Source organism: Mesorhizobium sp. M0894, assembly GCF_040319725.1.
GTDB lineage: Bacteria > Pseudomonadota > Alphaproteobacteria > Rhizobiales > Rhizobiaceae > Mesorhizobium.
This window is the reverse complement of sequence record NZ_JAMYOG010000023.1, coordinates 1-54,429: the sequence shown is the minus strand read 5'-3', so window position 1 is coordinate 54,429 and position 54,429 is coordinate 1. Positions and strand designations below refer to the sequence as shown.

The window sequence follows — 54,429 nt, the reverse complement described above, 5'->3', positions numbered from 1 at the left end:
GACATATAGGTCATGCCCTGAACGCCGTTGATCTGCTGTTCGAGCGGCGTCGTCACCGTGTCGGCGACAACCTGCGCGCTGGCGCCCGGGTAGTGGGCGCTGACCACGACCTGGGGCGGCGTGATGTCGGGAAACTGCGAGACGGGCAGCAGAAAATAACAAATGCCCCCGGCGAGCACCATGATGATGGCGATCGCCGACGCAAAGATCGGACGATGAATGAAGAAGTTTACCATGAGATGCACGCCTCGCCCGATGCTCTGGCCCGGCCAAAGGCCTTGGCCACCCTGGACAGTCGCCGGCTGCGCGTTGAGCCGGAATCTTCGAGAAAGCCGAAATCTTGCAGCGGGCGACGCGGCGCGTTGCGGCGCTCGGCCTGCTCGTCCGCCAGCGCACGCAGCATCGCCTCGAAAGACCGCGGGTCGACGCGGTCGGCCTTCATCAGCATGCGGATCATCGGATCCTTCACGACTTCATCGATCGTCAGATCATTGCGCTGCGACATCGAAGCGGCTCCTGGTTTTTGGCGATCCGCGGCAGGCCGCGGATCGGGTGTTCTCTTGCTCGCCGGCCGAGGCCGTAAGGTGCGGTTCGTCCCCTTGCCGATTGGGCGGGGCTGATGGCCGGCACTTGCGAGTTTGACATGATGCAATGCGGGTGTTACAGGTAAGTAACATCTCTAACGTTACAGACCGGTAACACCCTAGTCAAGAGGTGCACCGAGGGAATTTCGGGAAACGCAATCACGGAGGTTTTGATGACAGACGGTGTTGTGGAGCGTGTTCGCCCCCGGGACAGGATCCTGGAGACGGCACGGGACATGTTTCACAAGCATGGCATTCGCGGCGTCGGCATCGACGCCATCACCGAGGCCGCCGGTACCAACAAGATGACGCTCTACCGGCATTTCGAGTCCAAGGACGACCTGATCATCGAATGTCTGCGGGCGACCGCCTGCAGCGCCAACGCGATGTGGGAAAAGTTCGAGGCCGAGAATCCGGGCGACAAACTGGCGCAACTGCACGCCTGGGTCCGGATGGCGGCCGATTGCCTGATGTCGGATCGTCGCGGTTGCGACATGGCCAACGCCGCCATCGAGCTGAGCGAGACCGATCATCCGGCGAGGCAAGTGATCAAGGAACTCAAGGAAGCGCAGCGCGAGCGGCTGGTCTCGCTGTGTCGCGATGCCGGCATCGGCCAGGCCGAACTTCTCGCCGACACGCTGTCGCTTCTGCTCGAGGGCGCCCGTGTCAGCCTGCAAAGCGTCGGCGCCGAAGGCCCGAGCGCGCAGTTCGTCCGCATGGCGGAAGGCCTGATCACTTCTTTCAGGGCCAGATAGTCTCGCAAGCGGCGAAACCATTGACAGCTCGTCGGTTACGAGCCGCGCCGCCGAGCGCTCTTTCGTCCCATTCGGATGTGTCGTCACCACACTTCTCCGTCTGCCGCCGCGCCATTCCTTGCGCGGCGTATTGCTTGTTGGTTGTGAGGGCAAGATAGGGCCGGCAGCGAATTGGTGAGAGTGACAAGTGTGACAGGATTCCGCCGGGAAATGCCGTGGCGATCTCAGCGAAGGCCCATCGATTCGCGGATCGATACTCGTCCAGGTGATAGTCATGGCCCCAGCCTTGGCCGATACCTCAGAGCCGGAACGAAAAAAGCCCGCTGCCGGGAGGAGGTGGCAGCGGGCTTGATTTTCGAATGCGGTGCGGGAGGAGGTGCACCGAATTCAACGTCGGCATCGCATCTGGGAGGAGTAGATGGCCGACGCTTATGAACTTACTGGTTGCCCAATGATTCGGCAACCACAAAAGTTGCATAGCTGATGTGCAGATTTGCGGTGTCAACCGAATTTTAACGATCGAGGCCGAGCGAACACCGCCCTCGCGCGGCATCACTGCACCGGGACATTTTCCTTGAAGATCAGGCGCGGCTCGATGAATTTCCGCGTCAGATAGGGCGCCGACGAGGCGATCGAGCCGAGCAGGCGAATGACCGACTGTTCGGCGATCAGCCTGGCATTCTGGTCGATGACGACGTCGAGCAGATCGTCGACGAGATAGCCGCGCGTTTCGCGCGTCAGATCATGGCAGATGAACACCGGCTTTTTCTGCGGTCTGGCTTCGAGCAACGCTTTCGCCACGCCTGATCGTCCGGCGCCGATACAGTAGATGCCGAGCAGCTCCGGCTCGTTGTGCAGCGCCTTCATGGTCGCGGTGTAACTGACCTCCGGCTCGTCGTTGATCTCGACGGCACTGGTGACGGTCAGATTGGGGAACTCCTCGCCGAGCACGGAGCGAAAGCCCATTTCGCGTTCCTCGTGGCCGCGATAGGAACGTGAGCCGACCACCATCGCCAGATGGCCTTTGCGGCCGCCGAGGAACCGTCCCATCAGCAGCGCCGCGGTGCGGCCCGCCACCCGGTTGTCGATACCGACATAGGCCGAGCGGGGCGCGCCCGGAACGTCGGACACCAGCGTGACTAGGCGGATGCCGGCCTCGACGATCTCGCGCAAGATGTTGCGCGTCCTTGGATGATCGACGGCAATGACGCCGACCCCGTTCGCCTTGAGGGAGAGGTTTTCGACGGCTGTCTGTAAGGCGCTCGGCGAGATCCCGGTGAGCTTATGGATGCGGCAGGAGGCGACCAGCGGCAGGCGCGCCGCATAATCCTCGATGTGCCTGGCCAGATCGGCCATGAAGGCATTGCTGCCGATCGGCAGGAAGAATTCGAGATGCGCCGGCCGCGAGGGCAACGCGACCTGGTCGACAACCGGCAGATAGCCGAGCTGCTTGGCCGCCTCCATTACGCGCTGCCGGTTGGCGGCACTCGCCCCCGGCCGGTTGTTGAGCACACGGTCGACCGTCGCGGTCGACAGGCCGCAGCTCCTGGCAATATCCGAAACGGTGGCTTTCATCTCGCAACCATGTGGCGATGCGATCCAGTGCCTCGGCGGTCAGCCGGCGGTCAGTCGTGCCGCTTTGTGCGCTCGACCAGCGCGTCGTGGATCTCCTTGTCCGACATGCCGGTGATGACGCGTTCGACTTCGGCGACGCTGGTCTTCTTCGGGTCGATATCGTCGGCGACCACCTTGCCGCGGCGCATGACGACGATGCGGTCGACCACCTGGAAGACGTGGTGGATGTTGTGGGCGATGAAGATGCAGGAATGGCCGGAATCGCGGGCGCTGCGCACGAAGCTTAGAACGCCTTGCGTTTCGGCGACGCCGAGATTGTTGGTCGGCTCGTCGAGGATGATGAGGTCGCTGTCGAAATGCATGGCGCGTGCAATCGCCACCGCCTGCCGCTCGCCGCCGGAGAGCGAGCCGATCGGCGTCGTCGGCGGAATGTTCTTCGAGATGCCGACCTGCTTGAGCAGGTCGCGGGCAACCACGTTCATCGCCTCCTGGTCCATGCGGTTGAGGAAACGCGGCGGCTTGATCGGCTCGCGTCCAAGGAACAGGTTGCGGGCGATCGACAGTTGCGTCACCAGCGCCGAGTCCTGGTAGATCGTCTCGATGCCGTGGGCGATGGCGTCGCTGGTGCTGCGCAAATTTACCCTCTTGCCGCGGATGAAGATGTCGCCGCTGGTCAGCGGGACCGCGCCCGACAGCACCTTGATCAGCGTCGACTTGCCGGCGCCATTGTCGCCGAGCAGTCCGACGATCTCCCTTTCGTTGACATGGAAATTGGCATCAACCAGCGCCTGAACGCGGCCATAGGACTTGCGGATGTTCGTCATGCGGATCAGCGGCTCGACCATCGTCTCAAGTCCCTGCCTGATGCCGGCGTTCCAGCCAGGAGTGGAGCGCCATCATGCCGAGGATGATAGCGCCGATGAAGATGTTGTAGGCAAGGCCCGGCACACCGATCAGCACGATGCCGTTGCGCATCACGCGCAGGATCAGGATACCGAGCACTGTGCCGATGATGGTGCCGCGCCCGCCGGTCAGCGCCGTACCGCCGATCACCACCATGGCGATGACTTCGAGCTCGTAGCCGGTGCCGCTGTTGGGGTTGGCCGCCGAGGTGCGCAGCGAGCTGATGACGCCGGCAAGCGAGGCCAGGATCGACGACAGGATGAACAGGCCGATCTTGACGCCGCTGACATTGACGCCGCGCGCCCTTGCGGCACTCGGGTTGCCGCCGGCCGCCTGGATCCAGTTGCCGGTCCGGCTCTGCGTCAGCACGTAGCCGAGCGCGACGGCGGCCGCGATGAACCAGAACAGCGACATATAGATACGGAACGGCCCGATGAAGAAATCGCCGACCAGGGCTTCCGCCAGCCAGCTGCCCTCGGCGCTCCAGGTCCGCTGCGGAAACCCGTTGGTGACGAACAAAGCGGTGCCGCGCACCACCAGCAGCATGCCCAGCGTCACCAGGAAGGACGGGATCTTGAGCTGCGTCACGAACCAGCCATTGACCAGCCCGATGAAGGCGGCAACCACCAGGGCAACGGCGAAGGCGGCTTCGAGCGAGGTGAGACCGCTGTTGAACAGCGTCCACATCAGGACCGGCGAGAAGCCGAACACCGAGCCGACCGAGAGGTCGAATTCGCCCGATGTCATCAGCAGTGTCATCGCCAGCGCGATCAGCCCGAGTTCGACCGTGAAGGCCAGCGTGTTCGAGATGTTCTGCGGCGACAGGAAGTCGTGATTGATGCCCCAGAACACGGCAATCTCGACGACAAGCAGCACGAAAGGCCCGAACTCTGGCCGCGCGATCGAGCGTTGGATAAGGGAACGATTTTCCACCTTGGACCCGCGATAGGATTGGAACTGGCCGAGACGGCAACCGGCTTCGGCGGAATGATGAGACAGTCACGGCCGCCGGAGCGGCCGTGACCAACTCGATCGCGGATTTATTTGCCGGACAGGATCTTGTCGTAGACTGCCGCGGTGTCCTTCTCGTACAGCGCGCCGGTGATCACGTCGAAGCCGGGCGGAATGCCGCTCGCCGCCATGTTGGCGAGCGAGAGCGCGACGTAGCTGGTCGCCTGCGGATCCTGCCACTGGCCGGCATTGACGTAGCCGTTCAGCACTTCCTGGGTGGTATCGAGCGAGTTGCCCCAGCCGACAACCGGGATTTCGCCCGGCTTGACGCCGACCTGGTCGAACACTCGCTTGATCGAACCGGTGACAAGGTCGCCGAGACCGATGACCGCCTTGACCTTGGCCCTGTTGGCGGTGAGGTAATCGACCATGCGGTTGATCACTTCGGCCTGGTCGAGCGTCGCTTCGGTGATTTCATAGGTGATGCCGAGCGGCTCGAAGACGCTCTTGATGCCTTCCTCTTCCTGGACGCCATAGGTGGCGCCGGGAATTTCGACCGGCATCCAGACGAAGTCGCCCTTCTTCACCAGGCCCTTGTCGACCAGATACTGCGCCCAATGCTTGCCGAAGGTGACGTTGTCGCCGCCGACATAGGCGTTGAAATCCGCCTTCGGGTCGGGCGTGTTGAAGTTGATGATCGGGATGTTCGCCGCCCGCGCTTCCTTGACGATCTCGACCAGGCTGCCCGGATCGGGGCTGGTGGTGGTGATGCCGTCGGCCTTGGCGGCGATTGCGGCGCGAACGGCTTCCTGCTGCGACGCCACGTCACCATTGTGGAACGAGGTGTTGACGGTATTGCCGGTGTCCGTCGCCCATTGCTTGGCGCCGGCAAGGAAGTAGGTCCAGACCGGATCGGCCGGGCCGCCATGCGAAATCCAGTAGAATGTCTTGGCCTGTGCCGCGGCCGGAATGGCCAGCGCCACCACCAAGCCAAGTACAAGCAGTCTTAGCCTCGTCAGCATTTGATTTCCTCCCATTTGAACCGAACTCCTCCTCCCACGACGATCGCGGCGAAAAACCGTGCGCGGCAAAAACCGCGATCGTATTCTGCCAGCGTCGACCTGGGTGCATCAGAGCATCCCCTTTTTCGATCGATGGCAAGCCTTCATCTGCCAGTGGTAGTTGGCGCATCCGCAGGCGCCATCAGCCCTACCATCAGATTGCATCAGTTTGCGTGATATTTTTCAGGCAGGCGATTCCTGGACTGCGTCGGCCGGATTGCTCCCGGCGCCCATCTACTCCAAACGACCATGACGTCCCTTGTCGTGGGCGCTGCGGGCCTGTTTGATACCGAAGACCTCAGATTCCGGATGTCAAGATCAGCCCTTGATCCAGGCCGGGTCGCGAAAATTGTCCCATGTGGCACCGATGCCTGCATCGACCGGAATGGCAGCGCCTGTAATGCCATTGGCTATGGGCGAGGCGACGAACGCAATCGCCGCTGCGATGTCACGCGGTGTCAGCACCCGGCCGAGCGGATGCCGCTCGGCGTAGGAGGCGAGGATCTCGTCACCATTCGGCAGCGCTGCCAGCCGTCCGGCCAGCAGCGGCGTATGGGTCACGCTCGGGCAGACGCAATTGACCGTGACCCGGTCCCGCGCCAGGTCGAGCGCCGCCGCGCGGGCAAGGTTGAGCAGCGCTCCCTTCGACACGCAGTAGGAGAACATGCCGTGCTCGGCCTGCAGCCCATCGAGGCTGGAGAGCAGCACGATGGCGCCGCTCTTTTGCTTGCGCATGCCCTTGGCCGCCTCGCGCACCACCAGGAACGAGCCTCGCACGTTGACGCCCATCACCTGCTCGAAATCCTCGACCGAGGTCTCGAACACCGGCCCGCCGGTGCCGAGCACGCCGGCACAGGCCACGGCGACATCGATTTCGCCAAGCTGCTTGCGCGTCGCCGCAAAGGCATCGGCGACGGTCTTCTCATGACCGGCATCGCCTTCGAAGGCGATCGCTTTCCGACCGATGTGCTTGACCTGCCTGGCGGTGTCTGCAGCAGTGCCCGCGGTCCAGTCGAGGATCGCGACATCGGCGCCGAGATCGGCCAGTGTCAGCGCCGTCTCGCGGCCTATGCCCGAGCCGCCGCCGGTGATGAAGGCGACCTTGCCTTGATAGGAAAGTCCGGGAAACGGTTCGCGCGGGCTCATGCGCCGGCCTTCGTTGCCATTTTGATCGTGCCTTTGTAGGTCGGGGCGCCGCCGCCCGGCACTTTCAGCCGCCACAGGCGCCCGGCATAGGACGGTTTGTCGCTCGATGCCAGCACGCTGGCGTCGGTCACCCACAGCGTCTCGCCATCGAAGGCGAGATTGGTCGGCGCGCCGCCGCACTTGATGAAGCCCTTGATGGCGCCGTCGCGGGCGACGACATGGATGCCGCCGCCGACCAGATCCGTGACCAGCAGCGAACCGTCGGCGGCGATCGTCATGCCGTCGAGGATCGGGTTATCCCCCGGCATGCGGCCGAGATCCTCGATGCTGCCGTCGCCCTTCAGTCGCCTGACACGGCCGGTGTAAGATTCGTCCCAGACGATCGAGCCGTCGGCCTCGACGACGATGCCGTTCGGAAACACCGGTTCTGGGAAGGCCACCTTGATTGTCGCCTTGCCGTCCGGCGCCAGCGCAAAAATGTAGCTCGGGTCGGGACTGGCGGGATTATAGGTGCCGGGGTCGGTCCAGACCAGCGTACCATCCGGCGCAAAGACCAGATCGTTCGGGCCATTGAGTTTGACGCCCTCGACCTCGGTCACCAGAATTTCCGGCCCGGCGCCCGGCCGCACCCGCTGGATCGATGGCACGGTCATCTCAGGCGCGCGCCACGGACCGACGGTGCCGCCGTTCTGGCAGACATAGAGCGCGCCGTCGGAGCCAAGCACGCAGGAGTTCGGCGCGCCGGTGACATAGGCGAATTGCCTTGCCTTGTCGTCCTTGCCAACGATGGTCAGCTGGCTGCGGTAGCTTTCGACGAAGACCAGGCTGCCGTCCGGCATCACGGTCGGCCCTTCCGGCCATCCGAGATTGTCCGTCACCAGTTCCGGCGAAAGATCGTTCTTCATTTCACGGCCCCTGCGGTTAGTCCGCGCACGATGTAGCGCTGGACGAAAAGCGAGAAGAGGAGGATCGGGATGACAGTGACGACGCCGACCGTCGCGGCGATGTTCCAGTCGATCGGTCGCTGCGCGCTGACCAGGGTCGCGGCACCCAGCGATATGGTCTGGAAGGCACGGCTGTCGATGACGTAGAGTGCGACCAGGAACTCGTTCCAGATGAACAGCGCGCCGAACAGCGCTGCCGTCACCAGGCCCGGCCGCACGATCGGCAGCATGACGTGCCACAGCACACCGACGCGCGTGCAGCCGTCGATCATCGCCGCTTCATCGATCTCGCTCGGGATTTCGTCGAAGAAGCCGATCATGATCCACACCACGAGCGGCAGCGAAAAGGCGATATAGGGCAGGATCAGGCCCGGATAACTGTCCTGCAGGCCGGCCGTCTTGACCATCAGAAACAGCGGAATGGCGACCGCGATCGGCGGCATGAAGCGCATCGACAGGATGGTGCTTGCCAGCTGCTCGCTACGCTTGAAGCGCAGCCTTGAAAACGCATAGGCCGCCGGCGTGCCGATCAGAATCGCGGCTGCGGTTGCGATGCCGACCACGATGATGGAGTTGAGGGTGAAGGCCAGCATCCCCTGGCTGAACAGCACCTCATTGTAGTTCTTGACGATCTGCGTCCAGTTGAGGTTGAGCGTCGGTGGCACCTGCGCCAGGATCTCGATGCGCTTCTTGGTAGACAGCACCGCCAGATAGAGGAAGGGCGCGGCGCCGAAGATGCCGAGCACAATGAGGAAAAGGTAGGCGATGACCCGGCCCGGGCGGATACTCATCGCGAGTTCCCGGGCCGGATCTGGACGTATCTGAGCATCACTGTCGTGCCGACGGCGAGGATCAGAAGCATCATGTAGGCGACCGCCGCGGCATAGCCGTAATTCTGGAACTGGAAGCCGTTCTGGAACGAGAAAAAGGACAGCGTCGTCGTGCTGCGCGCTGGCCCGCCATAGCTCAGCCCGTAGATCAGGTCGAACGAACGGAAAGCATCGACGGCGCGGAACACGGCGGCGAAGACGATGGCCGGCGTCAGCATCGGCAGCGTGATGCGCCGGAAGGTGACGAATGGGCCGGCGCCGTCGACCTGGGCGGCTTCGAAGACGTCCTGCGACAGCGCCTGCAGGCGCGCAAAGACGATGATGAAGACGAATGGCGTCCATTGCCAGCAGTCGACGAGGATCACCGTGACCATCGACATGCCGACCGAGCCCAGCCAGTCGGGTGGCGTCAGTCCGATCTGCTTTATCGCCCAGTTGACCAGCCCCCAGTCCGGATTGAGCAGGGCGCGCCACATCACCCCGACGATGATCGGCGTCATCAGCATCGGCAGCAACAGGATGCCGCGCACGATCCAGGCGCCCTTCAGCTGCAGGTTGAAGAACATCGCCAGTGCGACGCCGAGCACGACCTGGATGGAAACCGAGAAAAACACCATGATGGCGCTGTTCATGGCGGCGTTCCAAAACAGCGGATCGACCAGCAGGGCACGGTAATTGGCGAGGCCGACGAAATTGCCGGTGCCGGTCGCGGCGGTCAAATCTGTAAGCGACAGGCGCAGGCTGTGGAACAGCGGATAAATGCTGAAGACGATCAGGTAAAGCAGGCACGGGCCGAGGAGCAGCCACACGGCTCTCCCCGGCTCGTCACGTGTGCCGAAGACGAATTTCGTCTGGGTGGCGGCGGTTGTCGCAAGGCTCATCGAAAATCACATCCACAGCGATCCGCGCGGGCACCGATCAGGCAAGGTGGCCTGCCTTCCGCAAGATCGCCTCCCACTGGGTCTGCACTTTTTCACAGGCAGTCTTGGCACCTTGCGTGCCGATCAGCGCCGCGTTGAACTCGACGTTCATGACATCGTTGAGTTGAAAGAATTCCGGGATCAGCGACGTCGGTATGGTGTCGGCCGTCTCGATCGCCGTCAGCGCGTCCTTGAGGTAGGGGAACTTCGCCACCAGCTCGGGATCTGTGAAAGCCGAGGTGCGGTTCGCATCGATGTTGTATTTCTCGATGGAATAGCGGTTCACCGCCTTGCTGGTGATCCAGGTCAGCGCCAGCCAGGCGGCGTCCTTCTTCGCCGGGTCGATATTCTTCGGGATGCCGACCCCCCAGCCGCCTTGGATTGCCCGCGGCGACTTGCCGTCGCCGGAAGGAACCGGGGTGGTCGCGGTGGTCTCGGCGACCATGGAATTCTCGCTGTTCAGGATCGGCCCGGCAATTGTAGACCAGAAGATCATCTGCGCGATCTTGCCGGTGGAGAAGCCGTCGACGTTTTCGGCAAAGCCGTATTTGGTCACATTCTTCGGCGCATAGGGCAGCAGGTCGATCAGCATCTGCAAGGCGCCGATGCCTTCCTTGGAATTGACCTGCGGCTTAAAATTCTTCTCCTTGGCGCTGCCGGTCATCAGCACGCCGCCAGTGGTGATGAAGCGAGTGTACCAGTCGACCGCGGCGAGCGAGAAATCGTTGGCGCCGATGAAGGAGCAACCGGCCACGTCGTCGGTGTTGAGCTTCTCGGCGGCAGCCTTGAACTCGTCCCAGGTCTTGGCCGGCTGCAGGCCTGCCGCGTCGAATAGGTCCTTGCGATAGAAATAGATGACCGACCCGGAATGCAGGCCGGGTATGCCGTAGACGTCCTTGCCTTTGCCGACCGTGCCGGAGGCCATATCGAAAATGCCGACATTCTTCATCGCCGCCGGGATGAGATCGGCGAAATCCCAGTCCGGCGGCGTTTTTGCGGGATCGTCGATATAGGCGTTGAGCTGCTCGTAATAGCCGCCGCCGACCTGCTGGGTCGTCAGGAACCCAAGATACTCGATCAATTCGAACGAGGATTTGTCTGCCTTGAGGTTCTGCAATGTCTTTTCGATCAGCGCGCCGAGTGCCGGCGAGGTGATCTCCAGTTCCATGCCGGTCTCCTCGACGAATTTCGGCAGCATGTCGGCGAGCGCGCGATGGTCGTTCTCGTCGCCGGTCATCAGGATGTTGATTTTGGTGCCGGCGAACTTCTTCATGTCGAAACCGGCGGCATAGAGCGGCGACGTGCCGCCAAGTCCTCCAAAGGCCGTCGCCAGGCCCAGCATGCCGGCGCGCTGCATCAGGTCGCGGCGCGTCAGGCCGCCTGTATCCACGGCGGCGTTTTCGCCGGGCCGCGGGTGATCCGTCTGCTCTTTTCCGCTCATGTCTCACTCCCCAGTTTCTTCTTTGTTCTGCCGACGGGACTGCATCGGTCCGGACGGCAGATTGCATCCGGCGATCTAAATAGTCAATCGATTGCTTAATGATCGCTCAAACGATTGCTTGAACAAACACGTCGTGTTATCGATGCCGTGCTCTATGGGTGAGAATTGTCTCGGGCGCAGGCGCTTGACAGCTGTCGCGCACGGCCTCTACACGCTGGCAAACAACAATGTGCCAGGCGACTGAATGGCGGCCTTCCAGCGCATCCGAAGCCCGAACCGACAGGGAGGTCGTCGATGAGCCTGGGAAGCGTTGTCGTGACAGGTGCGGGCGACGGCATAGGACGCGCCATAGCGATCCGATTGGCCGCCGACGGCTGGAATGTCGTCGGCCTCGAACTTGACCGGGCGGCAGCCGAGGCGCTTGGCAAGACGCTTGGCAACGGCCATCATGCGGTGTGCGGCGACGCATCCGACCGCTCGGTGCTGAAAGCCGCCCGCGAGGCGGCGGAACAACTCGCGCCGTTGCGCGGATGGGTCAACAATGTCGGCATCGCCTTGATGGGCAATCTGCATGAACCCAATGAGCCCGAGGTCGAGCGTTTGTTCGCCGTCAACCTGATGTCGCATTTCTGGGGCTCGTCCGAAGCCATCCGGACGTGGGTTCGAGACCGGGCGACCGGTTCGATCGTCAATGTCTCCTCGGTGCATGGCCGCTCGGCCTTCAACATGTGGGCGGCCTATGATGTGGCCAAGGCCGGCATCGATGCGCTGACCCGCTATATCGCGGTCGAATACGGGCCGATCGGCATCCGCGCCAATGCGGTCGCGCCCGGCGCCGTCCGTACGGCGCTGGTGCAACGCGTGATCCGCGACAGCCCCGACAGCGCGGTGGCTGAAAAGGAAATGTCGATTCAGCATCCGCTCGAGCGCATCGGCGAGCCGGAGGAGATCGCGGCCGCCGTCTCGTGGCTGATTTCGTCCGAGGCCTCGTTCGTCACCGGCCAGTCGCTGGCCGTCGATGGCGGCTTGACCTCGCGCTGCTACCGCTATGCGCCCGACGCGCAACTGCTCGCCATGTACGGAAAGGGCTGAAGCCTTTGAAGCCAATCAGCCCGCCTGGGCGCGCCACGCTGAAGGACATTGCCCGCACTGTCGGCGTCGACGTTTCCACCGTTTCCAAGGTGCTCAACGACGGCGGCATCAGCGTGCGGCCGCAGACGCGCCAAGCAATCATCGACGAGGCAAGCCGGGTCAACTATCGCCCACATGCGCTTGCTCGCAACCTGCGCACCCAGCGCACCGGCGCACTCGGCATTCTGCTGCCCGACCTCACCAATCCAATCTATGCCGAGACGGTGCATGGTGCGATGCGCCAGGCCGAACGGTCCGGCTACGTCATGCTCATTGCCGAGGTTGCGGACGAGCGCACCTCTGCCGCCGCCTATATGCGGTTGGTCAGCGAACGCCGCATCGACGGGCTGATCATCGCCGTCAGCGCCGAAACCAGCGAGATGATCGCTGCCATCGAGAACAATCCGGTGCCGCACGTCTTCGTCAACCGCCGTTCCAGCATCGGCCGCAGCGTCACCGTCGACGACCAGGCTTCGGGACGGCTTGCCGCGCAGACCCTGATCGAGGCCGGCCATCGGCGCCTCGGCTTCATCGGCGCGTTGCCCGAACTCGACACCTCGCGACGCCGGCGCCATGGCTTCGTCGAAGTCTGCCAGGCTGCCGGCCTGCCGGCCGTCGTCGAAATCGCCGGCCCGGTCTCGCGCCGCGGTGGCTACGATGCCTTGCACAGGCTGCTCGATGAGGCGCAACGCCCGACCGGCGTCTTCGCCTTCAACATGCTGGTCGGCATCGGTGCGCTGGCGGCGGCCCGTGTGCGCGGCGTGCGCGTGCCGGACGATCTTTCGGTGGTCACGCTCGACGGCGAGGACGCCATCTTTACCGCGCCGCCGCTGACCGCCATCATTACCCCGCTCGCCGAAATGGGCGCGCGCGCCGTCGTCGAGCTCGAAGCCATGATCCAGGGGCGCGAACCGCAGGATGTCGTCATCGATATCCCGCCGAAGCTGGTTTACCGCGAATCCGTGGCGCCGCCGCCTCGCTAAAGCGGTTCATCGTTTCACGGAAACGCCGAACCGCTCTATCTCTTTGTTTCTACGCAATTCCGGACGGAAAACCGTTTCACACCTTTCCTGGAATTGCGCTAAAGCCTTCGCGGCTCAAGCCGTCGCCGGACCGGCGACGATGCCGCGGTCGTGCAGGCTTCCGATCTCGCCGTCGCTCAACCCCAGTTCGGTCAGGATCTCGTCGGTGTGCTCGCCAAGTACGGGCGCGCGGGCTGCAGGAAGCCGTTCCACCGAGGAGAAATCCAGTGGCGAAGTCGGCGTCAGCAGCGATCCGAGACCGGGGTGATCGACCTTTGCGAACATCGGGTTGTCCGTCGAGCAGCGCGGATCCTCGACCAACAATTGCCGGAATGTCTGGTAAGGCCCCCACGAGACGCCGGATGCCGTGAAGATGCGCCGCACGTCGGCGAAGCTCCGTGCCGAAAACCACGGCGCCAGTAGGGCGGCGATCGCCTCGCGCGCCGCATAGCGCCCGCCTTCGCTGTCGAGGTCGGCGCCGCTTGTTGCCGCGAGCTTTGCCGTGTCCAGCCCGGTCGCCTGCAGCAGTACGGCCCATTGCCGGCCGGTCAGCGCCATCACCATGACGCGGCGGTCGTCGGCGGTGAGGAAATCCCGCCCGAACGCACCATAGAGATAGTTGCCGTCCTTTTCGGCACTGCCTCCAAGTTCGGCCTGCGCCAGCCGACCGAGATTGCCGGTCATGGCCAGCGCTACGTCCGATAGCGCCAGTTTCACCAATGACCCGTTGCCGGTGCGGCTGCGGTGGCGGTCGGCGGCAAGCACGCCCACCGCCGCCATCTCGCCCATCGCGATGTCCCAGGCCGGCAGCACGCTATTGGTAGGCTCCGTGGCGCCGCGCGCGCCGGTGATTTCGGCAAAGCCGGTTGCCGCGTTGACGGTATAGTCGACCTCGCTGGTTCCATCATTGTTGCCGGTCAGCGCGATCATGATGACGTCGTTGCGCCGGTGCTTCAGGGCCTCGTAGGAGAGGGCGCCGCGCGCCGCAAAATTGGTCAGGAAGATGCCGTTGCCCGGCCCCGGTCTCGCGATCAGACTGGCCACGACGTCCTGCCCTTCGGGCGACTGCAGGTTGATCTGGATCGAACGCTTGCCCTTGTTCATGCCGGCCCAGAACAGGCTCTGGCCGTTGTCCGCCACTGGCCACCGGCCATGGTCGAGCCCACCGCCGATCTGGTCGTAGCGGATCACGTCGGCCCCCAATTGTGCCAGCGTCATGCCGCCAAGCGGTGCCGCCACGAAGGCCGAGCCCTCGACGATGCTAAGGCCGGCGAGAATGCCGCCGCTCATGCGAACAGCCCCACTGATCGCCAGTCGAGCACGTCGGAAATCCCGCCATCGGAAGCGGTCGCCCGCACCAGTGAGCGCAAATGCACCAGCCCACCGCCGCCGGGCAGAGGCTCGCAGTGCCCGATGCCGATTTCGGAGTGCAGCGTGTCGCCCTCGTGCACCGGCCCCAGATGATCGCAGTCCTGCCAGCCCAAAATGGTTACCAGCGACGGCAGTGCACGGGTCAACTGTGCCGCTGCCAGCCCGATCGTATGGCCGCCATAGACGAGGCGCTGCCCCGTCTGGGTGCGGTCATGGTGGATCGTCGCCAGGTTCATCGTCAGCCGCGCCAGCTCCGGCGCGCTGCTCACCACATCGCCGCCGGCAAGGCGATGGATGGTGCCGGCGCTGAGATCGTTGAAATGCGGGCCAGGCACCGCCTTGCGGTAAGCGTCGAGGTTCCATCCGCCGATGGCCGCCGGCGCTCCCGTGAACTCGGATCGCGGCGGATCGGTTTCGCCCTGCGCGGCACCATCCCCTGCCTGTCTGGCCGGTAGTAGCGCGCACCGGCAGAAATCGAGTACCGGTCGGTCCTCCTGATCGCTGGTGGCGATCCGCACGGTGACCAGGCCGCGCGACGCACGCCCCGGCCTGGCGGCGGCGGACCGCAGCCCGATGATGGTGGTAACGGTCTTCAAACTGTCGCCGATCGCCGGCGCCCGGCGAAAGATCAGACCGCGGTAGAAGAGGTTGGCGATCGCCCGCTGCGTCACCAGCGTCGACTGGCCGATCGCCACGTCCCAGACCAGCGCCGGCGCGGCAAAAGGCTGCTTTAGTCCGGTCACGGATGCCGACAGTGCCGCATCGAAGGCCAGCCTCAGCCTGCCGCCGACGATTGTATGGTGGGCAGCGGCAAGGCCGTCGCTCAGCCGCATCACCGGCGCTCCGTCGAAGCGGTCGCCGATGCGGAGATCCTCGTAGAACGGACCGTCGATGCCTATTGCGGGTGGAGACGTGCTCACGCTGCTGATCCTTCGTCAGCTTCGGCCCGGATCAGAAGGATGCGCTGCCAGCGGCCGCACCACCACCTTCAGCCAGGGGTAGAACGGCAGCGACGCGATCGCCTCATGCAGCGCGGTCGCGTCGGGCGCCTCCCAGATGCCGAAATTCGCCCATCGGCCCGGCTGACGCCACAGCCGGCGCACGATGCCGGCTGCGGCCAATTCCTTGGCGCGACGGCCTTCTGCCGCGATCAGCTCCGCCTTTTGCCGGGGGTCGCCGTCGGGCGGGAAATTGACCTCTATTTCGACCAGAAATTCCATCTCTGGTCCCCTCCAGCCGAATGGGCGCCGACATGCGACAGGATTTCGCCGAGATCCGGCGCCGGTGAGTCCAGCACCTCCATTGTCGCCCGCTCCACGGCATCGCTTATGTCGGCCTTAAGCTGGTCGAGACCGCCCGGCGCCAATATTTTTTCGCCGGCCAGCCGCTCTGCCAGGATGTCGATAGGGTCACGCTTCAGCCAGGCATCGAGCTCGCCGGCCGGCCGATAGGTCGCCGGGTCCGAACGTGAATGGCCGGAATAGCGATAGGTCTTCATTTCGATCAGTGTCGGCCCTCCGCCGCGGCGGGCGCGGGCGACGGCGGTCGCCATCGCCTCCGCCACCTTGTCGACATCCTGCCCGTCGGCGACGACGCCCGGCATGTTGTAGCTCGCGGCACGTATGGCGATGTCCTCGACCGGCGTCGACAGCTGGATACGGGTGTATTCGCCGTAGAGATTGTTCTCGCAGACGAAGACCACCGGCAGCTTGCGGATCGCCGCGAAATTGAGCGACTCGTGGAAGGCGCCGATATTGGCCGAGCCGTCGCCGAAAATGGATACGGCGATGCGGTCCTTGCCGCGGGCGCGAGCCGCCATCGCCGCGCCGCAGGCGATCGGCAGGCCGGCGCCGACGATGGCGGCGGTCGGCAGCAGCCCGACCTCCGGCTCGACCAGATGCATGGAACCGCCGAGGCCACCGGCGCAACCGATGACGCGGCCGCAGATCTCGCCGATGACCGCCGTTGGCGACACGCCGAGCGCCAATGCATGGCCATGGCCGCGATAGGTGCAGGTGACGATGTCGTCGGGATCGATCGAGCGCGCGATGCCGACCGAGACGGCCTCCTGTCCGCTGGCAAGATGCGTGCTGCCGCGGACGTGCCCTTCGGCGAAGAGTTTCTGGATGCGCTCCTCGACCGCGCGAATCTCGACCATGCGCGTGAGCTGCTCCAGCCTGTTCTTCAAGGCCTCGCGCCGCACGATCGGCACATTCGAATTGGAGAGCGTCATGCTGCGTTCCTCCACCACGGAAGGGGTGGCTTGTTGGTCGAGACAAGCGTTGCGATCTGCTCGGCCACATAGGCCGGGCTCGGCAGGAAACGGGCTTCGAGCGCGCCGCTATAAGGTACGGGCGCTTCGGGAAGCGTGATACGATGCGGCGGCGCCTTCAGCCGGCCGAACGCTTCGATGGCGATCGACGAGACGACATCGCCGCCCCAGCCGCTGCCGGCCGGCGCCTCTTCGAGCGTCACCAGGCGGCCTGTGCGCACAACCGATTCGGCAACGGTCCGGCGGTCCCATGGCCACAGCGTCAGAAGGTCGACGACCTCGATATTGGCGTGGCTGGTTTCCGCTGCCGCGAGCGCCACCCGCCGCATCGCGCCGCAGGTGACGAGCGTCACGTCGCTGCCGGGCCGCGCGATCTCGGCCTGGCCGAGCGGAATGCGGTAGTTGCGGTCGAATTCGTATTCCTCGCGCTCGGCGTAAAGCACGCGCGGTTCGAGCACCACCACCGGATCCGGATCTTCGATCGCCGACCGCAGCAGGCCATAGGTCGTGCGCGCATTGCTGGTCACCGCGACCTTGAGGCCGGGCGTGCCGCGGAACCAGTGGTCGAGCATCTGCGAATGCTGGCAGCCAAACCCCTGGCCGGCGCCGGCTGACGCGCGCACGACGAGCGGCGTCGTCAGCCGGCCGCGCGACAGATAGCGCATCGTTGCCGCCTGCGTCGTCAACTGGTCGAGCGCGACGCCGATGAATTCGATGAACATCATCTCGACCACCGGCTTCAGGCCGCAGACGGCAGCACCGACCGCGGCACCCATGAACGCCATTTCCGAAATCGGTGTGTCGATCACCCGTTCGGGGCCATGCGTGGCAAGCAGCCCCTCGGTCACCTTGAACGGACCGCCGGCGGCGGCGATGTCTTCACCCATGACGATGACGCTGGGGTCATCCGTCATCGCGTCGTCAAGTGCCCGCAGAACCGCTTGCCGTATCCAGATCTTAGCCAAGGTTCAGACCTCCCAATGCACTGCCCGGATCGTCGATAGCGTCGGCGAAATTATCGCAGCGGAAGAAATTTGGAACGTTTTTATCGGCACTGGCGTCATTCCGGTTTGTAGCTGCCGAAGGCTTGGGCACTTTCGATGAGCTCGACGCGGAAGCCGTCCGGGTCGATCATGTAAACCGCCTTGCCGCCCTTGTTCGGCCCGATCGTCGGTGTCACCGGCGGCGACACGGATTTGACGCCCATCGCCGTCAGTTTTTCGTAGAACGACATGAGGTCATCGACGTTGAAGGCGATGTGGCCATTGCCGACATTGCCGTTATGCATGTCGACGGGAATCTGCTCGACATTGCGGTATTCCAGAAGCTCGAGGCAGACGTCGGTACCGGGCAGGCGCAGGATGGCGCTGTGCAGGTCGACTTCCGGATAGCCGACCAATTCGCCGATATAGGGCGCACGCGGGTTCCATTGGAACGCCAGCTCGAATCCGAGCACGTCGCGATAGAACGCGATCGAGCGGTCGAGCGACCGCACGGTGAAGCCGGTGTGATGGGCTTTCGTGATCCTGGCCATTCCGTCTGCGCTCCTTTGGTCAGGCGTTCAGATAGCCGTCGTCGCACATGACGACATGGCCGGTGACCAGTTCCGAGGCGTCGCTGGCGAGGAACACCGCCGTGCCGATCAGTTCGCGCGGCAAGCCGAGTCGCGGCCGCGGCATGCGCGCCTTGATGAAATCGGCGGTGATCGAGCTTGTCGCTCCCGCCGCCCTGGTCAGCGGCGATTCCATCAGTGTCGGCCCGATGCCGTTGACCCTGACGCCGCGGTCGCGCCACTCGAGCGCCAGTGCGCGGGTGACCTGCAGGACGCCGCCCTTCGACGCGAGATAGGCGCTCGCCCAGGGATAGGCTTTGAACGAGCCGATCGAGGCGATGTTGATGATCGAGCCCTTGTTCTGGCCGAGCATCACTCCGCCAAAGGCCTGGCAGCAGAAATACGTGCCCTTCAGGTTGAGGTCGAGGATGAAGTTGAATTTGTCCTCGGGGAACTCCTCGGCCGGGCTGCGGAAGGCCGAGCCGGCGCTGTTGACCAGTATGTCGATATGGCCGTGGTCGCGCTTGACCGCCTCGGCCAAGGCGAAGCACTGGTCGCGCTTGGTGACATCGAGGCTGGCGACCTCCGCTTTGCCACCCTGTTCGGCGATCGTTGCGCGCGTCGCTTCGGCGCCGGCCATGTTGATGTCGGCAACGATGACGGTGACGCCCAATTGCGCGTAGCCGATCGCGATCGCGGCACCCAGTCCGCTGCCGCCGCCGGTCACGACGGCGACGCGGCCGGAGAGGTCGAAGAGGCCCGCTGCATAATTGGCGGGAACGGTCTGGTCGTCGGTCATCGCTATGCCCGTGTCTAGGCCGCTCCGCGGCGGCTTTGGTCAGTCGAGAATGTGGTCGGGATCCTGGTGCGGCTGGCTCAGCGCCCATTCCCGGTTGAGCATGTCGCCGAAGCCGGGTTTGGCAGGAAGCGGCTTCATCAGCCCGCCCTTGATGATTTCCGGTTGCACCAGGCTGTCCGCATAGGGGTCGACGCCGCTCCACGGCACGCCCCATTCGACCGGCTTGTCGGAAAAGCCCCAGGCGCTGAACACCTGGCTGTGCACATGCGCGAACATGTGCGGACCGAAATCGACGCCCGCGGCAAGGCACTCGTCGATAATGGCGCGGCCGCCGGTAATCCCACCCATGCAGGTCAGGTCGACGCGCACGCGGTCGACGGAGCCGGCCATGATCAGCGCTTCGGGATAGTAAGAGCCGCCCTGTTCGTCGCCTTGCCAGATCGGCATCGGCACGCGTTTGCGCAGCTCGGCGAGCTTCCTGGCGTTTCCCGGCGGGAAGATGTCTTCGATGCAGCCCATATTGAGATCGGCGAGGCGGTTGGCATAGGCGGCAGCCGCGTCGACGTCCGAGAACATCCAGACCAGATCGGTGCCGAGCCAGGCGTCCGGCGCGTTCCTGCGCGCGGCGCGCAGCCGCGCTTCGGATTCATCCAGCGTGACGCCCATTGGCGCCTTGAACCGGCGCCAGCCCGCGGCATTGAGCCCTTTCACCTGCTCGCCGATCTGCTGCGGGTTCATCAGCGCCGGCGGGTAGCCGACGATCGCGGTTGCCGGCATTGGCGCGGTTGTTCCGCCGAGGAATTCGGCGATCGACTTGTCGGCTATCTTTGCTGCCGCGTCCCATGCGGCGAGGTCGACCTGCGACAGCGCGCGCAAGCCGACACCGGCGCTGTGCGAACCGTAGCTGCGCCCCTTGGCTGTCTTGAAGGTCTTCACGCGGTCGCCAACGTCGGTACCGATATAAACTGGGGCGATGCTCTTGCGGATCTGCTCGGCGCAGGCGCCATCCCGCGTCAGCGTGAACGACCAGCCCTCATGGCCGGACTGCGTGCGCAGCCGCACGACCACGAATTCCCTTTGCTTCATCACCCAGTCGCCAAAGATCACCGGCGCCGGCAATTGGCCCTGTATGGCGGCGACGCTGATATCGACGATAGTTGAAGGACCAGGCATTCCATCCCCTCCCAAGGACCCCGGCCGACCCGGGAAAGCGGAGCAACCATAGCCCCGCGAGGCGGTTTGGTCAACCGATTGATCTGGTCTGGTCAAACGATTGACATAGATTCTCGAATTGCCTAGTCTCGCGCCACAATTTCTGGTGCGGGACCGCTTTTGTCGGCAGTCGCCAACGGTGCGAAATGCGCTCCTGCATCGCCCGCGCCTGGCTGCTTGCAGGCCGTTGCGCAGGGAAGGGTGTTGATGGGATCGATCAGCCTGCAGAAGGTCGGCAAGCTCTATGGCGCCGTTTCGGCGGTCCATGGCGTCGACCTTGAGGTCGAGGACGGCGAGTTCGTCGTCTTCGTCGGCCCGTCCGGCTGCGGCAAGTCGACATTGTTGCGCATGATCGCTGGGCTGGAATCCATCACCACCGGCAAGATCAGCATCAATGGCAAGGTGATGAACGAGGTGTCGCCGCGCGATCGCGACATTGCCATGGTCTTCCAGAACTATGCGCTCTATCCGCAAATGACGGTGCGCGAGAACATCGCCTTCGCGCTGCAGTTGCGTAAATTTGCCAAGGCCGAGATCGACCGCCGCGTCAGCGAAGCGGCGCGAATTCTCGACCTCGCCGATCTGCTTGACCGTAAGCCGCGCGAGCTCTCCGGCGGCCAGCGGCAGCGTGTCGCCATGGGCCGCGCCATTGTGCGCGATCCGGAGGCCTTTTTGCTCGACGAGCCGCTCTCCAATCTTGACGCGAAATTGCGCGTCCAGCTACGCGCCGAGCTCAGCCGCCTGCATGTGCGGCTCGGCGTCACCACAATCCATGTCACCCACGACCAGGTCGAAGCGATGACGCTCGGCAGCCGCGTCGCCGTCTTTTCGCGCGGCGCGCTGCAGCAGTACGACACGCCGCACGCGCTCTATCACGCGCCGTCCAACATTTTCGTTGCCGGTTTCATCGGCAGCCCGGCGATGAATTTCCTTGAGGCAACTGTAGTCGATGCCGGGCGCGGCAAGATGGTCGTGTCCATCGGCGACGGTCGGCTGGTTGTGACACCGAAGTCGGATGCCCACGACCTCCCGGCCGGCAGAACATTGCTGGTCGGCCTCCGGCCGGAGCACCTGTCATGGCGGCCTGCAGGCGAAGCTTCGGCCAGCGGGGGGGCAGCAAGCTGTCTGGCCGGCCGTGTCGAGCTGGTCGAACAGCTCGAACCTGAATCCTTCATCGCGGTGGCTCCAGCCAATCCCCAGGTCGTCATCCGCACCGCTGATGATTATTCGATCGGCACTCCCGCCGATCCGGCCGAGCTGGTGCGCCGGGATGCCCGCCTGATCGTGCTTCGCGTCAGCGCCGACAAGGTGCCGCGCCGCGACACGATGCTGGAACTCGTCATCGATGGTAGCCGCGCGCATCTCTTCGACGGCACCACGGGCAAGGCGCTGTGATGAGAACGCGTGCCGCCTCGAATTTCACCGAAGTCTTTGCGCTCGATCTTGGCGGGGGTCTTGTCGTCTGGCAACGAAGAAGTGGGTGTTTTCAAGCGCCCATCCGCCGCGAAGCCTGGCTGCCAGCCGGCGGACTTCCTTCAACCCTCGCCTTGCGGACGGAGAACTGACGATGCGTTCCACACTCAAGATGCCCAAGGTCGGCGATGCCGTCGATGAAGTCGTCATCAGCGAAATCCAGGCCAGCATCGGTGCCAAGATCACCGAGGGGCAAACCCTCTTCACGGTGGAGACCGACAAAACCCAGGTCGAAGTTCCCGCACCCTTCGCCGGAACCGTCATCGAGATATTGATCGCTGTCGGCGATGACGTGAGGACCGGCGCCCCGACCCTGGTGCTCGAGGTCTGACATGCCGAGGGTTCATTCGGCCCGCGACGAAAGGTTTGGCTCGTATCTCGACGACTACGAGATCGGCGACGTGTTCAAGCACTGGCCGGGCAAGACCGTTACCGAGGCCGATGACCACCTCTTTTGCCTGCTGACCATGGCGGCCAGCCCGCTCCACATCGACCGCCATTTCGCCGAGACCGAAATGGCGCAAGGCCGCAATGTCGTCGTCGGCACCTATGTCTACTCGCTGCTTCTCGGCATGAGCGTACCCGACATTTCCGGACGCGCGGTCGCCAATCTCGGCCTTAGCGAGCTGCGCCATCTCGCTCCGTTGTTCCATGGCGATACGCTCTATGGCGAGACCGAAATACTGGCGCAGCGTCCATCCGCCTCCAGGCAGGGCGAGGGGGTTTTGACCGTTCGCACGGATGGGTTCAACCAGGACCGGCTCAAAGTCTGCACATTCACGCGCTCGGTCCTGCTGCCGCTGCGCCCCGGGAAGGACGCGTGATGGACAAGCCGGCTCCGCCAGCGACCAAGACCGTGCCGAAGGCCGAAGCGTCGGGGCCGCTCGACGGCGTCCGCGTCATCGAGCTGGCCACCGTCGTAGCCGGGCCGGGTGCCGGCCGTTATCTTGCTGATTTCGGCGCGGAGGTCATCAAGGTCGAGGGGCCGGGTGGCGACCCGACCCGCCGCATGGGGTGGACCGGTCCGGGGGAAACGGATTCCTATTTCTGGAAACTGGTCAACCGCAACAAGCAGGTCATTGCGCTCGACCTCAAGACCGATACCGGCAAGGAAAATCTCTGGTCGCTGCTGCTCGACGCCAACGTACTGATCGAGAACATGCGGCCGGGCAAGCTCGAGGCGCTGGGTTTTGCGCCGGACGAACTGCTGCGCCGCAATCCCAGGCTGGTGATCCTGCGCATCACCGGTTTCGGCCAGGATGGTCCCTATGCCATGCATCCGGGCTTCGCCACGATTGCCGAGGCGATGAGTGGGTTTTCCGGGCTCCTCGGCGAGGCCGGGGGCCCGCCGCTGCTGCCGCCGATCGCCATGACCGACGAAGTCACCGCCCTTGTCGGCGCCTTTGCGGCACTGGCGGCGCTGCGTCATGCCGAGCGGACAGGCGAAGGCCAGACAGTCGACGTCAATCTGCTCAACTCGATGTTCCAGATCATGGGGCCGTTACCGTCCGCCTATGCCCATCTCGGCTATCTGCAGCCGCGGCTCGGCTCCGGCATCCCCTACACCGTCCCGCGCGGCACCTATCGCTGCGCCGATGGCGTGTGGGTGGCGATTTCGAGCTCGTCCGATTCCGTCGCCCGCCGCGTCCTGGCCTTGATCGGTCACGGTGACGATCCCCGCTTTGCCGGCTTCCAGGCCCGCAGCCAGAACCGCGAGGCATTGGAGGCCTATGTCGCCGCCTGGGTCGCCGGCCGGCCATCCGAGGAGGTGCTGCGCGAGTTCCGCCGCGTCGATGCGGCAATCGCCAAGGTCCTTGACATGAAGGACATCTTTGACGACGAGCATTTCCGCGCCCGCGGTATGATCGCCGAAGTGGACGGCGTGGTGATGCAGAATGTCGTTGCCGGCATGTCGAAGACACCCGGCCGCCTGCGTCATCAGGGCCGTCCGTTCGACGCCGATACCGAGGCGGTGCTCGCCCGCTTCGCTGGGGGTCGGGGAGCCGCAAAGAAGCCGACGCAGAAGACCTGAACCACTTCAGTCCGGCGCGAGATTTCGGCGCAGCAATTTGCCGTTGGCGCTGCGCGGCAGGCTCGGCACGAAGAACACCTGTTTCGGCCGTTTGTAGGCGGCGAGCCTTTGCCCCGCCAGGGCGACGATATCTTCGGCGCTGACGCTGACGCCTGCCTTGCGCACGACATAGGCCGCGATGACCGAGACATCGTCGCGCAACCGGTGTTCGGCAACGGCGATCTCGGCGACGCCGGGGCAGGGCGCAAGCGCTGCCTCGACTTCCAGCGGCGAGACGCGGAAGTCGCCAGCATTCATCATGTCGCGTTCGATTTTCAGTTTCGCGACATGGAAAACCCGGATTCTGGCGGCGACAATACGCGACGTGGCGCGCGTTTCCGGCGTGTCCGTCGGAACCGTTTCACGGAGCTTGAACGCGCCTGAGACTGTCAGGCCGGAGACGTTGGGGAAGGTACGCGCGGCAATCCAGTCGCTCGGCTTCCAGCCCGATTCGCGCCCAGAACATGCGCCGTCGAAACACCATGACGGTTGGTTTCGTCATCGACGACATTGCCAATCCCTGGCATGCCAGTTGCTTCAAGGCGGTGGACGCGAAAATGCGCCAGCGCGGCTATTCGCTTTACCTGATGAGCACCAACGGCCGCGCCACCGAGGAGGCGGCGGCGATCGACATGCTGCAGCATGGGCGGGCCGACGGCATGATCATGACCATCAACAACGAACAGGATGCGCGCACCATCAAGCGCTTGAAGGAGTTGCGGATTCCATCAGTACTGCTCGATCGCGACATTCCGCTCGAGATCGACGCGGTGCTGACCGAGCACGCCACCGGGTTACGGCAGGCGACAAGCTATCTGATCGAACTCGGGCACCGTCGCATTGCCATCATCACGGCCGGCAGCGACATCAGGCCGGGCCGTGAACGGGGTGCGCGGCTTCGTCGAGGCGTTCCAGCGCAGCGGCCTGCCGGTGCCGCAGGACCTGATCCGCTCGCAAAGCCTCTCGGTGGACTTCGGTTTCCGCGAGGCCACCGCCCTGTTCCAGATGAAGGAGCGTCCAACCGCCATCATCGCCGCCGGCAACCGCATTCTGGTCGGCGTGCTGCGCGCCATCCAGCAGCAAGGCGTTTCGGTCCCGGCCGATATCTCGCTGATCGGCTGCGACAGGTCGCACGTCGCGCTGCTTTATCCCGGCCCGATCACGCTCATCGACCGGGCCGTCGAGGAGATCGGCCGCACCGCAGCACAGCTTCTGCTGGAGCGGCTCGGCGGCCAGCGCGAGCGGCCGGCGCAACGCATCGCCTTTCCGACCCATCTGATCCTCGGCGGCTCCTGCTTGCCCGTCCCGAAATAGAGGCGGTTCACGGCCTGGTTACTGCCGAATTGGATCGTCTCTATTCAGATCAGGTCGGCTCTGGCGAGGTCGCGCATCAGATGGCTGGCGCCATAGGTCCAGTGCGGGCAGTCGGGTGACAGCCGCACGCGGTTGACCAAGGCGCCGAACTTCTCCGACGAGATGGTGACGATGTCGCCGACCTTGTGGGTAAAACCCTTGCCTTTTTCGCCGCGATCCTTCGACGGCACGAACATCGTGCCGAGATAGAGCGCGAGCCCGTCCGGGTATTGGTGGTGCGGCCCCATCGCGGCGGCGACCAGCTCTTCCGGCGAACGGCTGATCTCGGCCATCGAACTGGCGCCCTCCAGCGAGAACCCGTCCTCGCCCTCGACCTTCAGCCGTACGACCGCCTTCTTCACGTCGCCGATGGAAAATGTCTCGTCGAACAGCCGGATAAAGGGGCCAAGTGCTGCCGAAGCGTTGTTGTCCTTGGCTTTGCCGAGCAGGAGCGCCGAGCGTCCCTCGACGTCGCGCAGATTGACGTCGTTGCCGATCGTCGCCCCGACAATCCTGCCGCTGCTGGCGGCAATCATGGCGATCTCCGGCTCCGGATTGTTCCATGTCGAAACCGGATGCAGGCCAACATCGGCGCCGAAGCCGACCGAGGCCATCGGCTGGCATTTGGTGAAGATCTCGGCATCGGGCCCGATGCCGACTTCCAGATATTGCGACCAGGCGCCGCGCGCGATCAGCTTGGCCTTGATCTCCATCGCTTCCGGCGAGCCGGGTTTGAGCTTCGACAGATCGTGGCCGATCAGCCCGGCGATGTCGGCTCGAATGGCGTCCGCCTTCTCCGCCGAGCCGCGCGCCTGTTCCTCGATGACGCGCTCGAGCAGGCTGACGACAAAGGTAACGCCAGACGCCTTGATCGCCTGCAGGTCGACGGGGGACAGTAGGTACGGCGTTCCCGGATCGCGCGCTGTCTCGAAACTGTTGGCGGCAATGGCTTCGAGCGGACCGATCGGCCGCCCCTTGGCCGAGCGGACGTGTCCTGACGGATCCGGCAATTCGCAAATGTCGCGTACGGTCGGTGCCACATTTGACGTGATGTCGAAGACCGTGCCGTCGCGCACCGTGACCACCAGCGGATGGGAAGCATCGCTCGTCCGGGCGCGGCCTACGAAGAGGCCCTCGGCGGGCAAATGTGTGGCGTTCGTCATGACTTACGTTTCCTGTTGTCTTGTCCTTGGGCCGCGGCACTTTCAACAAATTCCCGCCAAACGTCTATCCCGCTTCCAGGGTGAGCTTTGTCAATTCTTTCCAGCGGTCTTCGCATCGCTGGACCTTGATCGAGCCTGACGTGCGCCAATGGCCATGGAAAACGCTCTTTCAAAATAATGAAATCGTCGCTAGGGTTTTCACTTACTGAAATCTCCAGGTGACGCTTGCGCTTACGGTTTTCCGATCCAATCTGGCAAAAGCCGCGGACAGCAACCGCGTTCCAGTCGCTTTTTCCAGCCGGCCGACGCGTCGATGTCGTCATCGTCGGCGGCGGCATCATGGGGCTGTCGACGGCCTTGCACGCCGCCCGGCTCGGTCTTGCCGTCCAGGTGCTGGACGCCGGCGAAATCGGCAATGGCGCATCCGGCCTGAACGGCGGTCAGGTCATTCCCGGCCTGAAATACGATCCGGACTGGCTGCTGGAGCATTTTGGTCTGGAGCGCGGCGAAGCGCTCGTCAACTTTGCCGCCTCGACCGCTGACACCGTCTTCGAATTGATCCGCGACGAAGGACTGGCGGTGCCGTTCGTCCGTAATGGCTGGATCCAGGCGGCGCATACCGGGACCGCGCTAAAAGCGGCGGCAAACCGGGATCGGCAGTGGCGCGCCCGCGGCGCCGATGTCCGGCTGCTGAGCGCGACGGAGATTGCGACGATGACCGGCGCGCAAGGCTATCTCGGCGGCTGGCTCGATCGCCGCGCCGGTGTCATCGATCCGCTCGCCTACACGTCGGAACTGGCGCGCGTCGCTGCCGCGGCGGGCGTGAAGATCGCCGAACGCCAGAACGTGATGCAGATCAGCAAGGATGCTGGCATTTGGCACGTTTCGGCGGAAAGCGGCGCCGAACTGAAGGCCAAGGTGGTCGTTCTGGCGACCAACGCTTATACCGGCGGCCTGCTCCCCGGCCTCGCCGAGACGATCGTTCCGCTGCATTCCTTCCAGATCGCGACAGCGCCGCTATCGTCCAATCTCGCTGCGGCGATCCTGCCGGAAGGGCAGGCGGTTTCGGATTCGCGCCGCATCCTCGTCTATTACCGCAAGAGTGCCGACGGCCGGCTGGTGCTCGGCGGGCGCGGCCGCATGGCTTTGCCGAACGGCCCGGCCGACTGGGCGCATCTTGAACGCGCTCTGCTGCGGCTTTATCCGGCGCTGTCAGACATTGCCATTGAAAAGCGGTGGTTCGGCAGGGTGGCAATGACGCCGGACCATCTCCCGCATATCCACGAGCCAGAGAAGGCTCTCCTGGCGGTCGTCGGCTGCCAGGGCCGCGGCATCGGCCTGATGACCGCGCTTGGCGAGCGCATCGCCTCCTATCTGTCGAGCGGCGACACCAGGCAATTGCCGTTCCCGATATCGCCGATCCGGCCGATCCCTTTTCACGCGTTTCGGCAGGTCGGCGTTGCCGCGACCATCGCCTGGTACCGGATGCTGGACGCGTTCGAACGCTGACTTTCATTCCCAAGCGTGAAACAGCTTGACAGTTTCACCAATATGAAAAAAGCTTAGTCGATTTCAAATTTCGACGGACAGTCAATGTCGACCATTGCCGCAACGCAGCCGCTGCCGGAAACCCGGTCTTCGCCAGGCTTCCGTTTCGCTATGCTGCTGCCCGGCGGGCTGGTCACCTTTCTGCTGATCCTTTTCGCCCTTGGCTTGGTGTTCTTCCTTGCCTTCCGCGGCAATGACGGCTCGCTGCTGGGGGCTGGTTTTACCCTTGCGAATTTCGTCACTGTGGCCACCGATCCACTGTACTGGACGGTGACCCTGCGCTCGCTGGGCATCGCCGGCCTGGTCACGCTCGCAACCGTCGTCACCGCCTATCCCGTCGCCTATTATCTGGCTTTCCATGCCGGGCGGCGGCGTGGGCTGCTGCTGTTCCTGCTGACCCTGCCGTTCTGGACCAGCTATCTCCTGCGCGTCTTCGCCTGGAAGATCGTGCTTGCCTATAATGGCGTGCTGAACTCGGCGCTGATTGAAAGCGGCATCTGGTCGGAGCCGACATTGGCGTTCTTGAATACGCCGGCAGCAGTCGTCGTCACGCTCGCCCACGCTTATGCGCCATTCGCTATCCTGCCCATCTACGTGGCGCTGGACACGATCCCGAAATCGCTGCTCGAAGCCGCTTCCGATCTCGGCGCAAAACCGTTCACCAGCTTCCGCCGCGTCGTGCTGCCCAATTCGATGCCTGGCGTGCTGGCTGCGGCCCTCGTCGTTTTTGTGCCGACCGTCGGCGACTACGTCACCCCGGCGCTGGTCGGCGGCCCTGCCAGCACGATGATCGGCACACTGATCCAGGCCGAGTTCGGCAAGGCCAATGACTGGCCGTTCGGCGCCGCACTCGCCGTCGCCGTCATGCTTGTCATTCTCGCCGTGGTGCTGGTGGTGCGCTTCGCCGACCGCCGATACGGCAGCCGCACATGAACACAGCGCGTATCGATGCAAGGCAGGGCGGCGGCTGGCTCGGTGCCTATGTCCTTGCCTATCTGGTGTTCCTGTATTTGCCGATATTGCTGATCCCGCTGTTTTCCTTCAACAATTCCGTCCAGGCGGCATTTCCCCTGCAAGGCTTTACGCTTGAATGGTACGGCACGCTGTTAGGCAATTCGGCGCTGTCCGGTGCGCTCGCCAACAGCCTCGTCATCGGCGCCATTGCCGCCACCGGCGCCACGCTCTGTGGCATCACGGTGTCCTATATGGACCTCTACGGACGCTCGCCGCTGGCCGCCACCATCAGTGCCATAGCGCGGCTGCCGATCCTGATCCCAGGCGTCATCGTCGGCATATCGCTGCTCATCCTGGTCAACCTCGCCGGCTTTGGGCCGTCGCGCATTGCCATTGTGCTCGGCCACATATTGGTGGCGCTGCCGGCGACGGTGGTGGTCATGCGCAGCCGCTTCGCCGCCATCCCGAAGACCATCCGTGAGGCAGCGCTCGACCTCGGCGCCTCCGACTGGACGACCTTCAGGCGGGTGATGCTGCCACTCAGCCTGCCCGCCATTATCTCGGCGTTCATGCTGGCCTTCCTGACCTCGTTCGACGAGTTCATCGTCGCCTTCTTCCTTGCCGGTACCGAGCCGACGCTGCCGCTTTATATCTGGAGTCAGCTGCGCTTCCCGAAATCGCTGCCGACCGTCATGGCGCTGGGCACGGCGATCTTGGCCGTGTCCTTCGTCACCGCCGCACTCGCCGAAATCCTGCGCCATCGCGGGCTTGCCGCCGCTCAGCGGCCAGCGACCGCCAGCCTGTCAAAACCAGAAGAAACCGAAAGAGGAGAACTGCAATGGCATTCGACCTGAAATCGATAACGACAAAGGCAGCGAAAACCGGACTGGCCGCCTTCGCACTGGCGCTTGCGTCGACTGTCGCCTTTGCCGGCGACAAGCTGCAGTATTTCACCTGGTCGGGCTATGATCTGCCCGACTTCAACAAGAGCTTCCTCGCCGCGCACCCGGATGGTGTCGAAGCCTCGATGTTCGGCGACGACGATGACGCGTTCACCAAGGTCAAGGCCGGCTTCCGCCCCGATGTCGCGCATCCCTGCTATGACAAGGTGGCGCGCTGGAACAAGGAAGGCCTGCTGCAGCCGATCGACACCAAGCGCATCAAGAACTGGGATTCGATCTTCCCCGTCTTCAAGAACCTGCCCGACCTGCAGGCCGGCGACGGCAAGGTCTGGATGGTGCCGTGGGACTGGGGCAACACCTCGATTCTCTACCGCACCGATCTGGTGAAGAACCCGGAAGCGAGCTGGAGCCTGCTCTGGGACAAGCAATATGCCGGGCGCATGGCGACCATCGATGCCGTCCACGACACGCCGGTGGTGGCGGCCCTTCTTGCCGGCGTCAATCCATTCGACATGACGGCGGAACAGATGGACAAGGTTGCGGAGAAACTGCGCGAGCAGCGCCCGCTGCTCTCGAACTACACCACCGACATGACATCGGTTGAACAGGCGCTGGCGAGCGGCCAGTTGGTCGCCGCCATGACCTGGAATGCCTCGGCCACGTCGCTGAAGAAGCAAGGCGTGCCTGTCGAGTTCATGAAGCCGAAGGAAGGCATGCTGACCTGGGCTTGCGGTTTCGTCATGCTCAAGGATGCAAAGAACGTCGACCTCGCCTATGACTTCATCAACAGCCGGCTGGAAACGGACTCGGGCAAATACCTGATCCAGGCCTATGGCTATGGCAGCTCGACCAGCTCGGCTTTCGCTGCCGTGCCGAAGGAGGAGCTGGAGAAATTGCAGCTACCGTCCGATCCGGAAGTGATGCTGAAGACCACCATCTTCACCGGGCCGATGAAACAGAATGATGAACTCGCCAAGATGTTCGAGAAGGTCAAGGCGGGCGGCTGAGCCTGGTTCTTCCTTCTCCCCTTGTGGGAGAAGGTGTCGCCGAAGGCGACGGATAAGGGGTGTTCCAGATGGCACCGACGGCACTCCGCCCAACACCCCTCATCCGTTTCGGCGCTTTGCGCCGATCCACCTTCTCCCACAAGGGGAGAAGGGGAAACCCTACCAAACAAGGACGAACGAATGGACATGCTGGACGAAGCGGCTGAGAAGCCGAAGGACGACGCCGACGTCAGGGTCGGCCGGCGCGTGCGGGCGCTCAGGCTGGAGCGCAATCTCTCGCTGGCCGAACTTGCCGCCAAAGCTGGTGTCTCGATAGGAGCGCTGAGCCAGATCGAGCGCGGCATGTCGTCATTGCGGGTGCGAGTGATCTGGCCGCTCGCCGCCGCCCTGGACATAGAGCCGTCGGCGCTGATCGCCGACGGCAATGATGCCGGCAACGACCTCTATTGCGTGCGCGCCAACAGCCGGCGTCAGATCCCGGTCAAGTCGGAAGGCATCGCCAAGTCGCTGCTGTCGCCGCCGGCCGCTGCGCTGACCGGCATGCTGGTGACGGTGGAGGCCGGTGGCGGCACCGCCGAAGCCTACGCCCATGCCGGCCATGAATTCGGCTTCGTCCTGTCGGGCGAGGTCGAGCTGGTGGTCGATTCGACCAGATACGGGCTGAAGGCCGGCGACAGCTTCGCCTTCAAGAGCACCTTGCTGCATGCCTTCCGCAATCCGGGCAGCGAGCGCTGCCAGATCCTGTGGGTCAACACGACCAAGCCGTCCGAGGTTCGCGATGGCGCCTGATCCACTCGTCCGGCTGGACAAGGTCTCCAAGATATTCCCCGGCGGTATCGTCGGGCTCGATGCCGTCGATCTCGATATTTCGCGCGGCGAGTTCCTGACCCTGCTCGGACCGTCCGGCTGCGGCAAGACCACCAGCCTGCGGGTCATCGCCGGTTTCGAAAGCCCGTCGAGCGGCAAGGTTCTGCTCGAAGGCCGCGACATCAGCGCGCTCAGGCCCTTCGACCGTCCGGTCAACACCGTATTCCAGGACTACGCGCTGTTCCCGCACATGAACGTCGCCGAAAATGTCGGCTTCGGCCTGTCGCTGCGCAAGCTCGCCGGTGCCGAACAGGCGAAGCGCGTCGGCGCAGCGCTCGACATGGTCGGCCTTGCTGAAAAGCTCGGCGCCCGCGTGTCCGAATTGTCGGGTGGCCAGCGCCAGCGCGTCGCGCTTGCCCGCGCCATCGTCTGCGAACCGCGCGTGCTGCTGCTCGACGAGCCGCTGTCGGCGCTCGATGCGCATCTGCGCGAACAGATGCAGGTCGAATTGAAGCGACTGCAGTCGCGCCTCGGCACCACTTTCGTCATGGTCACGCACGACCAGACCGAGGCGCTGTCGATCTCTGATCGCATCGTCGTCATGAACAAAGGCCGCATCGAGCAGATTGCGCCGCCGGCGACCCTCTACGACCGGCCCGCCACCAAATTCGTTGCCAGCTTCATCGGCACGATGAACCTTCTGCAGTCGCGCTTCGTCGGCCGTGACGGCGAGCGCTTGCGGTTCGCCGCCGGCGCCCTGCCGCTGGAAGCGGTTTCGGAGACGGGCGAACTGCCTGGCGAGGGCACGGTGCGCACCATCGGCGTGCGTCCGGAGGACCTTTTGGCGACGACAGAGGCCGCGGCCGGTACTGCACCGGTGCGGGTGAACAGCATCGTCTTTCACGGCCGCACCTTGCGCCTTCATGCAGAGCTGGGGCAGGGGACACAGGTGGTGATCGACGCGCCGCGCCGGGCGGAGGGTTTTCAATTCAGCGTCGGCGACGTGGCGCATATCAGCCTGCGCCGTGGCGCCAACTGCCCTATGCTGTCCAGCTAGGCAACGGCCGCGAATACGCCGACCGGGCGATCCACGATTTCCTCGAGATCAAGGGCATCATCGGCTACGGCGCCTGAGCCATCAACATACGGCCGACCGAAATGTGGTTGCGAGCGTTGGTGCTGCCAGTACCGGCGCTCGTATCATTTCCGTTTGATTTGTTCCCTTTTTGTTCTATTCTGCTTGGCTGGGCGGGAATGGCTTTGAGAGGAGCAATGAACATGAATGAGCTGCCCGCATTCAGGATCACCGAAAACGGCCAAGCCGTGTTCAACTGGCAGGAGCTGGATCGGCGCTGGAATGACCGGCTGTTCTTCGCCATTCTTCTTGAAAGTACGATCGCCGTGCCGCTTGCACGCCGGGCCGCCGTCTGGCGGCGAGAATCGGGATTGCGAGGGCAAGTGTTTCCGGCGGAACGCCTGCACATCTCGCTTATTGGGCTCGGCGACTATGATGGACTGCCGGAGGAATTGGTCAAAATCGCCCGCCACGTCGCCTCGATGGTCCAGGCGAAACCGTTTGAGGTGTCGTTCGATCGGTTGTCGGCTTTCGGCGGCGGTGCCTTGGTGCTGCGTGGCAGCGACGGCGTCCCGCCGCTGCAAGCGTTCTGGCGCAATCTTACCGCCCTGATCGCCGACAGCCCGCTGAAGCCCTTTGTGGGGAGCTCCTTTGAACCTCATGTTACATTGCTTCGTGACAAATTGCGGGTTCAAAGGGTTCGAGAACGGGCGATCGAACCGATCAGCTGGACCGTACGTGACTTTGTGCTCATCCGCAGTCTGATCCGGCAAGGCCGGTACGAAGAGCTCGGGCGCTGGCGGTTGAACGGCCACGACGATTCCGTGGCCGCAATGTGAGCCAAGCCAGGGTCCCCTCAGATCGTCTTGACGTAGCCCGCCAACTGATCCGCCACCGTGCCCCAGCCGTCGTAAAAGCCCATCTCCTCGTGGGTGTTGCGCGTGGCTTCGTCGCGGTGGATGGCGGTCGCGGTGTAGCGCGTCCCTTCGCCATGCGATTGCAGCGATATGACGGCTGTGATGAATGGGTCGCCTGACGGCCGGTAGCCTGGCAGCAGCGCATCGGTCCACACCAGCCGCTCGTTCTGGACGATCTCGAGGTAGCAGCAACGCCTGTCGTTGACCTCCTTGCCGTCAGGCGACTGCATGCGGGTGCGGAACAGACCGCCGGGCCGCAGGTCGATCTCGCAATCGGTGATGATCCACGGCTTCGGCGTGAACCATTGGCGGACATGCTCGGGCCTCGTCAGGGCCGTCCACAGCAGTTCTCGCGGCGCCTCGATCGTCCGTTCGAGCACGAGGTCGAGCTTCGGATCGGGTTGGAACAACGGGACCATATTCATCTGTCTTTCTCCTTGAGTTTCAGCACGTAGTCGTCGAACTGGTCGAGACGGCGCTCCCACAGCGCCCGCTGGTCGGCCAACCAGTTTTCCGCGAGCTTCAACGGCTCCGGCGCGAGCCGGTAGGTCCTGACGCGGCCTGCCTTCTCCGAATGCACCAGCCCGCAGCCTTCCAAAACCCGGAGATGCTCGATGAAGGATGGCAGGGCCATCTCGAACGGCTGCGCAAGCTCGCTGACCGAGGCGGGGCTTCGGTTCAGTCGCTCGACCACGCGTCGCCGGGTCGGATCGGCGAGCGCCCGGAAAATGCCGTCGATCGGCGGGGGGCTTTCGGTCTGCAGGCTCGTCATGGTCATTTCCTTGCCTCGGCCATTCCGCGTGACCAGAGTTGGCTTAGAAAACACTTAGGGAAAGTCCTTACTATTGGCAAGCGCCAAAATCGCGGAGCCCGGCGAGGCCGCTGGAAAAGTGAGAGGCGCGGTTTTAGGGTGCCGTCAGATTCGACTGGTCCGAGGACGCGTTTTGACGATCACCATGTACGGCATCACCAATTGCGATACGGTCAAGAAGGCGCGTGTCTGGCTGGCGAGCCACGATGTTGCCTATCGCTTTCACGACTACAGGGCAGACGGGCTTGACGCGGACCGGCTGAACGGCTGGTCAGGCAAGGTCGGCTGGGAAATCCTGCTCAACAAGGCGAGCACAACGTTCCGTGAACTGTCGGACGAAGACAGGATGGGTCTGGATGAAAAGAAGGCCAAGGCGCTGATGCTGGCCAAACCGACGATGATAAAGCGACCGGTGCTGGAACTTGGCGACAGGGTTCTCGTTGGCTTCAAGCCTGATGTTTATCAGCAGGCGGTGAGTAGGAAATAGGACCGACCCGCCGCGATCCGTCGCGCCCCCTCTGTCCTGCCGGACATCTCCCACTCTAGTGGGGTGATTGGATGTCACTTCGGCGTTCGCTAGTCTCCAAAGAAGGGCGCTTTCGGCGAAGCTGCCAATCTCCCCCCTTGGGGGCCCACGAGGGGGAGATGTCCGGCAGGACAGAGAGGGGTGCTGTCCCGCCGGCGTGACTAATTGTTCTCACGCAAATAGCTAGCCAGTGCCACCGCATTGTTGTGCGCCTCGTCATGGGCGCCGTAGAGCAGCGTCACCTTGCCTTCACGAAGCAAGGCGCGCAGTTCCGCCACCGCCTCGCCGTTCCGTTCGAGCTCATCGCGGTATCGCCGCTGGAACTCCGCCCAGCGCGCCGGCTCATGGCCGAACCATTTGCGCAACGCGTCGCTTGGCGCGATGTCCTTTAGCCAGGCCGTCAGCGCCGAGTCCTGCTTGGCGATGCCGCGCGGCCATATGCGATCGACGAGCACCCGCTGCCCGTCATCGGGCGCCGGCGGCTCATAGATGCGCTTGACCGCGAGCTCCATTGCCAACTCCGCATGGGCCAGCAGGCGCCGATGCTTGCTGGCCTTCGCTTAGCGATCCCGGGCCTAAACCCACTCGCCCTTGCGCATCACCGGCACGCGGCTGCCGTCCTTGTGGATGCCGTCTATGTCGATCTTGTCGGAGCCGATCATCCAGTCGATGTGGATGAAACTCTTGTTGCCGCCGCGCGCCGCGATCTCGTCCTGGCTGAGCGAGGCGCCGTCGACGAAGCACTTAGAGTAGCACTGGCCAAGCGCGATGTGGCAGGCGGCGTTCTCGTCGAACAGCGTGTTGAAAAACAAGAGCCCGCTCTTGGCGATCGGCGAGGAATGCGGCACCAGCGCCACCTCGCCAAGACGGCGCGAGCCTTCATCGGTGTCGAGCACCTTCTGCAGCACATCCTCGCCCTTCGTGGCCTTGGCCTCGACAATGCGCCCCGCCTCGAAACGAACCGCAATGCCGTCGATCAGCGTGCCCTGATAGGACAGCGGCTTGGTGCTGGTGACATGGCCTTCGACACGCCTTGCATGCGGCGTGGTGAACACCTCTTCGGTCGGGATGTTGGGGTTGCAGGTGATGCCGTTCTTGGCCGTCGAGGCGCCGCCCATCCACTCGTGGCCGTCGGCCAGCCCGACGGTCAGGTCGGTGCCGGCACCGGTGAAATGCAGCGCGTGGAAATTGTGGCCGTTCAGCCATTCGGTGCGGCTCTTCAATGCCGCATTGTGCGCCGTCCAGTTGGCGATCGGGTCTTCGACGTCCACCCGCGAGGCGGCAAAGATGGCGTCGGCAAGCTTGGCCACGGCGACGTCTTCCGCGTCGTCCGGGAATACCTGCTTGGCCCAGGCCTGATCGGGATAGGCGACGATGTTCCAGTTGATGTCGAAGCCGGTGATCTTCTCCAGCGCCGGCTGGTAGGCCATCGAATTCGCCTTGTTGGCACGCGCCACCTTTGCCGGGTCCTGAGAAGAAAGCAGCGACGGATCCTCGCCGCGCACCGCAAGCCTGGCCGCATTGTTGGCGAAGGCTTTTGCCATGCCTTCATAGAGCCAGCCGGCGGCGCGGTCGAAGCCGTCGTCGGCGCCATAGCGGAAGCGTGCCAGAGTGATCTCGTCGTCATTGAAGATCGGCGTGACCAGGCCCGCACCTGCCTTGTAGGCATGCTCGACGATCCGCCGCGTCAAAGGCAGCGCTGCAATCGAGGAGGTCAGCACCAGATCCTGCCCCGGTTGCAATTGCAGCCCGACCTTGACGGCGACCTCCGCCAGCCTGTCGAGCTTCACCGGGTCGATGCTTGCGGAAACGCCGCGCGAATGTGTGGTCATGATCCTGCCTGCCGTGATTGGGGACTGTGTCTTACATAGACCGGCGCTACCGACCTTTCCACTCTGATGACGCCGGCAGCCCTAGGCCGTGAACTCATAAATTGGGGGACTGGGATCGGTGGGAAACGGACGCTCCGGACTTCCTGTACTGGGCGGCTTGGATAGGTGCCATGGTCGTCGAGGTCTGACGACCCTTATTTCAACCGCACTCAGTCGCGGTAGCGCAGCGTTTCCAGCACGAGTGCGAAAGCCGGCGAGTGTTGGCGCCGGCTTGGATAATACAGGTGATATCCCGGCCGAAGGGGGCACCAGTCCTCAAGAACACGCACCAGGCGACCCTGTTCGAGTGGGTAGGTCACCAGATCCTCGGGCAGATAGGCGAGCCCGAATCCTTCAAGGCTGGCCTGACAGATCATCGCGAGGGTGTTGAACGCGGCGTGTCCTTGAACGCGCACCTTCAACTCCCGCCCCTCCTTGCGAAACTCCCACGGTGCACAGCCGCCTGTGGGCAGTCGCAGGGGTATGCACGCATGATCGGCAAGGTCTTCAGGCGTGACCGGACGGGAGCGGCTTGCGAAGTATGAAGGCGCTACCACAACCGCCATGCGGAAGTCTGGCCCAACGCGCGCCGAGATCATGTCCTTGTCCACCTGTTCGCCGAGCCGTACACCCGCATCGAAGCGATCGGCCGCAATGTCTGCCAAGCCGTAGTCGTGGATAATCTCGACCCTGATGTCGGGATAGTCGCGCATGAGCCCGACCATGGCGGGCCAGATGATGGTCTCGCCGGCATGCTCCACCGTGGTGATCCGGACTGTGCCGGCCGGCTTGTCGCGCAGGGCGCTGAGGGCGGCAATCTCGCTTGCGATCTCATCTAACTTGGGAGCGATGCTTCGAAACAGGCGATCCCCCGCTTCGGTTAGCGAGACGCTGCGGGTCGTGCGGGTCAGCAGCCTAACGCCGAGGCGCTCTTCCATCGTCCGGATCGAATAGCTCAGAGCCGACTGCGACACGCCGAGCATGGCGGCCGCCTTGGTGAAGCTGCGCTCGCGGGCGACGGCGATGAAGGTCAGGAAGTCATCCAGGCTGTCGCGACGCATTCATCAATCCCCCTTCTAAGCTCATGCAAATTATACCATCTAATTGCATGCCGCTAAAGGAGCTAACTTCCTGACATCAAGGCCAGACGGTCAACCGGAGCAACTCTCCGCGCAATGCCTACCGTCCAACTGGCCCACTGAAGGAGAACAAAATGAAGAAGGTAATCGTGGGCGCGCTCACCGCTCTCACCATGATCGTGAGCCCGGCCGCCTTTGCTCAGGAAGCGACGGGCGCCGTCCCCCGCGCCTACATGATCGGCAGCTATGACATCAAAGATCAGGCGGTGTTTCAGCAGTACATCGAAGCCGCCTCGCCGCTCGTCACCCAGTATGGCGGCCGCGTGATCGTCTACAATCCTAATGTCACTGCCATCGAAGGAAGCTCGAGATCGGTGATCGCCATCGCCGAGTTCCCGAGCCTTGCTGACGCCAAGCGCTACTACAACTCGCCGGGATACACGGCGGCCCGGCAGTTTTTTACCAAGTCGACCGAAGGATTTCGCATCATCACCGAAGGCGCCGGCCTTCCGCAGTGATGCAGTCCGCTAGCGGATGGGTACCAGCATGGGACGTCAGCCCATGCTGGCCATCCGTCCGAATTCGAGGCCGAGCTGCGGCCTAGACAACAGGAGCCCAATATGAGTGTTTGGTTCATCACCGGCGCAGGCCGGGGCCTCGGTCTGGATTATCGCCAAGGCCGCGTTGGCGGCGGGCCACAAGGTGGTGGCAACCGGCCGCAACACGGAAAAGGTCGCAAGGGCCGTCGGAAAGTCCGAGAACCTCCTTATCGTCAAGCTGGACGTGACGAGCGCGGCCGACGCCGAAGCCGCTGCCCAGGCAACGCTTGACCGGTTTGGCCGCATCGACGTGCTGGTCAACAATGCGGCGAGTTTCTTTGCCGGGTACTTCGAAGAGTTGACCGCCGAACAGATGCAACTGCAGCTCAGCACCAGCCTCGTCGGTCCCATGAAGGTGACGCGGGCCTTTCTGCCAGCGATGCGCAACCAGCGGTCCGGCAGGGTCATTTCGATCTCCTCGACGGCCGGGCTGATGGGTTTCGAGTTCTGCTCGGCCTATTCAGCCTCGAAGTTCGGCCTCGACGGCTGGATGGAGGCGCTGCAGACCGAAGTCGTGCCGTTCGGCATCGAGACGATGATCGTGAACCCCGGCTTCTTCCGCACCGAGCTTCTCACGGAAGAGTCGACCAACTATGCCGCGCCTTCCGTCGAGGACTACCATGAGCGGCGGACGGCGCAGATCGCTTTCTGGCGTTCTCAAAACGGCAAGCAAGGGGGTGACCCCGCCAAGCTTGCGCGCGCCCTGATCACGCTCGCGGCTGGGGACGTGCTGCCCCACCGTTTCCTTGCCGGTGCCGATGCCATTGCCACGGCAGAGCAGAAGATTGCCATTCTGCAGCAGCAGATCGATACCTATCGCGAGCTGTCGAGTTCCCTCGCCATCGACGACAACGGCCGCAACTAACGACCCCTGCGGAACGTCCGGACTTGCCGTGCTGGTGGCTGAACACCATTGGCACTGCAATTCCGAGGTCAAGACTTCGTGGCTGCGGCACTCCCAAGACCACCTGTGAATTGATCAAATACGTCCGCTAAGAGGTCGATTGTCGACTGGCGGCTTTCCTATTGCAGAGGAATCTGATTCCAGACTCTGCATGAGCCGATATGACCTGACCGACTTCGAATGGCACGTGATCAAGCCACTTTTGCCCAAAAGGCCACGAGGTGTGCCGCGTGTCGATGATCGGCGCGTGCTATCACCAAAGTCCATGACGGCAAGGTGCAGATGATCGACACCTCTATTGTTCGCGTCCATCAGCAGGGCGCGACGGCAAAAAAGGGGGATCGAGATCATTGTCTCGGTCGTTCCCGAGGCGGGCTGACAACCAAAATCCATGCTCTTGTCGACGCCAAAGGCATGCCGATCAAACTGATGCTCACGGCAGGTCAGATGAGTGACATTACCTCGGCCGCGGACCTGATCACGGATTTGCCGGAGGGTGCCATGCTACTCGCCGACAAGGGCTATGATGCCGACGCCTTGCGCAATGCGGTCAGCGAGCGAAAAGCATGGGCCAACATCCCGCCCAAGGCCAACCGCAAGGACCCGATCTGCTTCAGCCCCTTCTTGTATAAGGCCCGCAACTTAGTTGAGCGCTTCTTCAACAAAGCGAAGCAATTCCGCCGCATCGCAACCCGCTACGACAAGCTGGCTGAGAACTATCTTACCGCGCTCAAACTCGTCGCAATCCGCATCTGGCTACGCGGTAATGAGTCTACGTCCTAGCTGGCCCTCTCGAGCGATCTGAACTGCGCCATCGTCGCCTCGATCTCTTCGCGCATCCAGGTCTTGAAATCCCTGACCTTGCGGCTTTCGCCCTTGCTGGCCGAAGTCACCAGCCAATAGCCGAGGCCGCTCTGCGCGCGTACGCCGAACGGCGCGACGAGCCGGCCGTCGGCCAGTGCGTCGGCGGCCAGCAACTGCCAGCCGAGCATGACGCCGTGACCGGCAATCGCCGATTCCAGGCACAGCATCGGATCGGTGAAGCGCGCGCCCTTCATGAAGGTGACCGGCTCCACCCCCGCCGCTTCGAACCAGCTCTCCCAACTGATCATCGATCTTTCGTCCGTGATCGCACAGGTCAAAGCAAGGTCCTCGATTGATTTCAGCTTGCTGGCGATCACCGGTGCACAGACCGGAAACACCTCCTGCGCCAGCAGCAATTCGGCGCGCCCGCCCGGCCATTTGCCGTCGCCGAGCCGAATGGCGACGTCGATGTCCGAACGATCGAGATCGGCAAGCCGCACCGAGGCATCGATGCGCAGGAGCACGTTCGGATGCCGGGCAAAATGCCGCGACAGCCGCGGCAGCAGCCATTTCGAGGCGAAAGCCGGCGCCACCGAAACCACCAGCGTGCATTCCGAGCTTTCATCGGCAAGCGCCACCGCCTGCGCGAGTTCGCGAAACCCTGCGCCGAGCCGGGTTGTGAAGATGGCACCGAATTCCGTCGCCACCAGGCCAGCTGGCGTTCGTTCGAACAGCGCCCGGCCGAGCTGCTTTTCTGTCCGGTTGATCTGCTGGCTGACGGCGCTGACCGAGACGTTGAGCTCGCCGGCCGCCGCCGCAAGCGAGCCCAGGCGGGCAACCGTTTCCACGGCGCGCAAGCCGTTGAGATGGACGCGGTTCAGAGTAGCCATACAGTTTTTCTAAACTCGAACGGCGGAAATCTCAATTGCCAGACACTACCGGATGCCGGATTTTAAGTGGGTTACTCAAAGTGAGGAGGCAAATCCGATGAAGATTTTATCATGGCTCGGCGCCTTTTCCCCGATCGGGATGCAGCCACACCGGCATGACAGCGAGGCCATCAACTGGGTGACCGATCCGCTGGCGCATCCGCTCCTCTATACCATGTCGGAGCGCGAACTCGCCGACATGCCGTTCAGGCTGACCGCGGGTCGTACACACTACGAGACGGCCTCGACCTGCTGCGCCTGAGTTCCTGAACGAGGATCGTGCTTGGCACCTCAGGTGAGCCAGCCGCCGACGCCGCCGCGAACACTTCTGGCCCAATAAAAGGCGGATTGTCTCACCGGCAGGCGCACCTATGGTGCACCGCGATGAACATCGCTTCGCCCTTGCGCCTGGCAATCGCCGGCATGATCGCCCTGGCCGTCGCCATGGGCATCGGCCGCTTCGTCTATACGCCGATCCTGCCCGGAATGATGGAAGAGCTCGGCCTGTCGCCGGCCGATGCCGGCTGGATCGCATCGGCCAATTATCTCGGCTACCTCGTCGGCGCGCTTGCCGCCACCGACGGCTGGGCGCAAGGCCGCGAGCGCCACCTGATGCTGGCCGGCCTTGCCGCCACTGCGATCCTCGCCGGGCTGATGGGCCTGACCGGCACCATGCCCGCCTTTCTCCTCATCCGCTTTCTTGCTGGCCTCGCCAGCGCTTTCGTGCTGGTCTTCATGACCAGCATCGTTTTCGGTCATCTCGCCGCAGCCGGGCGAAGCGACCTGCAGGCGCTGTATTTCGGCGGCGTCGGCGTCGGCATCGCGGCGTCCTCGGCGCTGTTGGCAATCCTCGTCACCGAACATGCCGGCTGGGCGGCGGGCTGGCTGTGGTCGGCGGTGATTTCGGCCGGCGGCTTTGCCGCCGTCGCCCTGCTGGCCGGCGGCACCTCGGCCGCGAACAGCACCACCGGGAGCGAGCCGGCACTGCCGAAAAACCGATCGCTGGTGAAGATCATCGTCGCCTACGGCCTGTTCGGCTTCGGCTACATCGTCACGGCAACGTTCCTGGTCGCCATCGTCCGCCAGGGCGGCGGCGGCCGCGTCTTCGAGGCTGTGGTCTGGATGGTCACCGGACTTGCCGGTTTTCCCTCGGTCTGGCTGTGGCAGAAGCTCGCGGCTAAAATCGGGCTCTATGCCACCTACGCGCTTGGGTGCCTGGTCGAGGTGGTCGGCGTCAGCGCCAGTGTCATCATGGGCGGGCACACAGGGCCGCTGCTCGGCGGCCTTCTTGTCGGCGGCACCTTCATCGCCATCACCGCGCTTGGCCTGCAGACCGGCAGGCAGCTTGCTCCGCAAGCGCCACGCCGGATGCTGGCGGTGATGACGGCCGCCTTCGGCCTCGGCCAGATCATCGGCCCGATCGTCGCCGGGCTGCTTGCGCAGGCCTCGGGTAACTTTTTCCTCGCCTCGATCGTTGCCGCCGCCGTCCTGCTCGCTTCCGGTGCGATCGCCTGGTCGGCTGCGCCAAAATCGCCATGATTATGGTCTTGCTCGGCGCCGGGCGTCGGGCACGGGCATTTTCTTTCCCACTAATGTGTGACTTTATGCCCGCTGACCAACGCCGCTGATTTGCGCCGACCGAGGATTTCGCCACAGTGTTCGTATCGTTTTTTCCGCAGCCGAAGCTCTTTTTCACCTCGGCCGCCGTCTGGAGTGCGGTCATGGTGGCCGTGTGGTTTCTCGGCGGCGACCAGCTAGGCGCTTTGGTCGGATTTCCCCTCCCTGCAGTGGACGCGGCGCCGATCATTGGCGTTTCCGTTTTCTGGTCGCCTCCGTTCCTTTGGTTCTACATCTATTTTACACTTGGTGTGCTGCTCTTTTACGCCTTCTGGCATTGGTATTCCCCGCACCCGTGGGACCGCTGGTCGATCCTTGGCAGCTCGCTGATCTTGTTCACGACCTATTTTCAGGTTCAGGTAAGTGTAGCGATCAATGCCTGGTACGGGCCGTTCTGGGATCTGATCCAGGGCATTGTGAGCAAAAGTGTGAAGGCGACAGAGTATGATGTTTATGCGCAGTTAATAACTTTCCTCGGCATCGCTCTGGTGGCTGTTACTGTTTACGTTCTGACAAATTTCTTTGTAAGCCATTGGGTGTTTCGCTGGCGGACAGCGATGAACGACTACTACATGTCCTATTGGCCTAGGGTGCGGAGCATCGAGGGAGCTTCCCAGCGCGTGCAGGAAGACACGATGCGCTTTTCAAAGATCATGGAAGATCTTGGGACCAGCTTTATTGATTCGATAATGACTTTGATCGCCTTCATGCCGATTTTGCTTGCCTACTCAAAGCACATTACGGCATTGCCTTTCATCGGTCAGGTGCCGCAGCCGTTGGTTTTGGCTGCGATCTTCTGGGCGATGTTTGGGACGGTATGCATTGCCACCGCCGGCATAAAGCTGCCCGGCTTGCAGTTTCGCAACCAGCGCGTCGAAGCCGCTTACCGCAAGGAACTTGTTTATGGTGAGGACGATCAGTCCCGAGCGCAGCCGCCGACCGTTTCCGAATTGTTCGGAAATGTGCGCCAGAACTACTTCCGGCTCTATTTCCACTACGTCTATTTCAATGTGGTCCGCTATCTCTACTTGCAACTAAATACCATATTCCCTCTTTTTTTGATGACTCCTTCGTTGGTCGCCGGAACCTTGACGTTGGGTCTCGTCAACCAGGTCAATTCCGCGTTCAGCCAAGTGACCAGCTCGTTCCAATATCTTGTTAATTCCTGGTCAACGATCGTTGAGCTCTTGTCAGTCCACAAGCGGCTGCGAGCGTTCGAAGCCACGATCAAGGGCGAGCCGCTGCCGGCGATCGACCAGCACTATCTGGAACGTGAGCAAGCCGGGCTGCGTCCTGAGGACCAGCCGGCAAGCTAAGACTGGCGGGCGGCGAGCACTGGGCTCAGCCGCCCACCGCCGTCTGCCTTCCTCCGCGCCGCGCGACATAATCGCGAAAACTGATGCACTCGACGTCCGCTTTGATGCAGACCTCGCCGGCAAAGCGTTCCAGCGCGTTCCAGTAGGCGCCGTCGTTCATCAGCGTGAAGTGGAAGCCGAGCTCCAGCGGAATGCGCTTGCCCCGGTATTGCGCATCGAAGGCGGCGCGGAACGCGTGATAGGCCCGGTCAGCGAACTCTTCTGCCATGCTCGGCCGCTCGAAGCCGCCGGAATGTCTGACATAGAGATTGTAGTCCATGGCGATCACCCGCCTTGAGCTCGGCCCTTCCGGGATCTGCGGCAGCGAAAAACGCGTGATGCCGCTGACGGTCGGTGGCTCAACCGGCCCACGCGAGACGCCGCTTGCGTCGAGCAGGAAACCGGCCGCAGGCAGCGCCTCGTAGAGCGCCTTGTTTGCCGACAGATAAGGCGCGCGGAAGCCGACCACTGCCTTGCCTGCGAAATCGCGCCAGCCCTTTGGTTCGGGTGCAATGCCGTTGATCGAATAGGCGTTTTCGAGAACATGCTTGAACGAGCCGAACTCGCTTAGCCAGTCGGCTTTGCTCCAGTCCTTGCCGTCGAAATGGCCGCAGCCATGGCTGCCGATATCGTGGCCTTCCGAGGCGGCGAGGTTGATCTGCTCGAGCCGCTCGGCGACTTCCTGTTTGGAGGCGGCAAAGCCGATGTTCGATTTGCCTTCTGTCTTGCCGGGCGCGGTGTATTCCTTGCGCGTCTCGGGCGACAGCAGGAATACGCAGGAGACGAAATAGGTGAAATGCGCACCCGTGCGTGCGGCCAGCGCCCGGCTGCGCTGCCACTGCGAAATGTCGCGGGCGCTGTCGAATGAGATGATGACGATCTGCTTCGGTTTTGCCGGCGGCGCCGGCGGGTCGGCGCAAGCCGCGCCGGCAGCAAACACGGCAATGGAAAACGCAACAACGCGGGACAAACGGGGCAAAGGCATCTGACCGGGTCAAGGAATGTAGAAGCGACGCCTACCGGTGAAATATGGCACGGGTACGATCGACCTGTCGGCCGCCGTTGGCGGCGACTGCCTCGTGAATAGGCGATTTTCCTGCCGAACCCCTTCCATGCCGGCAAAATTTCGCTAAAACGCGGGCTCATCAACCGCCCCGCCCGGGGCATGAATGGTTTTGATCATGTCGGACGACAGTTTTATCCGCGAAGTCAACGAAGAGATTCGTCGCGACCAGGCGCATGCGCTGTGGGACCGTTTCGGTCCCGCCTTGCTCGTGCTGGCCGTGCTGGTGGTGCTTGGCACTGCTGCTGTCGTCGGCTACCGCTATTGGGACGAGACCCGCGCCAACCGCTCGGGCGATGCTTTTTCGCAGGCGCTCAAGCTTGCCAATGACGGCAAGAACGACGAGGCGCTTGCCGCTCTGGAGGCGTTGGAGAAGGACGGCTACGGCGCCTATCCGCTGCTCGCCCGCATGCGCGCGGCAACCGTCAAGGCGGACAAGGGCGACGTCGACGCCGCCGTCAAGGATTTCGACGAGGTCGCCGCCGACACCAAGATCCCCTCCGGCATTCGCGACATGGCGCGCCTCAGGGCAGCGCTGCTTCTGGTCGACCATGGCTCTTTCGCCGATGTCTCCAGCCGCGTCGAGGCGCTTACCGCCGACACCAACACGCTGCGCCATACGGCGCGCGAAGCACTTGGCCTTGCCGCCTGGAAGGAAGGCAAGGCGGCGGATGCATTGAAGCTGTTCGACCAGATCGCCGCCGATGACGGCGCCCCGCGCAACACGCGCGAGCGGGCGACGTTGATGTCGGAGCTGATCCGCGGCTCGGGCGGTGTATCGTAACAACGGATGACTTTCAAAGTCGCCATCATCGGCCGGCCTAACGTCGGCAAATCGACCCTTTTCAACCGGCTGGTGGGAAGGAAGCTGGCGCTTGTCGACGATACGCCGGGCGTCACCCGCGATCGACGCGTCCATGCCGCAAAACTCTACGATCTGCATTTCGACGTCATCGATACCGCCGGCTTCGAGGATGCGGCCGCCTCGACGCTGCCCGGCCGCATGCGCGCGCAGACCGAGATCGCCATCCGCGAAGCCGACCTGATCTTTTTCACGATCGATGCCAAGTCCGGGCTGATGCCCGACGACAAGACCTTCGCCGAGATCGTGCGCAAGTCCGGCAAGCCGGTTGTCGTCGTCGCCAACAAGGCCGAGGCGCGCGGCGCCCAGGGCGGCATGCTGGAGGCCTGGGAGCTCGGCCTTGGCGAGCCGATCCCGGTCTCGGCCGAACACGGCCAGGGCCTGCCCGATCTGCGCGATGCGGTGATCGCGGCACTGGGCGAGGCGCGCGCCTTCGGTGAGGACGAAGAGGCCGGTGAGGAGGAGGTCGCCGCCAGCGAGGTGCTGATCGGCGAAGACATCACCGACCCGGACGCAGAGCCGAGCTATGACGACACCAAGCCGATGCGCATCGCCGTCGTCGGCCGTCCCAACGCCGGCAAGTCGACCCTGATCAACGCGCTGATCGGCGAGGAACGGCTGTTGACCGGCCCCGAGGCCGGCATCACCCGCGATTCCATCTCGGTCGACTGGGACTGGCATGGCCGCCGCTTAAAACTGTTCGACACCGCCGGCATGCGCCGCAAGGCCAGGATCCACGAAAAGCTCGAAGTGATGTCGGTGCAGGACGGCTTGCGCGCCATCCGCTTTGCCGAGATCGTCATCATCGTGCTCGACGCGACTATTCCCTTCGAGAAGCAGGATCTGCAGATCGCCGACCTGATCATCCGCGAGGGCCGTGCCCCGGTGATCGCCTTCAACAAATGGGACCTTATCGACCATCCCCAGGAGTTGCTGGCCGAGCTGCGCGAAAAAACCGAGCGGCTGTTGCCGCAGGCGCGCGGCATGCAGGCGGTGCCGGTCTCGGCCGAGACCGGGCGTGGCCTCGACAAGCTGATGGATGCTGTCATCAGGACGCATCGCGTTTGGAACAGCCGCGTGTCGACCGGCAAGCTCAACCGCTGGCTGGAAGGCATCCTGGCGCATCACCCGCCGCCCGCCGTCGCCGGACGCCGGCTGAAGATCAAATATGTCACGCAGGCCAAGACGCGGCCGCCGGGCTTCGTCGTCTCCTGCTCACGGCCCGACGCGATGCCGCAATCCTATGTCCGCTATCTCTCGAACAGCCTGCGCGAGGCTTTCGACATGCCCGGCGTGCCGATCCGCATCGCCTTGCGCACCTCGGACAACCCATTCGCCAGCAAGGCAAAGAAGCGCCGCTGAGCGCCACTTCTCCTCTACGCCACGTTGCGCAGGACAGGCGCTGTTTGCGTCTGCGGCAACGCTTCCAGCGCCGCCTGCAGCAGGATGTCGCCAAGCCGCGCCGCCACCGGGTCGGGCTCGGCCTCCTTGCGATGCAGGAACAGCGCCATCTTGGGCAAAGCGGGCAGCCCGGCGATCCCCGGCGTCATCGCCCTGACGGTGGCCGGCAGGCCGATATCGGTGCGGATCGTCAGTCCGAGCCCGGCGGCGACGGCTGCCCAGATACCGCCAAGGCTCGGGCTGGAGAAGGCCATCCGCCATGCCAGACCGGCGCGGTCCAGGGTTTCGGTCGCCACGCTGCGGAGCAGGCACGGCGCTTCGAGCGCCACCAGCGGCAAAGGCTCGCCATCGCGCAGGCTGGTCTCGATCTGTTTTGCCGGGCCGATCCAGCGCATCTGGACGTCGGCGACATGCCGGCTGTAGGGCAGCGTCGCGCCATTGTGCCAGGCAAGCGCGATATCGAGGCTGCCCGAAATGATCCGTTCGGCAAGCTCGTGGCTGCGTGCGATCCTGGCTTCGATCTTGACCTTGGGATGGGCGCGGGCGAAGCGCCCGAGCACCTCCGGCAGGACCGCCTCGCCGAAATCCTCCTGCAATCCAAGCCGCACCCAGCCCTCCAGCTCGACGTCGTGGATGGCGGACGCGGCCTCGTCGTTGAGCTCGATCAGCCGCCGCGCATAGCCCAGCATGGTCTCGCCTGCCTCGGTCAGCGCCAGGCTGCGCCCCGACTTGCGGAAGATCGGCGTCGCCGCCTGCTCCTCCAGTTTCTTCAATTGTGCGCTGATTGCCGAGGTCGAGCGGCCGAGCCGGTCGGCGGCCTTGGCGAAGCTGCCCAACTCCATACCGGTGACGAAGCTGCGCAGGACGTCGAGATCGAATGTCACGCGTCGCATGGCAATAATCCTGATATTTGGGACATTACGTCAAAAACTTCCTGATATTCAGGACGAAGCTATGGCGATAGAGACAGCGCGTCAAGACCGAACGCAACCAGCCCATGCAGGAGCTGAACCATGTCTGCTGTCGCCACAGGACCAGATTGCAAACCGCTTCGCCCAGGCGCCGTTGCCGCCCCGTCGGAAGCGGCGGCACTTCGAGCCAATCATCGCTGGAAGGTGCTGGGCATCGGCGTCGCCGCCAATGCCTGCTTTTCCGCGACCTTCTCCGGCATTCCGGCGACGGCGGTGTTCCTGCGCTCGGGCTATCATCTCTCCAATGGCGAACTCGGCATGGCGCTTGGTCTTCTCGGCCTGGGCGTAGCGCTGAGCGAATTGCCGTGGGGACTGCTGACCGATCGCTGGGGCGACCGCCGCGTGCTGCTGACCGGGCTCGGCGCAACCGCGGTTTGGCTGCTTGTCATGGCCGCGCTGATCGTGCCGTCACCGGCCCACATTCCTGGCATCGCGCTTCTCGCCGCTGCCCTGCTGGTCACCGGATTGCTCGGCGGCAGCGTCAACGGCTCCAGTGGCCGCGCCATCATGGCCTGGTTCGGCGAAGGCGAGCGCGGCTTTGCCATGAGCATCAGGCAGACGGCGGTGCCGCTTGGCGGCGGGCTTGGCGCGCTCGTGCTGCCGTCGCTCGCTTCGGCCCATGGCTTCACGGCGGTCTTCGGACTTCTGGCGGCTGCGTCCGCCGTCTCGACCTCTCTCGCCTGGCGCTGGCTGCATCAGCCACCGGTGCATGACGATGCCAATTCGAGCAGCACGGCAAGGCCGGCCGGCCCGCCGCCGCTGCGCAACCCGGCCGTCTGGCGCATCGCAACAGCCATCGGCCTGCTGTGCTTTCCGCAGGTGGCGGTGCTCACCTTTGCTTCCGTCTTCCTGCATGATTTCGCCGGCATGGGAACAGCCGTGATCAGCGCCAGCCTCGCTGCCGTGCAGGTCGGCGCCATGGTCATGCGCGTCTGGAGCGGCCGCTACACCGACCGTCACGGCAACCGCCGGTCGTTTCTGCGTCTGTGCAGCCTGTTGAGCCTGATCGCCTTCACCGTGCTTGCGGCACTCGTCTTGTTGGCCGCCCAATTCTTGTCAGGCCAGGTGCCGATGCTGTCGCCGGCGATCGTCGCGATGCTGGTCGTGGCCGGCATTTGCGTCTCCTCCTGGCATGGCGTCGCCTACACCGAGCTTGCGACGCTGGCCGGCGCGAGCCAGGCCGGAACCGCGCTCGGCCTTGCCAACAGTCTGGTCTTCATTGCCTTCTTCCTGGTGCCGATCGCCATTCCCGGACTTCTCGTGCTCTGCTCGTGGGCAGGCGTCTGGCTGGGTGCGGCTATTTGCGCACTGATCGCCTGGCCGATCTTTCTTCCGTCAAGCGATGGCCGCAAAAGCGCCTGACTTCGACATGAGATGGGAAAACAACGTTCTAAGCTGTTAACGCCCCATCAAGGTTAATGCATCATTGTAGCTCTCCAGTGGGGTCCGTTGCGTTTCTGGAGAGTTCCGTGCATCGACGTGTTTTGACGCGGCTTGTCGCCGCCGCCGGTGACAAAAAACGTTCCTTCCTGTCTCCGTTTATTATTGGCCTTGGCATCTGGATCGGCTTTCCGACGGTCGCTGCCTATCAGGACATGACAAGCCTGGTCTCCGGCCTTGAGGCGCCGAGCGTCCGCTGGAACGCCTATGTCGAGAAGTCCGTCGCCGGCTCCGTTCACGCCGCCGAAATGCCCTTCCTCGATTCCAGCAGCACCGGCTCGCTCTCCGGCTCCGGCGTCCAACTGCCCGGCATCGGCTCCGTCTCGTTTCGCGGCAAGGGCGGCATCGCCGGCACGACGCCGGACGAGAACCGTATCACGCGTGCCGACAAGAAGGGCCGCATCATCCAGGTCTCGCCCGTCTCGCCGCCGAAGAACTTCAACGCCGGCTCGATCTTCGAGCGCACCTCCTCACTGCTCCGCCCAAGCATGGACAGCGGCCTGAGGATGGCTTTCGCCAAGCCCGAGATCAAAGGCAAGGAAATCCAGATCGCCGCCGCCTTCCACACGCGCGTCGACAAGAAGCCGGATCCCGGCGTGCCGGCGATGCTTGCCGCGCTGGTCAACAACGATCATCCCGACGTGCTGGCGACCGCCTATGCCTCGTCGGCTCCCGACTATGCCAAGGCATCGCCTTTCGAGGCCTTGCTGCAGGACGAGGACCCGAACGATGGCCGCTTCATTCCACCTCTGAGCAAGGGCGATCATTCTTGGATGCAGACGCCGCTGCCGGCGAGCGTCTTTTCCAAACCGGAGCAGGCCTGTCTCGCCAACGGCATCTATTTCGAGGCGCGCGGCGAATCCGTGCGCGGCCAGGCCGCCGTCGCCCAGGTCATCCTCAACCGCGTCCGCAACCCGGCCTATCCGAACTCGATCTGCGGCGTCGTCTACCAGAACGACAACTGGTTCAACCGCTGCCAGTTTTCCTTCGCCTGCGACGGCAGGAAGAAGCGCATCGACAATCCCGCCGCCTACAAGACCGCCCAGGATGTCGCCATGGCCGTCACAGCCGGCAAGATATTCATTCCGGAAGTCGGCTCGTCGACCCATTATTACGCCAACTACGTCCATCCGGGCTGGGCGAGGACGATGAAGAAAATGACCAGGATCGGCCTGCATATCTTCTACCGCACCTATGGCGGCGGCTGGAGCTGAGTGCTCGGGCAGCCCTTGCATCTTTCGCGGGAGAGCGGCCGATCGAAGACCCGTCGTCGTGGGGATTCGGCCGCAGCCCGCCAGAGACCGCGTCGGGCACGATGTCGCACCCAAGCAAGTAGCTGATTTATAACGAAAAAATACTTGAGCTTGAACGTCCGCTCGTGGCTTGACGGGCGCGGACCCTCTAACTATGTTGCCGGCGACTTTAAGAAGCGGACGGACGGTGACGGTCTGACCGGGCAGGGGGGTTGCGTGGCCGACAAGAATGGGCCAGACGGAACCGGAAAAACCGGCCGCGGCAAGCAGCATGAAGCCGACATCCGCGACGACGATCTTGAGCGCCGTCGGCGCGACCTTGAAGCATCGCTTGCGACAAGGCGGCCGGACCGGCTCGAGGGGAAAGACGACGCGAAAGCGGGCAGTGTGGCCGGGTACGGCCAGGCGCTCAAGCTGTCCAGCGAGTTCATCGCCGGGATAGTGGTCGGCGCGGCTCTCGGCTGGTTTATCGATCGCGTGGCGGGGACATCGCCATGGGGTCTGATAGTCGGGCTGTTGCTGGGTTTTGGCGCCGGCGTGCTCAATGTCCTGCGTTCAGCCGGGCTTGTGTCGGAATTCGGAACGGGCGACAAACCGCGCGATCCGAAAGAATGAATTGAGGCGCCGCATGCCGGCGCATTGAACAGGATACTCAAGCCGTCTGCGGCTTCGATGGGGATTTAAAGTGGCTGCTGACAAGGTCGATCCGATCCACCAGTTCCAGATTCAGCCGATCATTCCGATTCACATCGGCGGCTACGACCTGTCTTTCACCAATTCGGCTCTGTTTATGCTTGCGACGGTTGCTGTTGCATCGGCGTTTCTCTACCTCAGCACGTCGAGCCGCAGCCTCGTTCCCGGCCGCCTTCAGTCGGTCTCGGAAATGGCCTATGAATTTGTCGGCAATATGCTGAGGGACGCCGCGGGCACGCAAGGCATGAAGTTCTTCCCCTTCGTGTTCTCGCTGTTCATGTTCGTGCTTGTCGCCAACCTGCTTGGCCTGTTCCCATATTTCTTCACCATCACCAGCCACATCATCGTCACCTTCGGCCTCGCTGCGCTGGTGATCGGAACGGTCGTCGTCTACGGCTTCACCAAGCACGGCTTTGGCTTCCTGAAGCTGTTCGTCCCGCATGGCGTGCCGGTCTACCTGCTGCCGCTGGTGGTGCTGATCGAGGTGATTTCCTTCGTCTCGCGTCCGGTCAGCCTCTCGGTTCGTCTGTTCGCCAACATGCTTGCCGGTCACATCACGCTGAAAGTGTTCTCGGGCTTTGTCGTCAGCCTGAGCGCGCTCGGCGCGGTCGGCGTGGCGGGCTCGGTTCTGCCGCTGGCGATGGCCGTGGCGCTGACGGCGCTGGAGCTGCTGGTCGCGTTCCTGCAGGCCTACGTCTTTGCCGTGCTGACTTGCATGTATCTCAACGACGCCCTGCATCCCGGGCACTAACAAGGTTTCCGGCATTGCCGCCGGATCGAATTTGCAACGGAATTTTAGATCCAAAGGAGTTGAACAAATGGACGCAGAAGCAGCAAAGTACATCGGCGCCGGCATCGCATGCCTCGGCATGGGCGGCGCGGGCATTGGCCTCGGCAACATATTCGGCAGCTATCTGGCGGGCGCGCTGCGCAACCCGTCGGCCGCCGACGGCCAGTTCGGCCGCCTGATTTTCGGCTTCGCCGTGACCGAAGCGCTGGGTATTTTCTCGCTTCTCATCGCGCTTCTCGCCCTGTTCGGCTGAATACTTGTTCGGCTGAACATTGGGAAGAATTGAACAGGCCGGCCGCGATCCTGCGGCGGGTCTGAATTTCGGGGATAGTCCATGTTCGTGACATCTGCCTTTGCGCAAGAGTCCGCGCCCGCCGCAACGGAAGGCGAAACGCACGCCGCCACCGGCGTGCCTGCCGAGGCGCACGGCACGTTCCCGCCATTCAATCCGGCGACGTACCCGTCACAGCTGCTGTGGCTGGCAATCACTTTCGGGCTGTTCTACCTCTTCTTGAAGCGGGTAGTGATGCCGCGCGTCGGCGGCATCATCGACGTGCGCAACGACCGCATCACGCAGGATCTCGATCATGCTGCCCGGCTGAAAGGCGAGGCCGATGCCGCCGTTGCCGCCTATGAGCAGGAATTGGCGGAAGCCAAGGGCAAGGCCAATGCGATCGGCCAGCAGGCCAACGATGCGGCCAAGGCGGAAGCCGAGGCTGCCCGCAAGACGATCGAGGCAGCGCTTGACCAGAAGCTTGGCGAGGCCGAGGCGCGCATATCTTCCATCAAGGCCAATGCCATGAAGGAAGTCGGCACGATCGCCGAGGACACCGCTTCGGCCATCGTCGAGGCGCTGGTCGGCGGCAAGGCCAGCAAGGCCGAGATCGCGGCCGCGGTCAAATCCGTGGCCGGGTGAGGAGCGCATCATGGACGCCACATCTCTCGCGACGCTTTGGGCAACCGTTGCCCTCATAATCTTCCTCGGCATTGCCATCTACATCAAGGTGCCGGGCATGATCGCCAAGGCGCTCGATGCCCGTGCCGACAAGATCAGCAGCGAACTCGAGGAAGCGCGCCGGTTGCGCGAAGAGGCCCAGCAGTTGCTCGGCCAATATCAGCGCAAGCGCAAGGAAGCCGAGCAGGAGGCCGCGGCCATCGTCGCCGCCGCCAAGCGCGAAGCCGACATGCTCGCCGCCGAGGCGCACAAGAAGACCGAGGATTATGTCGCCCGGCGTACCGCCTTGGCAGAGCAGAAGATCGGCCAGGCCGAGCGCGAGGCGATCGGCGAAGTGCGCGCCAGCGCCGTCGACATCGCGGTCGAAGCCGCGCGCGCGCTGCTGGCCGGCAAGATCGACGCCAAGGCCGGCGCCGACCTTTTCAACGCCTCGCTGCAGGATTTGAAGTCGAAGCTGAATTAAGCGACGTCGTCGAGAAATTCATCCAAGGCCGCCTGGGAAACCTGGCGGCTTTTTTGTTGGCGAAAGCGGCTGAGCGCAAATCTCCCCCCTCGAGGGGGAGATGTCGCCGAAGGCGACAGAGGGGGTCAGTACGTCCTGGCGCGACGCCATGTGGGACGAAAGAGAAGGTTGGCGCTTCACGCGAGGCGACCCCCTCTGGCCTGGCCATCTCCCCCTCGAGGGCAGGGCTATCGCATATGAGTGATGGCATTGATGAGATAGTCGTCGTTCCAGGCGCATTTCTTGATGCGATGGCTGATGGGAA

At 63.5% G+C, this 54,429-nt stretch carries 58 protein-coding genes and 4 pseudogenes (1 of these 62 only partly in view); 33 read left to right on the top strand and 29 right to left on the bottom strand.

The genetic code is table 11. From position 1 onward, the window contains the following. Both NKH91_RS28835 and NKH91_RS28830 read right to left on the bottom strand, forming a co-directional pair. Window positions 1–236: the 5' end (the start) of an efflux RND transporter permease subunit gene (locus tag NKH91_RS28835; RefSeq protein WP_023716801.1), read on the bottom strand. 2,944 nt of this gene lie to the left of the window's left edge; the window shows 236 of its 3,180 coding nt (coding positions 1–236); its start codon is at window positions 234–236; its stop codon lies off the left edge, out of view. Next, window positions 230–505 (bottom strand): hypothetical protein, encoded by a 276-nt coding sequence (locus NKH91_RS28830; RefSeq protein ID WP_352885542.1) that lies wholly within the window; start codon window positions 503–505, stop codon window positions 230–232. Before NKH91_RS28830 ends, NKH91_RS28835 begins: the two co-directional genes overlap by 7 nt. Window positions 506–757: 252 nt before the next feature. Between NKH91_RS28830 and NKH91_RS28825 the strand changes: the two genes are divergently transcribed. Continuing rightward, window positions 758–1,339 (top strand): TetR/AcrR family transcriptional regulator, encoded by a 582-nt coding sequence (locus tag NKH91_RS28825; protein ID WP_023716803.1) that lies wholly within the window; start codon window positions 758–760, stop codon window positions 1,337–1,339. 552 nt (window positions 1,340–1,891) lie between these two features. On the opposite strand, the gene NKH91_RS28820 is transcribed toward NKH91_RS28825, so the two are convergent. The 9 genes from NKH91_RS28820 to NKH91_RS28780 form a co-directional block, all read right to left on the bottom strand. Then, on the bottom strand, window positions 1,892–2,914 hold the full coding sequence (locus NKH91_RS28820) for a LacI family DNA-binding transcriptional regulator (RefSeq protein ID WP_352484095.1): 1,023 nt from the start codon (window positions 2,912–2,914) through the stop codon (window positions 1,892–1,894). A gap of 50 nt (window positions 2,915–2,964) precedes the next feature. Continuing rightward, a complete protein-coding gene (locus tag NKH91_RS28815; RefSeq protein ID WP_023716805.1) occupies window positions 2,965–3,759 on the bottom strand; it encodes an ATP-binding cassette domain-containing protein in 795 nt (264 codons plus the stop codon). A 4-nt stretch (window positions 3,760–3,763) separates the two neighbouring features. Continuing rightward, window positions 3,764–4,750, bottom strand: coding sequence for an ABC transporter permease (locus NKH91_RS28810; RefSeq protein ID WP_023716806.1), 987 nt, complete (start codon window positions 4,748–4,750; stop codon window positions 3,764–3,766). 107 nt (window positions 4,751–4,857) lie between these two features. Further along, window positions 4,858–5,790 carry a substrate-binding domain-containing protein gene (locus NKH91_RS28805; RefSeq protein WP_023716807.1) on the bottom strand — a complete coding sequence of 311 codons (933 nt, stop codon included), beginning with the start codon at window positions 5,788–5,790 and terminating at the stop codon, window positions 4,858–4,860. 357 nt (window positions 5,791–6,147) lie between these two features. Further along, complete coding sequence (locus NKH91_RS28800) at window positions 6,148–6,975, bottom strand: SDR family NAD(P)-dependent oxidoreductase (protein WP_352885543.1); 828 nt, start codon at window positions 6,973–6,975, stop codon at window positions 6,148–6,150. Further along, window positions 6,972–7,880, bottom strand: coding sequence for an SMP-30/gluconolactonase/LRE family protein (locus tag NKH91_RS28795; RefSeq protein ID WP_352484092.1), 909 nt, complete (start codon window positions 7,878–7,880; stop codon window positions 6,972–6,974). Before NKH91_RS28795 ends, NKH91_RS28800 begins: the two co-directional genes overlap by 4 nt. Next, entirely contained in the window at window positions 7,877–8,710 is an 834-nt protein-coding gene (locus tag NKH91_RS28790) for a carbohydrate ABC transporter permease (RefSeq protein WP_352850407.1), read from the bottom strand. Before NKH91_RS28790 ends, NKH91_RS28795 begins: the two co-directional genes overlap by 4 nt. Beyond that, the gene (locus tag NKH91_RS28785; protein ID WP_352484091.1) at window positions 8,707–9,630 is read right to left on the bottom strand and encodes a carbohydrate ABC transporter permease; all 924 of its coding nucleotides are present in this window, start codon (window positions 9,628–9,630) and stop codon (window positions 8,707–8,709) included. Before NKH91_RS28785 ends, NKH91_RS28790 begins: the two co-directional genes overlap by 4 nt. A 37-nt stretch (window positions 9,631–9,667) precedes the next feature. Beyond that, on the bottom strand, window positions 9,668–11,110 hold the full coding sequence (locus NKH91_RS28780) for an extracellular solute-binding protein (protein WP_352885544.1): 1,443 nt from the start codon (window positions 11,108–11,110) through the stop codon (window positions 9,668–9,670). Between the two features lie 294 nt (window positions 11,111–11,404). On the opposite strand from NKH91_RS28780, the gene NKH91_RS28775 reads away from it, so the two are divergent. After that, window positions 11,405–12,202 carry an SDR family NAD(P)-dependent oxidoreductase gene (locus NKH91_RS28775; protein WP_023716813.1) on the top strand — a complete coding sequence of 266 codons (798 nt, stop codon included), beginning with the start codon at window positions 11,405–11,407 and terminating at the stop codon, window positions 12,200–12,202. A 5-nt stretch (window positions 12,203–12,207) separates the two neighbouring features. After that, window positions 12,208–13,224 (top strand): LacI family DNA-binding transcriptional regulator, encoded by a 1,017-nt coding sequence (locus NKH91_RS28770; protein ID WP_352484090.1) that lies wholly within the window; start codon window positions 12,208–12,210, stop codon window positions 13,222–13,224. Window positions 13,225–13,338: 114 nt separating this feature from the next. Here the strand turns inward: NKH91_RS28770 and NKH91_RS28765 are convergent, their stop codons facing one another. The 8 genes from NKH91_RS28765 to NKH91_RS28730 all read right to left on the bottom strand — a co-directional run bounded on the left by NKH91_RS28765 (window position 13,339) and on the right by NKH91_RS28730 (window position 20,430). Continuing rightward, entirely contained in the window at window positions 13,339–14,553 is a 1,215-nt protein-coding gene (locus NKH91_RS28765) for a CoA transferase (protein WP_352885545.1), read from the bottom strand. After that, window positions 14,550–15,554, bottom strand: a complete 1,005-nt coding sequence (locus NKH91_RS28760) for a MaoC family dehydratase (protein ID WP_352885546.1) — start codon at window positions 15,552–15,554, stop codon at window positions 14,550–14,552. The genes NKH91_RS28765 and NKH91_RS28760 overlap by 4 nt, the downstream gene beginning before the upstream one ends. Window positions 15,555–15,569: 15 nt before the next feature. Then, complete coding sequence (locus NKH91_RS28755; RefSeq protein WP_023716817.1) at window positions 15,570–15,854, bottom strand: muconolactone Delta-isomerase family protein; 285 nt, start codon at window positions 15,852–15,854, stop codon at window positions 15,570–15,572. Continuing rightward, the gene (locus NKH91_RS28750; protein WP_084642367.1) at window positions 15,833–16,867 is read right to left on the bottom strand and encodes a thiamine pyrophosphate-dependent dehydrogenase E1 component subunit alpha; all 1,035 of its coding nucleotides are present in this window, start codon (window positions 16,865–16,867) and stop codon (window positions 15,833–15,835) included. The genes NKH91_RS28755 and NKH91_RS28750 overlap by 22 nt, the downstream gene beginning before the upstream one ends. Then, window positions 16,864–17,871, bottom strand: a complete 1,008-nt coding sequence (locus tag NKH91_RS28745) for an alpha-ketoacid dehydrogenase subunit beta (protein WP_023716819.1) — start codon at window positions 17,869–17,871, stop codon at window positions 16,864–16,866. Before NKH91_RS28745 ends, NKH91_RS28750 begins: the two co-directional genes overlap by 4 nt. Before the next feature lie 95 nt (window positions 17,872–17,966). Continuing rightward, window positions 17,967–18,440 (bottom strand): VOC family protein, encoded by a 474-nt coding sequence (locus tag NKH91_RS28740; protein WP_023716820.1) that lies wholly within the window; start codon window positions 18,438–18,440, stop codon window positions 17,967–17,969. Between the two features lie 19 nt (window positions 18,441–18,459). Continuing rightward, window positions 18,460–19,257 carry an SDR family NAD(P)-dependent oxidoreductase gene (locus NKH91_RS28735; RefSeq protein WP_352845953.1) on the bottom strand — a complete coding sequence of 266 codons (798 nt, stop codon included), beginning with the start codon at window positions 19,255–19,257 and terminating at the stop codon, window positions 18,460–18,462. A 39-nt stretch (window positions 19,258–19,296) separates the two neighbouring features. Next, on the bottom strand, window positions 19,297–20,430 hold the full coding sequence (locus tag NKH91_RS28730; RefSeq protein ID WP_352885487.1) for an enolase C-terminal domain-like protein: 1,134 nt from the start codon (window positions 20,428–20,430) through the stop codon (window positions 19,297–19,299). 246 nt (window positions 20,431–20,676) lie between these two features. Between NKH91_RS28730 and NKH91_RS28725 the strand changes: the two genes are divergently transcribed. The 4 genes from NKH91_RS28725 to NKH91_RS28710 all read left to right on the top strand — a co-directional run bounded on the left by NKH91_RS28725 (window position 20,677) and on the right by NKH91_RS28710 (window position 23,974). Next, window positions 20,677–21,864, top strand: coding sequence for an ABC transporter ATP-binding protein (locus NKH91_RS28725; protein WP_352484087.1), 1,188 nt, complete (start codon window positions 20,677–20,679; stop codon window positions 21,862–21,864). 172 nt (window positions 21,865–22,036) lie between these two features. Beyond that, window positions 22,037–22,273, top strand: a complete 237-nt coding sequence (locus NKH91_RS28720; RefSeq protein WP_023716824.1) for a biotin/lipoyl-containing protein — start codon at window positions 22,037–22,039, stop codon at window positions 22,271–22,273. 1 nt (window position 22,274) lies between these two features. Further along, a complete protein-coding gene (locus NKH91_RS28715; RefSeq protein WP_023716825.1) occupies window positions 22,275–22,766 on the top strand; it encodes a MaoC family dehydratase in 492 nt (163 codons plus the stop codon). Continuing rightward, window positions 22,766–23,974: a CaiB/BaiF CoA transferase family protein gene (locus NKH91_RS28710; protein ID WP_352588938.1), complete on the top strand. Its 1,209-nt coding sequence runs from the start codon at window positions 22,766–22,768 to the stop codon at window positions 23,972–23,974. The genes NKH91_RS28715 and NKH91_RS28710 overlap by 1 nt, the downstream gene beginning before the upstream one ends. A gap of 6 nt (window positions 23,975–23,980) precedes the next feature. On the opposite strand, the gene NKH91_RS28705 is transcribed toward NKH91_RS28710, so the two are convergent. Continuing rightward, window positions 23,981–24,274, bottom strand: a complete 294-nt coding sequence (locus tag NKH91_RS28705) for an AMP-binding enzyme (RefSeq protein WP_352885488.1) — start codon at window positions 24,272–24,274, stop codon at window positions 23,981–23,983. Between NKH91_RS28705 and NKH91_RS28700 the strand changes: the two are divergent. The 3 genes and pseudogenes from NKH91_RS28700 to NKH91_RS28690 form a co-directional block, all read left to right on the top strand. Continuing rightward, window positions 24,273–24,452: pseudogene (locus NKH91_RS28700) on the top strand (LacI family DNA-binding transcriptional regulator); the annotation flags it as partial. The gene NKH91_RS28705 and the pseudogene NKH91_RS28700 overlap by 2 nt on opposite strands. A gap of 25 nt (window positions 24,453–24,477) precedes the next feature. After that, window positions 24,478–24,855, top strand: a pseudogene (locus NKH91_RS28695) (type 1 periplasmic-binding domain-containing protein); the annotation flags it as partial. Between the two features lie 37 nt (window positions 24,856–24,892). Next, the gene (locus tag NKH91_RS28690) at window positions 24,893–25,327 is read left to right on the top strand and encodes a substrate-binding domain-containing protein (protein ID WP_352885489.1); all 435 of its coding nucleotides are present in this window, start codon (window positions 24,893–24,895) and stop codon (window positions 25,325–25,327) included. A 44-nt stretch (window positions 25,328–25,371) separates the two neighbouring features. On the opposite strand, the gene NKH91_RS28685 is transcribed toward NKH91_RS28690, so the two are convergent. Continuing rightward, window positions 25,372–26,529 (bottom strand): fumarylacetoacetate hydrolase family protein, encoded by a 1,158-nt coding sequence (locus NKH91_RS28685; RefSeq protein ID WP_352885490.1) that lies wholly within the window; start codon window positions 26,527–26,529, stop codon window positions 25,372–25,374. Window positions 26,530–26,754: 225 nt separating this feature from the next. Between NKH91_RS28685 and NKH91_RS28680 the strand changes: the two genes are divergently transcribed. From NKH91_RS28680 to NKH91_RS28650, 7 genes are all read left to right on the top strand, one after another. Beyond that, the gene (locus NKH91_RS28680) at window positions 26,755–28,038 is read left to right on the top strand and encodes an NAD(P)/FAD-dependent oxidoreductase (RefSeq protein ID WP_352885491.1); all 1,284 of its coding nucleotides are present in this window, start codon (window positions 26,755–26,757) and stop codon (window positions 28,036–28,038) included. 84 nt (window positions 28,039–28,122) lie between these two features. Beyond that, a complete protein-coding gene (locus tag NKH91_RS28675; protein WP_352564767.1) occupies window positions 28,123–29,010 on the top strand; it encodes an ABC transporter permease in 888 nt (295 codons plus the stop codon). After that, on the top strand, window positions 29,007–29,885 hold the full coding sequence (locus NKH91_RS28670; RefSeq protein ID WP_023716833.1) for an ABC transporter permease: 879 nt from the start codon (window positions 29,007–29,009) through the stop codon (window positions 29,883–29,885). Before NKH91_RS28675 ends, NKH91_RS28670 begins: the two co-directional genes overlap by 4 nt. Then, window positions 29,870–30,940, top strand: a complete 1,071-nt coding sequence (locus tag NKH91_RS28665; protein WP_352885492.1) for an ABC transporter substrate-binding protein — start codon at window positions 29,870–29,872, stop codon at window positions 30,938–30,940. The genes NKH91_RS28670 and NKH91_RS28665 overlap by 16 nt, the downstream gene beginning before the upstream one ends. A gap of 180 nt (window positions 30,941–31,120) precedes the next feature. Beyond that, window positions 31,121–31,729 carry a cupin domain-containing protein gene (locus tag NKH91_RS28660; RefSeq protein ID WP_352885493.1) on the top strand — a complete coding sequence of 203 codons (609 nt, stop codon included), beginning with the start codon at window positions 31,121–31,123 and terminating at the stop codon, window positions 31,727–31,729. Continuing rightward, window positions 31,719–32,804, top strand: coding sequence for an ABC transporter ATP-binding protein (locus NKH91_RS28655; protein WP_352885494.1), 1,086 nt, complete (start codon window positions 31,719–31,721; stop codon window positions 32,802–32,804). The genes NKH91_RS28660 and NKH91_RS28655 overlap by 11 nt, the downstream gene beginning before the upstream one ends. A gap of 221 nt (window positions 32,805–33,025) precedes the next feature. Then, the gene (locus tag NKH91_RS28650; RefSeq protein WP_352484078.1) at window positions 33,026–33,661 is read left to right on the top strand and encodes a 2'-5' RNA ligase family protein; all 636 of its coding nucleotides are present in this window, start codon (window positions 33,026–33,028) and stop codon (window positions 33,659–33,661) included. A 17-nt stretch (window positions 33,662–33,678) separates the two neighbouring features. On the opposite strand, the gene NKH91_RS28645 is transcribed toward NKH91_RS28650, so the two are convergent. After that, window positions 33,679–34,164, bottom strand: a complete 486-nt coding sequence (locus tag NKH91_RS28645; RefSeq protein WP_502899040.1) for an SRPBCC family protein — start codon at window positions 34,162–34,164, stop codon at window positions 33,679–33,681. Beyond that, window positions 34,161–34,511: an ArsR/SmtB family transcription factor gene (locus NKH91_RS28640; RefSeq protein WP_352845979.1), complete on the bottom strand. Its 351-nt coding sequence runs from the start codon at window positions 34,509–34,511 to the stop codon at window positions 34,161–34,163. Before NKH91_RS28640 ends, NKH91_RS28645 begins: the two co-directional genes overlap by 4 nt. 172 nt (window positions 34,512–34,683) lie before the next feature. Here NKH91_RS28640 and NKH91_RS28635 point away from each other — a divergent pair, with 172 nt between their 5' ends. Then, window positions 34,684–35,037, top strand: coding sequence for an ArsC family reductase (locus NKH91_RS28635; protein ID WP_352885495.1), 354 nt, complete (start codon window positions 34,684–34,686; stop codon window positions 35,035–35,037). 200 nt (window positions 35,038–35,237) lie between these two features. Here the strand turns inward: NKH91_RS28635 and NKH91_RS28630 are convergent, their stop codons facing one another. The 3 genes from NKH91_RS28630 to NKH91_RS28620 form a co-directional block, all read right to left on the bottom strand. Then, the gene (locus tag NKH91_RS28630) at window positions 35,238–35,594 is read right to left on the bottom strand and encodes a DUF488 domain-containing protein (RefSeq protein ID WP_352885496.1); all 357 of its coding nucleotides are present in this window, start codon (window positions 35,592–35,594) and stop codon (window positions 35,238–35,240) included. Window positions 35,595–35,651: 57 nt separating this feature from the next. Continuing rightward, window positions 35,652–36,908 (bottom strand): aminopeptidase, encoded by a 1,257-nt coding sequence (locus NKH91_RS28625; RefSeq protein ID WP_352885497.1) that lies wholly within the window; start codon window positions 36,906–36,908, stop codon window positions 35,652–35,654. Window positions 36,909–37,117: 209 nt separating this feature from the next. Next, window positions 37,118–38,008, bottom strand: a complete 891-nt coding sequence (locus NKH91_RS28620) for a LysR family transcriptional regulator (protein WP_352484076.1) — start codon at window positions 38,006–38,008, stop codon at window positions 37,118–37,120. A gap of 152 nt (window positions 38,009–38,160) precedes the next feature. Here NKH91_RS28620 and NKH91_RS28615 point away from each other — a divergent pair, with 152 nt between their 5' ends. The 3 genes and pseudogenes from NKH91_RS28615 (at window position 38,161) to NKH91_RS28605 (ending at window position 40,312) form a co-directional block, all read left to right on the top strand. Continuing rightward, on the top strand, window positions 38,161–38,544 hold the full coding sequence (locus tag NKH91_RS28615; RefSeq protein ID WP_352484075.1) for a DUF1330 domain-containing protein: 384 nt from the start codon (window positions 38,161–38,163) through the stop codon (window positions 38,542–38,544). A gap of 102 nt (window positions 38,545–38,646) precedes the next feature. Further along, window positions 38,647–39,490 (top strand): annotated as a pseudogene (locus tag NKH91_RS28610) (SDR family oxidoreductase). A 190-nt stretch (window positions 39,491–39,680) separates the two neighbouring features. Further along, a pseudogene (locus NKH91_RS28605) lies at window positions 39,681–40,312 on the top strand (IS5 family transposase). Here NKH91_RS28605 and NKH91_RS28600 read toward each other — a convergent pair. Then, window positions 40,309–41,223, bottom strand: a complete 915-nt coding sequence (locus NKH91_RS28600; RefSeq protein WP_352885498.1) for a LysR substrate-binding domain-containing protein — start codon at window positions 41,221–41,223, stop codon at window positions 40,309–40,311. The pseudogene NKH91_RS28605 and the gene NKH91_RS28600 overlap by 4 nt on opposite strands. A gap of 97 nt (window positions 41,224–41,320) precedes the next feature. On the opposite strand from NKH91_RS28600, the gene NKH91_RS28595 reads away from it, so the two are divergent. The 3 genes from NKH91_RS28595 (at window position 41,321) to sbmA (ending at window position 44,195) form a co-directional block, all read left to right on the top strand. Then, window positions 41,321–41,524 (top strand): hypothetical protein, encoded by a 204-nt coding sequence (locus NKH91_RS28595; protein ID WP_352885499.1) that lies wholly within the window; start codon window positions 41,321–41,323, stop codon window positions 41,522–41,524. A 122-nt stretch (window positions 41,525–41,646) separates the two neighbouring features. Then, a complete protein-coding gene (locus NKH91_RS28590; RefSeq protein ID WP_352484071.1) occupies window positions 41,647–42,801 on the top strand; it encodes a YbfB/YjiJ family MFS transporter in 1,155 nt (384 codons plus the stop codon). Window positions 42,802–42,917: 116 nt separating this feature from the next. Next, a complete protein-coding gene (gene sbmA / locus NKH91_RS28585; RefSeq protein ID WP_352484070.1) occupies window positions 42,918–44,195 on the top strand; it encodes a peptide antibiotic transporter SbmA in 1,278 nt (425 codons plus the stop codon). A gap of 25 nt (window positions 44,196–44,220) precedes the next feature. Here sbmA and NKH91_RS28580 read toward each other — a convergent pair whose 3' ends face one another. Next, entirely contained in the window at window positions 44,221–45,213 is a 993-nt protein-coding gene (locus NKH91_RS28580) for a polysaccharide deacetylase family protein (protein ID WP_352885502.1), read from the bottom strand. Window positions 45,214–45,415: 202 nt separating this feature from the next. Between NKH91_RS28580 and NKH91_RS28575 the strand changes: the two genes are divergently transcribed. Together NKH91_RS28575 and der are read left to right on the top strand one after the other, a co-directional pair. After that, window positions 45,416–46,081: a tetratricopeptide repeat protein gene (locus NKH91_RS28575; RefSeq protein WP_023674063.1), complete on the top strand. Its 666-nt coding sequence runs from the start codon at window positions 45,416–45,418 to the stop codon at window positions 46,079–46,081. A gap of 6 nt (window positions 46,082–46,087) precedes the next feature. Then, a complete protein-coding gene (gene der / locus NKH91_RS28570) occupies window positions 46,088–47,521 on the top strand; it encodes a ribosome biogenesis GTPase Der (RefSeq protein ID WP_352496677.1) in 1,434 nt (477 codons plus the stop codon). Window positions 47,522–47,535: 14 nt separating this feature from the next. Here the strand turns inward: der and NKH91_RS28565 are convergent, their stop codons facing one another. Then, window positions 47,536–48,453, bottom strand: a complete 918-nt coding sequence (locus NKH91_RS28565; RefSeq protein WP_352515631.1) for a LysR substrate-binding domain-containing protein — start codon at window positions 48,451–48,453, stop codon at window positions 47,536–47,538. Window positions 48,454–48,573: 120 nt separating this feature from the next. Between NKH91_RS28565 and NKH91_RS28560 the strand changes: the two genes are divergently transcribed. The 7 genes from NKH91_RS28560 (at window position 48,574) to NKH91_RS28530 (ending at window position 54,125) form a co-directional block, all read left to right on the top strand. After that, a complete protein-coding gene (locus NKH91_RS28560; protein ID WP_352885500.1) occupies window positions 48,574–49,893 on the top strand; it encodes an MFS transporter in 1,320 nt (439 codons plus the stop codon). Window positions 49,894–50,000: 107 nt separating this feature from the next. Further along, window positions 50,001–51,185, top strand: a complete 1,185-nt coding sequence (locus NKH91_RS28555; protein ID WP_023716851.1) for a cell wall hydrolase — start codon at window positions 50,001–50,003, stop codon at window positions 51,183–51,185. Between the two features lie 255 nt (window positions 51,186–51,440). Then, window positions 51,441–51,839 (top strand): AtpZ/AtpI family protein, encoded by a 399-nt coding sequence (locus NKH91_RS28550; RefSeq protein WP_023716852.1) that lies wholly within the window; start codon window positions 51,441–51,443, stop codon window positions 51,837–51,839. 70 nt (window positions 51,840–51,909) lie between these two features. After that, complete coding sequence (locus NKH91_RS28545; protein WP_023716853.1) at window positions 51,910–52,668, top strand: F0F1 ATP synthase subunit A; 759 nt, start codon at window positions 51,910–51,912, stop codon at window positions 52,666–52,668. A 67-nt stretch (window positions 52,669–52,735) separates the two neighbouring features. Beyond that, entirely contained in the window at window positions 52,736–52,960 is a 225-nt protein-coding gene (locus NKH91_RS28540; protein ID WP_006206606.1) for a F0F1 ATP synthase subunit C, read from the top strand. Between the two features lie 81 nt (window positions 52,961–53,041). Continuing rightward, the gene (locus tag NKH91_RS28535; RefSeq protein WP_023716854.1) at window positions 53,042–53,623 is read left to right on the top strand and encodes a F0F1 ATP synthase subunit B; all 582 of its coding nucleotides are present in this window, start codon (window positions 53,042–53,044) and stop codon (window positions 53,621–53,623) included. Between the two features lie 10 nt (window positions 53,624–53,633). Further along, a complete protein-coding gene (locus NKH91_RS28530; RefSeq protein WP_023716855.1) occupies window positions 53,634–54,125 on the top strand; it encodes a F0F1 ATP synthase subunit B in 492 nt (163 codons plus the stop codon). Window positions 54,126–54,429: the final 304 nt, after the last annotated feature.

What these genes read in the sequence shown, in the direction of transcription:
- NKH91_RS28710 (WP_352588938.1), top strand. Translation starts at nt 22,766, where the DNA reads ATGGACAAGCCGGCTCCGCCAGCGACCAAGACCGTGCCGAAGGCCGAA.
- NKH91_RS28575 (WP_023674063.1), top strand. Translation starts at nt 45,416, where the DNA reads ATGTCGGACGACAGTTTTATCCGCGAAGTCAACGAAGAGATTCGTCGC.
- NKH91_RS28765 (WP_352885545.1), bottom strand. Translation starts at nt 14,553, where the DNA reads ATGAGCGGCGGCATTCTCGCCGGCCTTAGCATCGTCGAGGGCTCGGCC.
- NKH91_RS28780 (WP_352885544.1), bottom strand. Translation starts at nt 11,110, where the DNA reads ATGAGCGGAAAAGAGCAGACGGATCACCCGCGGCCCGGCGAAAACGCC.
- NKH91_RS28800 (WP_352885543.1), bottom strand. Translation starts at nt 6,975, where the DNA reads ATGAGCCCGCGCGAACCGTTTCCCGGACTTTCCTATCAAGGCAAGGTC.
- NKH91_RS28620 (WP_352484076.1), bottom strand. Translation starts at nt 38,008, where the DNA reads ATGCGTCGCGACAGCCTGGATGACTTCCTGACCTTCATCGCCGTCGCC.
- NKH91_RS28640 (WP_352845979.1), bottom strand. Translation starts at nt 34,511, where the DNA reads ATGACGAGCCTGCAGACCGAAAGCCCCCCGCCGATCGACGGCATTTTC.
- NKH91_RS28560 (WP_352885500.1), top strand. Translation starts at nt 48,574, where the DNA reads ATGTCTGCTGTCGCCACAGGACCAGATTGCAAACCGCTTCGCCCAGGC.
- NKH91_RS28750 (WP_084642367.1), bottom strand. Translation starts at nt 16,867, where the DNA reads ATGACGCTCTCCAATTCGAATGTGCCGATCGTGCGGCGCGAGGCCTTG.
- NKH91_RS28645 (WP_502899040.1), bottom strand. Translation starts at nt 34,164, where the DNA reads ATGAATATGGTCCCGTTGTTCCAACCCGATCCGAAGCTCGACCTCGTG.
- NKH91_RS28805 (WP_023716807.1), bottom strand. Translation starts at nt 5,790, where the DNA reads ATGCTGACGAGGCTAAGACTGCTTGTACTTGGCTTGGTGGTGGCGCTG.
- NKH91_RS28655 (WP_352885494.1), top strand. Translation starts at nt 31,719, where the DNA reads ATGGCGCCTGATCCACTCGTCCGGCTGGACAAGGTCTCCAAGATATTC.
- NKH91_RS28565 (WP_352515631.1), bottom strand. Translation starts at nt 48,453, where the DNA reads ATGCGACGCGTGACATTCGATCTCGACGTCCTGCGCAGCTTCGTCACC.
- NKH91_RS28775 (WP_023716813.1), top strand. Translation starts at nt 11,405, where the DNA reads ATGAGCCTGGGAAGCGTTGTCGTGACAGGTGCGGGCGACGGCATAGGA.
- NKH91_RS28795 (WP_352484092.1), bottom strand. Translation starts at nt 7,880, where the DNA reads ATGAAGAACGATCTTTCGCCGGAACTGGTGACGGACAATCTCGGATGG.
- NKH91_RS28625 (WP_352885497.1), bottom strand. Translation starts at nt 36,908, where the DNA reads ATGACCACACATTCGCGCGGCGTTTCCGCAAGCATCGACCCGGTGAAG.
- NKH91_RS28730 (WP_352885487.1), bottom strand. Translation starts at nt 20,430, where the DNA reads ATGCCTGGTCCTTCAACTATCGTCGATATCAGCGTCGCCGCCATACAG.
- NKH91_RS28660 (WP_352885493.1), top strand. Translation starts at nt 31,121, where the DNA reads ATGGACATGCTGGACGAAGCGGCTGAGAAGCCGAAGGACGACGCCGAC.
- NKH91_RS28595 (WP_352885499.1), top strand. Translation starts at nt 41,321, where the DNA reads ATGAAGATTTTATCATGGCTCGGCGCCTTTTCCCCGATCGGGATGCAG.
- NKH91_RS28665 (WP_352885492.1), top strand. Translation starts at nt 29,870, where the DNA reads ATGGCATTCGACCTGAAATCGATAACGACAAAGGCAGCGAAAACCGGA.
- NKH91_RS28715 (WP_023716825.1), top strand. Translation starts at nt 22,275, where the DNA reads ATGCCGAGGGTTCATTCGGCCCGCGACGAAAGGTTTGGCTCGTATCTC.
- NKH91_RS28590 (WP_352484071.1), top strand. Translation starts at nt 41,647, where the DNA reads ATGAACATCGCTTCGCCCTTGCGCCTGGCAATCGCCGGCATGATCGCC.
- NKH91_RS28540 (WP_006206606.1), top strand. Translation starts at nt 52,736, where the DNA reads ATGGACGCAGAAGCAGCAAAGTACATCGGCGCCGGCATCGCATGCCTC.
- NKH91_RS28755 (WP_023716817.1), bottom strand. Translation starts at nt 15,854, where the DNA reads ATGGAATTTCTGGTCGAAATAGAGGTCAATTTCCCGCCCGACGGCGAC.
- NKH91_RS28600 (WP_352885498.1), bottom strand. Translation starts at nt 41,223, where the DNA reads ATGGCTACTCTGAACCGCGTCCATCTCAACGGCTTGCGCGCCGTGGAA.
- NKH91_RS28785 (WP_352484091.1), bottom strand. Translation starts at nt 9,630, where the DNA reads ATGAGCCTTGCGACAACCGCCGCCACCCAGACGAAATTCGTCTTCGGC.
- NKH91_RS28650 (WP_352484078.1), top strand. Translation starts at nt 33,026, where the DNA reads ATGAATGAGCTGCCCGCATTCAGGATCACCGAAAACGGCCAAGCCGTG.
- NKH91_RS28740 (WP_023716820.1), bottom strand. Translation starts at nt 18,440, where the DNA reads ATGGCCAGGATCACGAAAGCCCATCACACCGGCTTCACCGTGCGGTCG.
- NKH91_RS28725 (WP_352484087.1), top strand. Translation starts at nt 20,677, where the DNA reads ATGGGATCGATCAGCCTGCAGAAGGTCGGCAAGCTCTATGGCGCCGTT.
- NKH91_RS28530 (WP_023716855.1), top strand. Translation starts at nt 53,634, where the DNA reads ATGGACGCCACATCTCTCGCGACGCTTTGGGCAACCGTTGCCCTCATA.
- NKH91_RS28685 (WP_352885490.1), bottom strand. Translation starts at nt 26,529, where the DNA reads ATGACGAACGCCACACATTTGCCCGCCGAGGGCCTCTTCGTAGGCCGC.
- NKH91_RS28820 (WP_352484095.1), bottom strand. Translation starts at nt 2,914, where the DNA reads ATGAAAGCCACCGTTTCGGATATTGCCAGGAGCTGCGGCCTGTCGACC.
- NKH91_RS28615 (WP_352484075.1), top strand. Translation starts at nt 38,161, where the DNA reads ATGAAGAAGGTAATCGTGGGCGCGCTCACCGCTCTCACCATGATCGTG.
- NKH91_RS28830 (WP_352885542.1), bottom strand. Translation starts at nt 505, where the DNA reads ATGTCGCAGCGCAATGATCTGACGATCGATGAAGTCGTGAAGGATCCG.
- NKH91_RS28825 (WP_023716803.1), top strand. Translation starts at nt 758, where the DNA reads ATGACAGACGGTGTTGTGGAGCGTGTTCGCCCCCGGGACAGGATCCTG.
- NKH91_RS28815 (WP_023716805.1), bottom strand. Translation starts at nt 3,759, where the DNA reads ATGGTCGAGCCGCTGATCCGCATGACGAACATCCGCAAGTCCTATGGC.
- NKH91_RS28790 (WP_352850407.1), bottom strand. Translation starts at nt 8,710, where the DNA reads ATGAGTATCCGCCCGGGCCGGGTCATCGCCTACCTTTTCCTCATTGTG.
- NKH91_RS28670 (WP_023716833.1), top strand. Translation starts at nt 29,007, where the DNA reads ATGAACACAGCGCGTATCGATGCAAGGCAGGGCGGCGGCTGGCTCGGT.
- NKH91_RS28675 (WP_352564767.1), top strand. Translation starts at nt 28,123, where the DNA reads ATGTCGACCATTGCCGCAACGCAGCCGCTGCCGGAAACCCGGTCTTCG.
- NKH91_RS28705 (WP_352885488.1), bottom strand. Translation starts at nt 24,274, where the DNA reads ATGATGAATGCTGGCGACTTCCGCGTCTCGCCGCTGGAAGTCGAGGCA.
- der (WP_352496677.1), top strand. Translation starts at nt 46,088, where the DNA reads ATGACTTTCAAAGTCGCCATCATCGGCCGGCCTAACGTCGGCAAATCG.
- NKH91_RS28535 (WP_023716854.1), top strand. Translation starts at nt 53,042, where the DNA reads ATGTTCGTGACATCTGCCTTTGCGCAAGAGTCCGCGCCCGCCGCAACG.
- NKH91_RS28720 (WP_023716824.1), top strand. Translation starts at nt 22,037, where the DNA reads ATGCGTTCCACACTCAAGATGCCCAAGGTCGGCGATGCCGTCGATGAA.
- NKH91_RS28735 (WP_352845953.1), bottom strand. Translation starts at nt 19,257, where the DNA reads ATGACCGACGACCAGACCGTTCCCGCCAATTATGCAGCGGGCCTCTTC.